Raw genomic sequence first — 57671 nt, forward strand, 5'->3', positions numbered from 1 at the left:
GCGCCCGCGCTCCCGAATCGCGTTTGGACTTCCTTCCATGAAACACAAAGGGGCCGCGCAGCTCAGCCGAAAGGCCTCCGACGATGGATTCGAAGTTTCGTTCGGTGATGAACGGCATCAACAATGCGGGCACGTCGACCCAGGGGACCCGAATGCCGTAGGGGGAATTCACAGGCGTAGTCGCCCGAGCGCGCTATCTCGCTCTGCCCGTGACCCCGGTAACTCCAGTGGACCAGGTGGGTCGTCATTGCGAGGGCGCTTACAAGGTGCTTCCAGAAGTTCTCCGTCGTGCTGAGGCCGTTCGTGAGGACGACGGGCGGTCGATCTCGCAGCTGCACCTCGTCGCCTGGGCGCTGGTGCGTGTGCCACGCGATGCGCGTCCCATCGCTTGCAACGATGTGCTGCAGGATCGAACCTTCCATGATGGGAACGGACGGTAGCATGCGCGACCTCACGACCAGCCCCAGGGGCGCCGTAACACCCAGCCAAAGAGGAGGAGGGCGCGATCGCGGACCAGGAAGGCGCGGGGCGCCTGGTTGGTGTGCCCTATGGCTCGACCCCGGCGACGTGTCCCGTGCTTGGCGCGCGTGGCGTGAGGCGAGCGGGATCACGACGGGCGCGCTGTTTCGAGGCGTCAACCGACACGGCAAGCTGACGCCGCATCGCCTCGATGGGCGGGACGTCGCGCGCATCCTGCAGCGCGCCGCCGGAGCCGCGGAGCTGCAGATCGAGGAGCTCGGCGGGCACTTCCTGAGGGCGGGGTTCATCACCGCGGCCGCGCTCGCCGGCAAATCCGAGCGCGACATCATGAACCACACTGGCCACCGCTCGCGCGTGCAGGTGCGTCGCTACATCCGGCACGGGCGGCTGTTCACAGACAACGCCGCGCAGAACATCGGGCTATAAACGCCGCAGGCGATGGCGAGAGGACCTCGAAGGCGAACTCGGGTTTCACCACGGTGGGAATCTAGGGGGCGTGGGCGAGATCGAGGCTGTCCCTCCGGGCGCGTTGCTGCGGCGCGAGGGTCGCCAGCGAACACCGGTGTTTGTTCGAGCGGTGCACCCGGTGCCCGACTCCCTGGACCACCACCCGGGTTGTGGTTCGGCGTGCATCCGGTTCGAGGCATGCGTGGATTGTGACGATCCGTCGAGGGGCTACCCGACGACGATTACATCTCCCCATCGACGACATTTACGACATGGGCTTTCTCACCGAGGTGAGCATCGCGTTGTGCTCGCCCACGGCAAGGCTCTCCACTTCGCTCCGACTCCGCAAAGCTGAGCACTTTCGTGGCTTACCGTGGCCTGCGCGCGACGCGGTCGTGGCCTCGGGCGAGGGCAGACGGGTGCTCCGCAGGGGGCTCTGGCTCCAGGTTGTAGTTGTCGCCGATGGGTACATGTAATTGTCGCCAGGCATTCTCAGGCGCAGAACAAGAGCGCCGCGGCGACGTCGGTCATCGTCTGGTGGCGTTTGCTCGCGTCGAAGTGAGTCATTTTCTTGATCAAGTCGTTGAACCGCCGCTCCTGGGTGGTGTGGCCCGAGAGGACGTCTTGCTGAATGCCGGAGAACGGCGGCGCGATCGGGCGCCGGCGACCGAGGACCATCTCGGCGAGGACGATGCCGAGCGAGTACACGTCGCCCGGGGCTTCGCACCGGCCCGTGTTCCACTGCTCCATGGAGCAGTAATAGAAGGTGCCGACCGGGCCTTTGGTCTTGAGGTCAAGGACCTTGGAATGTTGGTGGATGAACTGTCCGAGGCCCCAGTCTGCGATGACGGGGTTGTTGCTGGAGTCCATCAGGATGTTCTCGGGCTTGATGTCGCGGTGGATGAAGTTGTGCTGGTGGGCGTAGGCCAGCGCGCTGGTGACGCTCATCGCGAAGTTGACGACCCAGGAAAGGGCGATCGGGCCGTTGTGCTCGTTGAGCAACTTGCGGAGGCTACCCGGGTACTTGGGCATCGTGTAGGTGCGCTCGTAGCCGGGCAGGCTTTCGCCGACGCACTTGACAATACCGGGATGGTCCATCGTCTTGAGGAGCTCGATTTCACGCTCGAAGCGGGCTTGTGCTCCCGGGTCGTCCGCCCATTTGGGCCCGAGCTTCTTGAGCGCGAGCCGCGCGCCTCTCGGGTAAGGGCCGTTGTCGGAGATGATCTCCACCTCTTCGACGGTGCCGAGACCTCCCTCTCCGAGGGGTCCGATGGTGCGAATGTGGAAGACGATCGGTGGGTTCATGAACGGTTCGGCCTTTCGGATGCAGGGCGTGAGCGTGCGGTCCTGCTGCTGGCTTCAGAGCCACAGCGGACGCAGGGCATCGACGCGGACAGAAGGAGGTCCCGCTCCACTGGGGTTCAGCGGAGCAGCGAGCAAGATTGCCACTCTGTTGGAAGCGCGCAACCGAGGACGACGGAAATTAGCTCAAGGTGGGTACAGCGGGCTCGTTCTGCAAGGGGGAGGGGGGCATAGGCGCTTCCGGGCAACCTCGACACTTCCCCAGAAACCGCGGCCGATTCGTTCCACAATACGCGGCCGGGCGGCCGTCGTGAGGGCGCTCCGAGCTTCGGGAACCTGGAGGCTAAGCGAGCACGGCCCGCTGCGCTGGCGAGGTCATGTGCGAAGTTGAAATGCCACATGTCAGATTTGGAATTTCACCGAGGCTGCGGGCGTGGCGCCGGCGTTCGACGGGCCGGCGCAGTACCTCGAGGCGCTCGCCATCGAGCTGGAGACGGAGCCCTGGCCGCCCGAGCCGGAGCGCCTGCAGTGGCACCACATCAGCGTCGCCGGCCTTGTCGGCGCCGCGATCGCCGAGGTCTTCTACGCGCCGGCCGGTCGGGCCCGCGCCGGGACACAACGGCCCCCTCGTCGGACGCGCCCGGGGGGGGCCGCTGCTCTCGGACCTCAGCGAGCAGGGGCCATGGCCAAGACGATCTTGCCGCGCGGGCGGGGGCGAGCGCCCTCGAGCATCTCATGCGCGCGGCGGACCTCGGCGAGCGGCAGCACGGCGCCGATGTCGACCGAGAGCTCGCCTGCGTCGAGCAGGGCGGCGATGCGGTCGAGGTGGGCCGCCGTGACGTCGACGAGGAAGAAGCTTGCCCGCACGCCGCGGCGGGCGGCCTCCTCCCGATCAGGGGTCGACACCGCAGAGACCAGGGCGCCACGTGGCTTGAGCACGGCGAAGGACCGCGCCTGCGTCTCGCCACCGACGAGGTCGATGACGGCATCGACGTCCCTGGCGGCATCCTCGAAGCGCTCGCTCCGGTAATCCACGACGACGTCCGCGCCGAGGCTGCGGACAAAGTCGCGATCCTTGGCCGAGGCCGTCGCGATCACACGGGCGCGGGCCCGGCGCGCGAGCTGCACCGCGTACGCGCCGACGCTGCCCGCCGCACCGTGCACCAGCACGGTCTGTCCGGCTTCGAGCTGGGCCTGATCGAACAGCGCCTGCCACGCCGTGACCGCGATGACCGGCACGGAGGCGGCCTGCACGTCGGAGAGCCGGAGGGGCTTGCGCGTCACCATGCACGCCTGCGCCACGGCATAGTCCGCGTGTGCGCCGGTGAAGCGCCTGTTGGTGGCGCCAAAGACCGCCGCGCCCGGCGCGAGGCCAGTCACCTCGGGGCCGACCGCGGCCACGGTACCAGCGAGGTCCGAGCCGAGCGTCAGCGGCAACGGCTGGGGCAGCACGCTCCTGCCGGCACGAATCCAGGCGTCCCACGGCCCGACCCCGGCCGCCGCGACGCGGACCAGCACCTGGCCCGGGCCGGGCAGCGGGACCGGCACCTTGTCGATGGTGATGACCTCGGGGCCGCCGAACCGGTGGACTCGGGCGGCGTCGGTCGAGCTGGGAAGCATCGTCGTGAACGTGGTGCGGACCTGGTGAACGTCGAGGGAGCGCGCCGCGCGGAAGAGGTCGCGAGGTCAGCCGTGAACGGGCGTGCCCAGGACAGAGCAGGCCGGTTCATCACCACGAATTCGCTCGGATCAGCGCGCGCCGGAGAGCCTCGCGATGAACCCGCGGGACTCGCTATCGCCCTCGCTCCCGAGCGGCGCGGCGAGCCCGTCGAGGTGGAGCGCGCCCGTCACGGCGCCAGCGACGTAGACGGGCCCGCCCAGCGCCCCGTCCGCCGCGACGACGCGGAGGGCGACGGTGCCGGCTCCCTCGACCTTGGCCGCGGAGATCAGGTTGCCCTGCGCGTCGAGCCGCATCAGAAACCCAGCCCGCTTCTGGGAGGTCGTGAGGCTGCCGGCGCTCCCCAGCGGGATCGCGCCCGTGAACTCCCCCGTGACGTAGATCGCGCCGGCGCCGTCCACCGCCACGCCGGCCGCGACCTGGCTCTCCTTGTCGTCGCCGAACCCGCGGCTCCACACGACGCCCTTCCGCGAGACGCGCGCGACGAAGAAGCTCTCCGTGTCCCCCGCGTCGGGCAACGCCGGGCAGCCGCCGCCGAAGTCGACGACCCCCCGGTACGAGCCGGCGATCACGACGTCGCCGCCCGGGAGCAGCGCGGCGCCGTGCTGCGCCACCTGCTGATCTCCCTCGAGGTTCAGCGTGGTCAAGTCCACCAGAGCGCCGTCGATCGCCGTGTAGCGCGCGACGAAGACGTCGCGCTGCTCCGAGGCGAAGGGGGTCTGCCCACCGAACGTGACCGCTCCGCCGATCGACTCGTAGTCGCCCACGACGGTCACGAGGTTGCCGTTCGCCTTCGGGTTGACGGGGAGCGCCTTGACGGCCACGGCCGCCCGCGGCCCGAGGCGGTGTTGCCACTTGCACGCGCCGTCCGCCGGGTAGAGCGCGGCGAGCAGCGCCGACTCCGCCGGGACGCTCTTCAGCTCGCACGGGCCGAAGCTCCGGCCGGCGTCCGACACGTCGACGGCGAAGACGACCGCCTCGGAGCTCGCCGCCATGGCGCGCGCCGTGGTGTTGTGCTGCGCGTCGACGCTCCACGCCCACCCGCAACGGCCGCTCGCGTCGAGCGCCGCGACGAAGCTGGTCGTGTAGCTGGTGGCGACCAGCGGGGGGCCGACGCGGCACGCGTCGAGGAGCCCACCGGGGAGACTGGTGGCGCCCGCGGCCTCCCCGGCCACGTAGGTGGCGCCGCCGCCCGCACTCAGGTGCAGGCCCCAGACATCGTTCGCCGACAGCCCGTACCGGGAATCGTTTTCCCCGCCGGAGGTCCACTTCGCGACCGAGAAGCGGAACGCCCCGCTGTCGAGGACCTCCGTGATGACCGCCGTCAGCGCGCCGTCCGACGCCGCGAGGTCGCCGACGTCGAAGCCGAGCGTCTCTCCCCAGCTGGCCGACGGCTCGACGACGGTCCCGTCGGCGTCGCTGCACAGCGGACCCCCGCCGCCGCTGCCGCCGCCCCCGCCATGGCCGCCGCTGCCTCCACCGCCGCCGTCGCCGCCGCCTGCACCGCCGCTGCCTCCGCCGCCGCCTGCACCGCCGGCGCCCTCACCACCGGCGCCCGAGTCTCCGGTGCCAGGGCCTCCCGAGGAGGAGGCCGAGGCCGCGTCCGCGCCGGACTGCGACGAGTCCAGCTTGCCGACCTCCAGCCCGATGATCGCGTTGCAGCCCCCCGCCGCCGCGGCGAGCAGGCAGGCGCAGGACACGACGGATCGGATGGCACGAGGTTCGGGTCTCATCGGGGCGGCTCTTCGTTGCGTGGCACCCTCGATGGCGCCGCCGGGGCAGCGCGGGCTCAATGGCATTCCCTGACGTAATTGGGAAAGGTGATGGTCGACTTGCAGGTGAGGTTGCAGGAGCCGAACGGGCCCCGGCTTCCACACGGGACGTCGCTCAGAAACACGTTGCTCGCCGCGGCACAGACGAGCAGGCCAGTGCATTGGACGGAGGCGAACTCCGTCTCCTCCTCGCCGCTGCAGTCGTAATCGAAGCTGCGTCCCGGAGGGATCGGCGTGTTATAGAAGGTGCTGGGCTGGTTCGGGTGGACCGAGGGGTTGTCGTCGTTGCAGTCGTCGCCGCCCTCGCACGCGATCGACAGATAGCCGTCCTTGTCGGCGTCGCAGTCGACGGTGCCGCCGCCGGAGCTGGAGGTCGCCGGCCCGGCGCTCGCGCTGGAGGTCGCCGAGTCGCCGCCGGCGCCGGAGGTCGCCGGGCCGGCGCTCGCGCTGGAGGTCGTCGAGTCGCCGCCGGCGCCGGAGGTCGCCGGGCCGGCGCTCGCGCCGGAGGTCGCCGCGTCACCGCCGGAGCCCGCGGAGCCGCCGCCGGCGCCCGGTGCACCCCCGCCGGAGCCCGTCGCGCCGCCGCCGTTCCCGCCGGCGCTGGAGGCCGCCGCGCCGCCGCCCGCGCCCGCCGCGCCCGAGGACGCGGCGCCGGAGCTCGACGACTCCGTGGCGCCGCTCTCGCCGCCCGTGCCCGTACTGGAGCGCTCCGTGAAGGTGGCGTCGGGGAATCCACAGCTGAGTCCGGCAGGGAGGGCCAGGCAGAGACAGAAGAGGCGGTGAAGCGAGCGCATCCTCTCATGGAAGCTGCCAGTTCCCCCTTCGTCAACCCGGGCAGGAATTCGCGCCGCTGCGGTCCGGTAGCAGGCTCCGTGTCGTCGTGCGGAAATGTCATGGACCGCTCGCGTGGTGCGCTGGCGTCCGCGCGTGGCGCTCACGGCAACCCCTTCACCCGGGCGATGAACCCTTCGCCCGGCGTCGCGCTGGAATGGTCGCTGGGGACGAGAGAGAACGTCTCCGTCAGCTCACCGCCGATGGTGAAGGGATCGCCGATCGTCGCGCCCGGCGCGACCGCCCACACGCCCACGGTGCCTGTGCCCGCGAACGCGGTCGCCGAGAGGACGTTGCCGCTGGGATTGAGCACGATCAGAAAGCTCTGCAGTTCGTCCGTCCGAGCCGTGAGGCTCTCGCCGTTCCCCAGGGCGATCTCGCCGTCGAGCGTCCCGGCCATGTAGATCGCGCCTGCTCCGTCCACCGCCAGCGTGACGACCATCTGATCGCGCTTCTCGTCGCCGAACCCGCGGCTCCAGACCACTCCCTCCCTCGAGACGCGCGCGACGAACGAGTTCTCCGTGTCTCCTGTGGGAGGCAGGAGCGGACAGTCGTCCTCGAAGCTGAAGGACGGCCCGGTGTAGGTCCCGGAGATCACGAGATCGCCGTCCGGGAGCATCGCGGACCCGTGCCGCGCCGCAGACTGGGTCCCAGGGGCCGTGAGCGGGATGAGGGCCGTCAGGGCGCCGTCATCGAGCCGGAAGCGCGCCACGAACAGGTCGCGATCCGGCGCGCGCGGGAGCTTTCTTCCCTGGATGTCGATGGGCTCATCCGGCGCGTCGTAGTCGCCCACGACGAGCACCTCGCCGGTCTTCGGCGCGGCGATGACCTCCGCGACGTGCACGGCCGCGGAGGAGCCGAGCGCGCGGCTCCACCGGCACTTGCCGCCCGCGTTGAAGGTCACGAGGTCCGCGACCCCGCGCTGATCGACGGCCCCGAGGACGCAATCGTCGATGGTCGCGCTCGTCGCCCCGGCTCGCGAGACGGCGAAGGTGACCCGGTCGGCCGTCGCCGCGAGCCCGAGCGGGTAGGCGTTGTACTCCGCTTCCACGTTCCAGGCCCACCTGCACCTGCCCAGGTCGTCGAGCGCCAGCAGGAAGCTCGGCTTGCGGCCGGTGCCCGCGCCCGCGATGGCGGTGCACCTGCCGCCCGACGCGAGCAAGGTGAGGGGAGCTTCCGACCAGCCGGCCACATAAGCGAGGTCGGAGGCGAGGGCCAGGTGCTCGGCCGAGACGCTGCCGAGCATGTCGCCGGTCGTCATCCCGTACGCGCTCTCGCGGACCCCGGACGGGCTCCACCTCGCGACCGAGAACCCCGTCCTGATCTTGGTGGGCTCGTCGGCGAGCACCCGGCGCTCCTTGACCAGGGCCGTCACCTCGCCGTCTCGCGCCGCGAGGCCGACGATCGCGAGGCCGGACAGCGCGCCCCACTCTCCCGACGGCGTCCGGACGGCTCCCTCGCGGGCGTAGCTGCAGAGCGCCTCGTCCCCGCCGCCGGCGCCGCCCTCGCCGGCGCCGCCGCCCTCGCCGGCGCCGCCGCCCTCGCCGCCGGCGCCGCCCTCGCCGGCGCCGCCGCCCTCGCCGGCGCCGCCGCCGCCGCGACCGCCTTCGCCTCCTGCGCCGCCGGCCGACACGCTCGAAGCGGTCGCGCCCGCGCCGCCCGCCGAGGCGTCGAGCTCGCCGACCTCGAGCCCGATGATCACGTTGCAGCCCCCCGCGGCCGCGGTGATGAGCAGCCCGGCGCAGAACATGGGTCGAGTGCTCCTGAGATCGCGCTTCATCTCTCGTCTCCTGGTGGCGCGGCGCCGCCGCGGCCGCCAGCGAGAGCTCTCGCTTCGCTCGCCACCATCGACTTCATGGCCAGCGTCGCTCCAGGAGTCGAGAGGGTTCCGGCGCGTCCCCCACCGAAAGGCGCGCGCTCCCCGCCGTCAGCCATCGGCCGCGGCGGCGTCGCGCAGCTCCCGTCAAAAGACGACAGTCGCCACGGCGCCTCCCGGCACCACGCCGATGGTGGCCCGGGGCGCCGGCGACCCTTGCCCCGAGGAGGGCGCCGTGAAGACGAGCACCGCGCCCGTGCCCAGCGCCGCCGCCCCGACAAGGAACGCGACCGTCGAGATCGTCCCCGCGGTCACGCCCTGCTTCTGCAGCTTGATCCCCTGATCCAGGCAGACGTTGTCCTCGTCGCAGTACGCCTCGGCGTCGCCCTTCTTCCCGATCGCGCGCGCCCCGAACACGGCGCCGACGCCGATCCCGACCGCGCCGACGCCGGCGCTGATCCAGCCGGCCGTCCGCCGGGGCGAGCCCCCCGCCTCCTGCGGGGCGGCCTTCGGGGGGAGCGCAGGCCCCGCGCCCGCGGCGGCCGCGGCCGCCGCGGCCTCCTCCGGCGCCACGAGCAGCTCGATCTGCGCGCCCTCCGCGAGCTGCACCGTGAAGATCTTCTGCTTCCGGCCCGGCGCCGCCGCCGTCACCTGGACCTCGCCCGGGTCCACCGGCAACGGCGAGCCCAGCGAGCCCGCGCCGACCGGGACCCCCGCGCGCTGCACCGCCGTGTCCGCGGGCGCCCCCGGCGCGAGCCGGATCGTGAGCCTCGGCACGCGGGCCTCGAGCGCCGCCGCGCGCGACTGGGCGATGGGGCGGCGGTCGTCGTTCGCGGGCAGATCGCGCGCGAGCTGCCGGAAGATCGACCACGCGGTCGCGACCCTGCCGCGCTTCTCCTCGCAGTCGGCGAGGTTCAGCAGCGCCCCGGGCGCCGGATCGAGGTCGTAGCTCTCCCGGAATTTCGGGCACGCGGCGTCGTAGTCCTTCGCCTGCAGCGCCGCCCTGCCGGCGTCGAACAGCGCCTCCGCGGCCGCAGGATCGCGCCCCTGCGCGGAGGCCTCGGGGCAGGCGAGGAGCACGGCTCCTCCCACGGCGAGCACCTCCGCCGGGAATCGTCTACGCGGGCTCGATCTACGCATCCGTGCGACCTCAACGTCTCCGGTTGAACGGGTCCTCCGCCGGCGTCGGCGCGGGGGCCGGCGCCGGCGCGGCGGGCGCCTTCGTCGCGGTGGCGGGGGATCGCGCCCTGCCCCCGGCGGCGAGCCTCGGCGCGGCCGCGCTCGCGCTCGCGCTCGCCGGCGCCGCGGCCACGCTCGCGGCCGTCGCGGGCGCGGCCTCGGGCGCCGGCGTGGTCGCGGGCGCGGACGGCGCGATCGCGGGGACCGCTTCGCCGGACGGCGCCGGCTGCACGCCGGCCCCGGGCGAGCCTGCGCTGTCGGGCGGCGCTGTCGCTGCCCCGGCGACCGCGCTGGGGCGCGGCTCGGCCTCCACCGTGGAGCCGTGCGACGGCTCCTCCGCGCCCCCGGCGCCCGCGCGCTGCCACAACACGAGCGCGGCCAGGGCGCCCACGGCCAGCGCGCCGGCGAGGAGCGCGCCCGTGGCCGCCGCGCGCGGCGCGGAGCGCTCCGCGCTGGCCGAGCGCTCCACGACCGGCGAGACCGTGCCGGTGCTGACCGCGCCGCCCCCGGCCGCGACGCCGCTGGCCGTGTCCGCCGTGGCGAACTCCGTGCCGTACGGCCCGCTCCCGGGACCTCGCGCCTGCGCCGACGGGCGCCCCGGAGGATCCGAGGGCAGGAGCGCGCGCCCGGGATCCGAGTGCAGCGGCGCGCGCGGCGGCTCGGAGCGCGCGCCCGGGGCCGGATCGAGCGCCGCGCCGCCGCGCGCCTGGCGGAGCGCGCGCTGCATCGCGCGGGCGTTCGGCCAGCGGCGGTCGGGGTCGAACGCGAGCGCCACGTCCATCACGCCGGCGATCGGCGTGGGAAGCGCCGGCAGGACGCTGCCCACCGGCGGCGCCGGCTGCGTCATCGCCGCGAGGAGCAGCAGCGGGAGCGTCTCGGCCTGGTGCACGTACCGCCCCGAGAGGAGCTGGTACATCGTGCTCCCGACGGCCCACAGATCGCTGCGCGGGTCGACCCTGTCCCACTGCCCCCGCGCCTGCTCCGGCGGCATGAACTGCGGCGTCCCCATCAGGGTGCCGGCGCGCGTGGAGGCGTTCGCCGGGGAGGAGAGCTCGCGCAGCCGCGCGATGCCGAAGTCGAGCACCTTCAGCTGCCCCTGGCGCGTGAGGAACAGGTTGTCCGGCTTGAGGTCGCGGTGCACGATCCCGCGCTCGTGCGCGACGGCGAGCACGTCGAGCAGGTCGTCGGCGATGCCGAGCACCTCGCTCGCGCCGAGCACGCCGCCCGGCTCGCGCGCGCGGCGCGCCTCGACGGTCTCGCCCTCGAGCAGCTCCATCACCAGGAACACGGAGCCGTCCTCGGTGACGTCGTCGTCGAGCACCCGGACGATGCCCGGGTGCTCGACGCGGTTGGCGACGTAGCCCTCGCGCAGGAAGCGCGAGCGCGCCTCCTCGTCCTCGGACAGCTCGCGGCGGAGGATCTTCACCGCGCCGCGCATCCCGTTGCGGTGCGTGGCGGCGTAGACCATGGCCATCCCGCCGAAGCCCAGCAGGCGCTCCAGCCGCCACTTGCCGCGCAGGACCTGGCCTACGAGCGCTTCGGGCCGGAAGCCTTCAGGGTGGACGCGGGTCATCGGCGAGCATCACCCCCGGCGCGGGCCACGTGGGTCGTCGCGTCGCCGGCGAGGCCGGCGGAGCCGCCGAGGCCGGCGCGGCTTTGGCGACGGAGACGGCAGGCGGGCGCGCGAGGCATGACGGGCGCATGTTACCCCGGTCTGCCGCCGCGGTGCGTGAAACCGTGCAGGGGACGCCCGCGCGCTCGCCGGATCGCGCGGATCCCGGGCGTCGTGGGCAGCGGCGCGGGGCCCGACGCCCTGGGTGGCGCGCGCGGACGGGGACACTTCGCCGCCCTCACGGGGGATCGAGCGAGCATGCGCAACACGACGAGGGAGCGCCGGCGCGCGTCGCCAGCCCGCCGCCCGGCGCGCCGCGGTGACGCGCCTGCCCCGGGGGGGCGCGCCGCCTCCGGAATTCACCGGAACCGCAGGCGCACACGTGCTACGCCCGGCGCCGCTGAGATGATCACGCTCGAAAAGCTCACCAAGCGGTACGGTCCCAAAATTCTCTTCGAGAACGTCACGATGCGCTTCGACCCCGGCAAGCGCTACGTGCTCGTCGGCGCGAACGGAGCGGGGAAATCGACGCTCCTCAAGGTCATCTCCGGCGAGGAGGAGTCGGATCAGGGCTCGGTCGAGATCCCGAAGCAGCTGCGCGTCGGGGTGCTCAAGCAGGACCATTTCGCCTACGAGTCCTGCCGGATCCTCGACACGGTCCTGATGGGGAACCGGGCGCTCTGGGACGCGATGCAGGAGCGCGATCGGCTGTACGAGGTCGAGATGACCGATGAGGTCGGCATGCGGCTGGCCGAGCTCGAGGGCACGATCGGCGAGGAGGACGGCTACACCGCCGAGTCGCGCGCCGCCGAGATCCTCGAGGGGCTCGGGATCGCGACCGCCCGGCACACGAGCGCGGTGAGCACGCTCGCGGGCGGGTACAAGCTCCGCGTCCTCATCGCCCAGACGCTCTTCGGGGGCGCGGACGTCCTGCTCCTCGACGAGCCGACGAACCACCTCGACCTCGACTCGATCCGGTGGCTCGAGTCGTACCTGACCGACACCTTCCGCGGCACGCTCCTCGTCGTCAGCCACGACCGGCACTTCATGAACGCGATCGCGACGCACGTCGCCGACGTCGATTACCAGACGGTCACGCTCTACACGGGCGACTACGACGACTTCATCGAGCAGAAGACGACCGGCAAGCGCCAGTCGGACGCCGACGCCGCGCAGAAGAAGAAGAAGATCGCCGAGCTCAAGGACTTCGTGGCCCGCTTCGGCGCGAGCGCGAGCCGGTCGAGCCAGGCGCAGTCGCGCGTGAAGGAGATCGAGAAGCTCGAGGCGGGCATCCAGGTGCGGCGCTCGAGCGTCGTGCGCCCGTACATCAAGTTCGAGATCGAGAAGCCCTCGGGCCGCGACGTGCTGCGCGTCGAGGGCCTCTCCAAGAGCTTCGGGGATCGGCGCGTGATCCAGAAGCTCGATTTCAACCTGAACCGCGGCGACAAGCTCGCGGTCATCGGGCCGAGCGGCATCGGCAAGTCGACGCTGCTCAAGCTCCTCGTCGGCGAGTACACGCCGGACGCCGGGTCCGTCACGTGGGGCCACGACACGAACGTCGGCTACTTCGCGCAGGATCACCACGAGGCGATCGAGGCGGGGTTCACGGCCTACGACTGGCTGTACCGCTTCGACCCGACCGCCCCGAAGGAGCACGTGCGCTCGGTGCTCGGGAAGCTGCTCTTCAGCGGCGAGGCCGGGCTCAAGAAGACGGAGAACCTCTCCGGCGGCGAGGCGGCGCGCCTGTTCCTCGCGAAGCTCATCCTGGTGAAGAACAACATCGTCGTGCTCGACGAGCCGACGAACCACCTCGACGTCGAGAGCATCGACGCGCTCCTCCAGGCGCTCATCGAGTACAAGGGGACGGTCGTCGTGACGAGCCACGACCGGCACTTCGTGGGCAAGCTCGGCACCCGCGTGCTCGATCTGTCGTCGAAGGATCCGCGCGTCTTCAACGGCACGTACGACGAGTACCTCGAGGGGCCGGGGAACCCGGAAGCGCTGAAGAACGCCAAGGCCTCGTAGCGCGCCCGCCGGAGCCCTGGGGCGCGCGAGCCCCGGGGCGTGTTCGAAAGGGCGCTCCAGGGCCCGTGCGGAGCCGTTCGTCCTCTCGGAGCACGGCCAGGGCGGCCATCACCGGTCCGCGTAGGACCACGCCGACGCGAGCGAGAGGGCATACGCGATCGTCTTGGCGCAACCCGGGTTGGCTGGTGGCGGTCGCGGGCATGTAGGCCGCCTCATGGCTGCTGTCCGTCACTTGCAGGGTGAGGGATCGCCCGCTGCATCAGGATCACGTCGAGCCAGCGGTCGAACTTGTACCCCACGTCTCGGAGCACCCCGGCGTCCTCGAACCCGAGTGCGCGGTGCAGCGCGACGCTCGCCGCCTGGTCTCCGGCGATCTGCGCGATGATCGTGCGGTGGCCGAGCGAGATCGCGCGGCTCACGAGATCGGCGAGGATGCGGCGCCCGAGCCCCCGCCGGTGGAGGCCGTCGCGCACGTAGACCGAGTTCTCGACGGAGCGGGCGTAGGCCTCGCGCGGGTTCCACAGGGAGAGCGAGCCCCAGCCGACCACGGCTCCGGCCCTGTCGCCCTCGACGGCCACGGTGGCGGGGTGCAGGGGGCCGTGCGCCGCGAGCCAGGCGCGCCGCTCCGCCGGGGTCGGGACGGTGGTGGCGAAGGTGCAGGTGGAGCGCTCGACGTAGAACGCGTAGATCTCCTCGATCGCCGCGAGATCGGCCTCGGTCGCCAGGCGGATGCGCACGCCGTCGCCTGGAGCCGGGAGCGGCGCGAGGTCGGGCGCGACGAACGCGGCGCGGGCGTCGTCCGAGAGCAGCCGCGCGCGAGAGTAATGGGCGAAGAGCGCCTTGCTGCTGCGGTAGCGGTCGAGGAGGCCCTCCGCGAGGTCGTGGACGGCGGCGCCTCCGTGCTCGGCGGCGTGGCGGGCGACGAGCGTGAGCCAGGCGGCCGTGATCGTCTCGTGGTAGCCGTTGGCCGGCGGGTGCCGGGCGTTGAAGGCCTGCAGGGCGGAGCGCATGCGCGCGAGCGCCCCCTCGGGCCCGTGGGCGCGCACGTAGTGCAGGGCGAGGAGCAGGTGGCGCGCGTGCGAGAAATCGCGCTGCGCGATCGCGGCGTCCTCGATGGCGGCCGCGAGCGCCGCGAGGTCGCGCTCGTCGATCCGGCGCTCGCGGCGCTCGCCGGGATCACTTCGATCCGCGAAGGGCGGCAGTCTGTCGCCGCTCACGGCGCCTCCTTCCGGGAGGCCCCGCGGCCGGGCGCCTTGCGGGCGCGCGCTTCGCCGTTGCGCGCCTCTTCGGACGGCAGAGGCAGGGGCGGGAGCGCGGTCTCCTTGGCGGTGGACAGGACGACCGTCGTGCGCGTGCGCACCACGCCGTCGTGGGCCTTGAGCTCCTGCGTGAGCAGGCGCTCGAGCGCCTCGGTATCGCGGCAGCGCACCTTGAGCAGGTAGTCCTCGTCGCCGGCGACGTGGTGGCACTCCTGGATCTCGGGCGCGCGCTCGACGGCGCGCAGGAACTCGCCGCGACCGCGCCGGTTCGCGATCGAGACGGAGATGAACGCCGTGAGCCCGGCGCCCACGGCCTGGGCGTCCAGGCGCGCCTCCCACCCCGTGATGACGCCGCGCTCCTCGAGCCGCCGCACCCGCTCGGCGACGGCGGGCGCGGAGAGGCCGACAGCCTCGCCGAGGTCCGCCCACGACCGGCGGGCGTCGCGGGCGAGGAGGCTGATCGCTTTCAGATCGATGGCATCCATGGTTGTTGTCATTGGAAGTGAATGCAGGATCGAATGAAATCTTTCGATTTGCAAGTCAGGGGCAACGAAGCGTCGCGTCGCCGAGGAGGGGCGACGGCCCGCGTGAAGCCGCCGCCCTGGGCCGTGAGGCACGCCTCGCTGGTCTTCGCGTCTTCGGCCGGGTGGCGGAGCCGGTCTCGACGGTGGGGGACGGCGCGGCAGGTCAGCAGCGGAGCAGGGCGAGCTGCGGGGTCGCCGCGCGTGGGCTCGGCGAGCGGGTCGGCTCAGCGAGCCCTGTAGTGGGCTCGGTAGTGGGCGATGAGCTGCTGCCAGCGCGCCTCGAGGGCGGAGTCGCCGCGCATCCGGGCCTGCCACGCGGTGTCCGTGACCTGCCAGGCGGCCGCGTCGCGGAGGCCGTAGCGCGCGTAGATCGCCGCGGCGCTCCGCGGGTGCAGCGAGAGCTCCGCGCAGAGAGCGGCGTACTGCTCCAGCGAGAGGGCGGGCGCCGTGTGGGCCGCGGCGCTCGGCGGGGGCGGGGGCGCGGGGGCGCCCCGCTTTTCCGGCGCCGGGGTGAAGGGCAGGGCGGCGACGAGCGCAGCCATGTCTGGAAGCGGGGCTGTGCCGGCGGGCGCGGCCGGCGCCGCGGGTGTGGCCGGCGCCGCGGGGCGCGGCGCTGGCGCCGCGAGTGTGGCGGGCGCTGCGAGTGTGGCGGGCGCTGCGAGCGTGGCGGGCGCTGCGAGCGTGGCGGGCGCCGCGGGGCGCGGCGCTGGCGCGGCGGGCTGCGGTGCGGCCGGCGCTCGACCGGGCGGCGCGTTCGGCACGAAGGGCAGGGCGGCGATGAGCGCAGCCATGTCTGGGAGCGGGGCTGTGCCGGCGGGTGTGGCCGGCGCCGCGGGTGTGGCCGGCGCCGCGGGGCGCGGTGCTGGCGCGGCGAGCCGCGGTGCGGCCGGCGCTCGACCGGGCGGCGCGTTCGGCACGAAGGGCAGGGCGGCGACGAGCGCAGCCATGTCTGGGAGCGGGGCCGTGCCGGCGGGCGCGGCCGGCGCCGTGAGGCGCGGCGCTGGCGCGGCGAGCCGCGGTGCGGCCGGCGCTCGACCGGACGGCGCCCTCACCGGCGGCGAGGCCGCGACGGACGCCCGCAGGTGCTCGAGGAAGGCTTGTGTGTAGCGGTTGGTCAGCTCGAAGCTGCCGCGCTCGAGCTCCGCGCCCATCCGCTCGAGCCATTCGCGCTGCGCCGCCGTCCACTCGTCCGCCGTGAGCCCGGCGCGCGCGAGCACCTCGTCGCGGAGCCTCCCGGCCTCCATCTGCGCGCGCATCTCTGCGTAGCGCTCCACCGTTAGCGCCGTACCCATCGCGCGCATCCTAGCCTGAAGCATCGCTCCTGCGCTGCGCCGCATCGAGCGGCGCTCGACATCGAGCCCGCCTGCTTGCTGCGGGCCAACGTCCTGCAAGCCGCTCTGGCCTGCACACGTGAGCTGGCGCTTTCGGCGGCGCATCGACGAGCGATGATCGTCTTGGCGAGCGGGGTTGCTCCGCGTCGCGCGGAGGCGGTATCTTCGCGTCGTCCTGCGCCGCGATCACGCGGATCACGCGACCGAAGCACCCGCCTGGAGGGCACGCTGAGCCATGTCGACCGCACCGGCGCCCGATGCCGCTGCTCCCCCGGGGATGTGTCCTGGCGTCGCCGTGCTGGGGGGCGGCGGTGGCTCCGGCGGCAGCGGCGGCGGTGGAAGCGGCGGCGGCGGCAGCAACGGCGGTGGGGGGAGCGGGAGCGGAGAGGGCGGGGGCGGCGATCAGAAACACGCGCCCTCTGGGCAGGGGAGGCAGAGGTCTGAAGGCGAGCCGGTCGATGTCGTCACCGGACGCGTGTACACCGTGCCGCGGACCGATCTCTCGCTGCCCGGCCCCCTCCCGTTCTCCTTCGTTCGCCGTTACTCCTCGGCCATGGCCGAGCGCGACGTCGGGCTCGGTCTCGGCTGGACGCACAGCCTCGGCTGGCGCGTAGCCATCACCCGGCGCGCGACGCGCGTCTGGACCGACGAGGGCATCTCGGTCGACTTCCCCGTGCTGCCCGAGGGCGGCGAGGCGCTCGGGCCCTGGGGCTGGGTGCTGCGGCGCGAGGGCGGCGGCTACCGTCTCGACAGGGGCGACGGCCTCTACCACGCCTTTGCGCTGCCGATCGAGGGGGAGCGGGAGTGGCTGCTCACGGCGATCGAGGACCGCTCCGGGAACCGGATCTCGATCTCCCACGAAGGGTCGAGGATCGCCGAGGTGCTGGACAGCGCCGGCCGGCGCGTCCGCTTCGGGTCGAGCCCCGAGGGGCGGATCGTCTCCATCAGCGTCTACAACGCAACCTCCCAGGGGCGCTGGATCACCTTCGCGCGCTACGAGCACGATGACATCGGCCGCCTCGTCGCCGCGGTCGATGCCGAGGGCTTCGCCTCACGTTACGCCTACGACGAGCGCAACCTCCTGACCGAGCACACCGATCGCGCCGGGCTCGCGTTCCACTACCGCTACGACGACGAGCGGCGCTGCGTCGAGACCTGGGGCGATCGCGACGGCCGGCCTGATCCGGGCCTCGCCGACGGGCTGTCGCCGCTGCTCGCCGACGGTACGACGCGCGCCAGAGGCATCTACCATTGCCGCTTCGCGTACCTGCCGGACGGCTACCGCGAGGTCGCCAATTCCCGGCAGGTGAAGCGCTTCTTCGGCAACCGCCATGGCCTGCTCGATCTCGAGGTGGACGGCGGGCACGCTGTGTCGGCGACCTACGACGACGCCGGGCACCTGCTCTCGGAGACGGATCAGCTCCACGCCGTCACGCGTTACGAGCGTGACGCGCGAGGCCGGCTGCTGGCCCGGACCGATCCCCTCGGCCGCGTCGTGCGCTATGAGCGCGACGCGCGGGGCGACGTCGTGCGCGTGATCGATCCCGCGGGGCTCGCGACGACGATCGAGCGCGATGCCGCCGGCCTGCCGGTGCGGACGACGGATCCCACCGGCGCGGCGCGGCGCTTCGTGTACGACCGGCGGGGCCAGATGGTCGAGGCCGAGGATGCGACCGGCGGTGTCGTGCGCATCGGCCACGACGCGCACGGCAACGTGGTCTCCCTCCTCGATCGGCGCGGCGGAAGGTGGCAGTGGACCTACGATTTCTTCGGCAGGACGCTGTCGATGACCGACCCGACGGGCGCGGTGAGCCGTTTCCATTACTCGCCGCGCGGGGATCTCGTGGCGACCACGGACCCTGCGGGCGCCACGGCGCGTACCACCTACGATGGCGAGGGCAGGTTGGTCTCCGTCGCCGACCGCGCAGGGCGCGTGTCGCGCATCGCGTGGTGTGGCTATCACTGGCTTCACGAGGTCACCGACGCGACCGGCCGATCCGCGCGGATGCGTTACGGGCGCGAGGGGGAGGTGCTGGAGGCCGAGAACGCGCGCGGTGAAAAGCACGTGTTCGAGTACGACGTCGCCCTGCGTCGGGTGAAGGAGCGCTCCTTCGACGGGCGCGTGCTGCGCTACCGGTACGATCCGGCCGGGCAGCAGACGCGGGTCGAGCCAGGGATCGGCGCGCCCACCCATTTCGTCTATGACCTCGCCGGTCAGCTCGTGGCCCGCGAGGTGGAGGGCAAGCGCGAGGCGTACGCGTACGACGCGCGCGGCTTCCTGGCCTCGGTGTCGGGCCCGGACGGGACGGTCGCGTTCGAGCGCGACGCGATGGGGCGGATCGCGCGCGAGACGCAGCAGGCTTCGGGGGGCCCGGCGTTCACCGTCGAGGTGAGCCACGACGCCGAGGGGCGCCCGATCGGACGGAGGACGTCGCTCGGCCACACGCTGTCGTGGGAGCGCGCGCCGGACGGCCGGGCGGCCCGGGTGACGCTCGACGGCCGGCAGGTGGTGCGCCGGCACTTCGATCCGCTCGGCCGGGAGATCGCGCGCGTGCTGCCTGCGGGGGGTGAGGTGCACAGCGCCTTCGATGCGGTCGGGCGGCTCTCGCGCCGCGTCGTCCGCCGCGCCGCGAGGGGGCCGAGCGCCCGCGCGGGCGAGCCCGACTGGCTGGGATCGCGCCCGGCGGGGACGGTCGTGGACGCGCGCTACAGCTACGACCCCACGGGGCGCCTCGAGGCCGTAGAGGATCTCACCCGCGGTCGCACGGTCTACCATCGTGATCCGGCCGGGCGGCTGCTGGAGGTTGTTGCGGAGGCGGGCCTGTCGGAGGTCTTCGCCTTCGATCCGACGGGGAACCTGGTCGACGCGGGTCCCGGAGCGCCGGCGCGCGGGCACGGGCCCGGCGACCGACTGATCCGGCGCGGCGACGTGGCGTACCGCTACGACGAGCTGGGCCGGCTCGTGGAGAAGCGCGAGGGCGCTGCGCGGATCACGCGCTACGCGTGGGACGGGCGCGGGCTCCTGCGCCGGGTGGAGACGCCGGAGGGGCGTCGGGTGGAGTTCTCGTACGACGCCTTCGCGCGGCGGATCGAGAAGCGCGTCTCGACGCTGGACGGCGCGGGGGCGCGGCTCGTGTCGCGCACGCGCTTCTACTGGGATCGGCACGTGCCGGTGCACGAGGTGCGCACGCGCGAGGGCGATGCGGTCGTCGAGGAGCGGACCTACGTCTTCGACGGCGGGAGCGCTGTCCCGCTCGCGCATGGCGAGACGCGCCGGGTGGGCGGCGACGTGGCGTCGCGCTGGTACCACTACGTGAACGATCCCCTGGGGACGCCGGAGCGGCTCCTGGACGAGCGCGGCGACGTGGCGGGGGAGCTGCGGTTATCGGCCTGGGGCAAGAGGATCGAGGGGAGCGGGGAGGGGGGCGTAACGACGCCGATCCGCTTCCTCGGGCAATACGCGGACGAGGAGACGGGGCTCGTCTACAACCGGCACCGGTACTACGACCCGGAGGTGGGGAGGTTCATCAGCCCGGATCCGATCGGGCTGGAAGGGGGGATGAACCTCTATGCGAGAGGGGTGGACCCGACGGCGGAGGCCGATGTTTATGGCAAACGCATCATCCAGCCCGAGCCGATCAGCGACGCCGAACGGAAGGCCATGCGCGATGCGGCCCGGGCGAGGTTCGAGGCGGATCCAGTGCTCAAGGCGCGTCAGGCCGCCATCAAAACGACGAAGAACGCCATGTTGTGCGAGAAGGTGGCCACCGATGCGAAGTACCTCGGCGGAGGGTTCCCTGTGCAGGTCATCGGGCCGGAGATGGAAGACGAAACCAACCAGCATCTCGCTTCGTGGGATGACAGCACGGGCAAACCCAAGAAGTGGCTCGATCACTGGGTGAACAAGGACCCCGACGGCAGGATAGTCGACTACGATCAGGGGATGGTCTTCGACAGTTACCAGCAGCACGCGACGGCGATGTTCGAGAACCGCGATGTCAGCTATCATATCGACGTCGATTTTAGGTGAGGAACTGGTGACCTCCCACCCGCCTCACCCGCGCTTGGATGTGCTCTATTACAAGACGACGATGAGCGCCCCCGAAGCGCTTCTCCGGCGCCTCTGCGCACTGGGCGGTGATGGCGTGGTGGCCGACGAATTGGTCCCGAGCGAGGGCCGCGTCCTGTGGCCGTGCGACGACGTCGTGTACTCCCTCCACCTGTTCTTCGTCTGGCTGCGCGGCACCTGGCCAGCCCCTACCCTGGCGGACTTTGCGGCCTTGGAGGCCGCCGAGAATCGCGGCAGCTTCAGCTTCGCCGAGAGCCTCGCTGCGATGAAACGTGCCCATGTCATCGTCTTTGTAACCGACAATCAGGCATACCGGTTCAAGCGCAACCGGCAGTTCCTCCTGAGGCTCCGCGCCGACCTCATCTCCGCAGGGCGGGATCCAGACACCGTTCCGGTGGTATTTCAGATCAACTGCTATTGCCGGGAAGACGTCATAAAGACGCCAACGTCCGATATCATTCAGGTGCTCACCTGGCCACGCTGCGATCACGTGGAGGTTTTTCCGCAAGAACTGCGTGGCGCGAAGGAAGCACTCGACCGCGCCATCGCGCTGTACGAAGAGATGAGGGCCGACCATGAAGCCAGGTAACCTTCTCTGCCGCCAGCTCGCCGCCAGCGCGGCCGCCAAGGGCGGCGGCGCGCCGCTCGTCATCGCGGCCTGCGGGCCTGACGGCGCGCCCGAGCCGCTTCGCACCTGCGACGACGCCACGGGTGAGCCGGTGCTCTGGGGCGTCCATTGCGTCAACGAGGAGCCCGGCGGCCGCGTCGTGGACTATGCCCAGGGCCTCGTCTTCGACGATCGCCGGCAGCTCGTCGCAGCGCTGTTCGACAACGCGCGCGTCGTCGTCGAGCAGGAGGACCTCGACTGGTGAGCACCCCCGCCCAGCCACAGCCGCTTCACGTCGTCTACTATACGGGCCCCACCGGGAGCCCCTACCGGCTCCTCCGGCACCTGGCCGGCCTCGCCCGCTCGGCGTCGATCGAGTCCGGCCCGACGCCGGCGGGGGCCCAGCTGCTCTGGCCGCGCGGCGCCGCCACCCTCCCGCTGCGCGTCTCGCTGGTCGTGACGCGCGGGGTCGCCTGGCACGAGCCCATCGAGGGCCTCGCGGCCGAGAGCGACGAGGTGCGCGCCGAGCTCGAGGCCCTGAAGCGCGCGCACGTCATCGTGCTCCCGGTGGACGGCCGGGCGCGCTGGCTCGCCCTCGGCGGGCACCGCGCGAGGACGCTGCGCGCCGACCTGATCGCGGCGGGACGGCGGCCGGAGCAGGTGCCCGTGCTCTTTCAGGTGCACCGCCATGCCGACCCGAACGAGCCGGCGGCGGCGCTGTCGGACATCGCACGCGCGCTGGTGTGGACTCGTTGCGATCACGTGGAGGCATTCCCCCGGGAGAAGCGAGGGGCGAGGGAGGCGCTCGATCGCGCCATCGCGCTGCACGAGGCGCGCCAGGGCACCTCGGGCCGCGACTCCGCTCCTTGAGCGCCCTTGCGCCGGAATCCGTCGCTCTTCGTTCTGGAACAGCACATCCGCATCGCCTACGCTCGACCCGCTCAATCATGGTGCTCGATCTGGAGACGTACGTGACGGTCATGACTCAGCTTGCAGCATCCGGCGGCGCGCAGGCGGAGGTGCTCGCTCGACACGGGCTCGACGAGGCGCGATGGAACGCCGCCGACGCGCACTGGCAGGCGCTCCTCTCGGGCGCTCTGGCGAACGAACATGAAGGCATCCCGGCGCTGCTCGCAACGTGTACTGCGGCCTACCAGGCGGCATCACGCGCGGCGGCACCGCCGATCTCGCTGGAGCAGTTCGCTCAGGTGACATCGCTGCTGCACGAGACGGGGGACGTGCAGGCGGCGCTCGCCAGGGTGGGCGTGACCCTGGCCGACTACGTCCGCGGGAGCGAGCACTGGAGCCCGCGGATGGCCGAGGATCCCGGCGCGGAGAGGCGGTTTCACGCCGCGCTCCGCGGCGAGCGAGGAGGGAGCCCGGGCCGTCGAGGAGGGGGCTGAGCGATGTCGACAGCACCTGCGCCGGACGCAGCAGCCCCGCCGGGCATGTGCCCGGGAATCGCCGTGATGGGCGGAGGCGGGAGCGCGGGCGGAAGTGATGGCGGTGGCAGCGGCGGTGGTGACGGCGGCGGCGACGGCCGTGGCGGCGAAGGCGCGGGCGCGAGCGGCGACCAGAAGTGCGCGCCGAGCGGTACATCCGATACCGAGAGCGCCAGTGACCCGGTCGACGTCGTCACCGGGCGGGTCTTCACGCCCCCGGTCACCGATCTGCGCCTCCCCGGGCCCATCCCGCTCGAGTTCACGCGCTCTTACAGCTCGCGTGCGGCCGCGCGCGACTTCGGGCTGGGGTGGGGCTGGGGACACAGCTGGGGGTGGACGATCGAGGTGCGACGCCGCTCCATCGTGGTGTGGACCGAGGAAGGTATCTCCGTCGATTTCGAGCAGCCCCTCGCTGTTGGAGAGGAGACGATCGGGCCCTGGGGCTACCTGCTGCGTCGCACTGCCAGCGGCTTCGTGCTCGACATCGGCGACGGGCTCGATCGCGTCTTTGCGAGCGCTGGCCCCGAGGAGCGCCTGCTCCGGTTGTGCTCGATCGAGGATGGAAACGGGAACCGGATCGAGCTCACGTATCATGACGGCGCGCTCGTTCGCGTCGTCGACAGCGCGGGGAGGGTGCTGCGCGTCACGCCGGACGCCGGCGGCAGGATCGCCGCGATCGAGGTGCTGACCTCACCGACGCACGACCGTTCCTTGCGGATCGCGAGCTACACCCACGGCGATGACGGTGACCTCGTCCGCGTGACCGACGCCGAGGGACACGCGTCCCGCTACACGTACGATGGTGGTCATCTCCTCGTGTCGTCCACCGATCGCGTCGGGCTCACGTCTCACTACGCCTACGATTCGCAGCGCCGTTGCGTGGAGGTTTGGCTCGACCACGCAGGCAAGGCAGATCCCTGCCTCGCCGAGGGGTTGCCCCCGCGGCTCCGTGACGGGACCACGGTGGCCAAGGGCATCTATCATTGCAAGCTCGTGTACGGCTCCGGCGGCTACAGCGAGGTGACCGACTCCACCACCATCCGCCGGTTCTTTGGCAACCCGATGGGGACGCTCGACAGGAGCGTCGACGGGCGCGGGGTTGTCACGCGGACGTATGATGAGCACGGACATCTCCTGTCGCGGACCGACGGCCTGGGGGCGACGACCACGTTCGAGCGCGACGAGCGCGGCCGTGTCCTTGCGATCACCGACCCGCTGGGCCGCGTCACGCGCATCGAGCGGGACGCTCGTGGCAATCCGGTGCGGATCACGGACCGGCGGGGAGACACGGTCGAGCTCGATCGTGACGGGCGCGGCAACGTGGTCGTTCATCGCGACGGCGCTGGCGCGGCGACGCTCTACCGGCGCGACGGCCGAGGTCAGGTCGTGGAGGTCGCGTCCCCGGGAGGCGGTTCATGGCGCATCGAGCGGGACGTGCATGGCAATCAGGTCGGCGCTGTCGCCCCTGACGGCGCGCGCTGGACGTGGCGCTATGATGCTCTCGGGCGAATGGTTGCAAGGACCGACCCGATGGGGCGGACCGTCCGCCACGAGTACTCGCCGCTCGGGAGCTTGCTCGCGACGCAAGCTCCTGAGGGCGTCACGCGGTACGCGTACGACGCGGAGGGCTATCTCGTGCGCGTCGAGGATCCGGCCGGCAACGTGCGTGAGCTCGCGTGGGGCGGCTACAGACAGCTCTGCGCGGCGAAGGACCAGAACGGCAATATCGTGCGGCTCGCCTACGATCGGGACGGCGAGCTCGTCGAGGTGCACAACGAGGTGGGCGAGGTGCACCGGCTCGACTACGACGCGTGGCACCGCCTCGTGAAGGAGACGACGTTCGACGGGCGGACGTTCAGGTACCGCTTCGACGAGGCGGGCAGGCTCCAGTCGATCGAGAACGGGGAGCGCGGGCGAATGCAGCTCTCCTACGACGCCGCCGGCAACCTGGTCACCATCACCCGGCCTGGCAGCGGGACCGAGACGTACGAGCACGACGCGAACGGGGCGGTGATCGCGGCGTCGAGCGGCGCGGGGCGCTTCACGTTCGAGCGCGACGCGCGCGGGAGGATCACGCGCGAGGAGCAGACGGTCGGGGGCGTCTCGTACGCGATCGAGACGACGTGGGGCGCGATCGGGGGCGCGGTGGCGCGCCGGACATCGTGGGGCCACGACGAGGCCGTCGTCCGGGATGCCCGCGGCTTGCGGAGGCGTACGAGCGCGGCGGCAGGGCTCCTGATCGACCATGCGAACGATCCCTTGGGCCGCGAGGTGCGGCGCGTGTTCTCGCCCGACGGCGGCGCTGTCACGACCGCGTACACGCCTGCCGGTCAGATCGCCGCGCGGTGGCTCACGTCCCCTGCGCGTGCGCCGAGGATCGGGCGAGGAGAGCCGGACTGGGTCGGGCCGCTGCCCGACGCGGTGTGGGGCCGGGCATACCGGTACGACGCGCGGCAGGAGCTCCTCGAGGTCTGGGATCGCGATAGCGGGGTGACGCGGTACGATCACGACGCGCGCGGCCAGGTCATCGCGGCGTGGGGAGCGGTGGAGCGGGAGGAGCGTTTCCGCTACGATCCTTCCGGCAACATCGCCGAGGCGAGCGGCAGCGGCGCCTGGTCCTACGGACCGGGTGGGCGGCTGGTTCGCCGCGGAGATATCGACTACGTGTGGGACGCCCTGGGGCGCCTGAGCGAGCGGCGTGTCCGTGCGCCATCGGGCGGAGAGCTCGTGACGCGCTTCCAGTGGAGCGATCGGGATCTGCTCGAATGTGTCCTGACGCCCGAAGGCCTTCGCGTGGAGTTCACGTACGATCCGCTGGCGAGAAGGATCGGCAAGCGTGTATCGAGGAGAGGCCAGGGCGAGCGGTGGATCGAGGTAGCGACGACGCGGTACGTCTGGGATCGGCACAGGCTCGTCCACGAGGTGACGCGCGCGGGAGATTCCGAGCGAGCCCGGACCTACGTGTACGAGGATGACGAGTTCGTCCCGATGGCGCATTATCAGCATGACGGCGATGGCCGCTGGCGCTGCTACCTGACCGACCCGGCGGGCGCGCCAGACGCGCTCGTGAACCTGGACGGGACGATCGCGGGGAGCATCGAGCGGCGCGTCTGGGGTCGCGTGAGGCCGCGCGGCAGCGCGAAGGTGGAGACCCCGATCCGCTTTCAGGGGCAGTACGAAGATCCGGAGACGGGGCTCTTCTACAACCGGTTCCGGTATTACGATCCGGACACGGGGCGCTACATCAGCCCCGACCCGACGGGGCTCCTCGGCGGGCTGAACGCGTATCGGTATGCGCGCAACCCCTTCCGATGGGCGGACCCGTTCGGGCTGGTCCTCATCCTTGCTGGCGCGCGTGAATTTGATTTTCCTGATAACCCCGACGAGTTCATCCTACGAGGGCACGGAAACTCGAGCGGTATGAACCGGGCGTTCGATAACAGCGCTCGTCAGGATGCACGGTATTACATGGTCACCGACGAGAAGGAGCTCGCCGATTACATCCGGAACCACCCGGATTACAAGCCTGGAATGACGATCCGGCTTGCGAGCTGCAAGACGGCCAAGGGGGAGAACAGCATCGCCGACCGCCTCGCCAGAGAGATGGCGAAAGACGGGAGCAAGGTGTACGCTCCGACGGAAAATCTGCATGTTGGGAAGAGCCACAATACTGTATTTACTCAGAACGAGCGGAATGACTGGCGCTATGAGCCTGGTTTCTGGCGTGAGGGAGGGACGTCGAACGTGGCCCCGAGTCCGGCGGGGTACCGCCCCTCGACCCCCGAGCTGGACGATGAATTTTATGAAGCTAAGGGCATCCGCAGTAAGAAGAAGCGCAGATCGCCGAGATAGAATAGGAGTGTTGTTCCATGTCGTACTATCGTGATGGAGGGCACCGGTGGGAGAGTTATGAGCACCCCAAGCTGATCACGATCGGCTGGATGGACGCGCCCCGCCCGATTCCTCAGGGAACCGTGGATCCGGAGGATTTCGCCAGGCTGGAGCAGCTCATCGTCCACGGCTGGACGCCCGAGGAGATGGAGGGCACCCACGCGTGCACTTTCTGCTTCGGCGATCCGGATGTGGAACCTCCCGAGCGTATTGTCGCTGGGCGGTACACGCGCCTGGGTGGAGCGCAGGTAGGCGTGCCCGGTAAAACTTGCATTTACATATTCCCGGATGCGATTCTTCACTACATCGATACGCACGGCTACAAGCCGCCGAAAAATTTTCTTCGCGCCGTGCGTAAGATCGACCCCAAGGATCCGGCCTATCGTCAGAGGTGCGACGAGCTCTGGACGCTGGTCGACTGGAGGCACGCGGCTTCAAAGTAGTTGGCCGTCCCGATGCTGTTGTGCTCATCGCCCAAATAAAACAGGAGTCTTGTGTCATGTCGTACTACCGTGACGGAGGCCACTGGTGGGAGAGCTACGAGCACCCCAAACTGGTCACGATCGGCTGGATGGATAAACCTCATCCAATCCCTCAGGGGACCGTGGATCCGAAGGACGTCGCGAGGCTGGAGCAGATCATCATGAACGGCTGGACGCCTGAGGAGATCGAGGGTACGCACGCGTGCAGCTTCTGCTTCGATGATCCGGACGCTGAGCCTCCCTTGCGCATCGTTGCTGGGCAGGAAACCTATCTGGGGTGGAGAAATATCTGCGTCCCCGGAAAGTCACGCATTTACATCTTTCCGGACCTGATTCTCCATTATATCGATACACACGGTTACCAGCCACCGAAGAATTTTCTCATCGCCATGCGGAAGGTCGATCCCAAGGATCCGGCTTACGAGAAGCGGTGCGACGAGCTTTGGGCGCTGGTCGACCCTTATCACTCGCCTTCCGAGTAGCCTTACAGAACCGATGTATTCGCGTTCATCAGGACCACGGACCGGCGTTGCGAGGAGGCTCCGCTCGACTCCGGCGTCGCTCGCTGCAAGGTCGACTTGGAGGACTATCTCGCACATCGATGTCGCTGCGGTCGAACGATGTCGCCGCGTGAGGTAGAGGTATCGGAGGCATGATGGGCATTCACGACAAGGGCGCCGACACGCTCGGCAGCGCAACCATCGAGCTGGAGGACGTCGACGCCGCTCCGGCCGCAGAGGCAGGCTCGCGCCTCTCGATTGACGACCTGTTGCCGCAGGCCACCTCCCCGGAGCCGGCGGCCCGCGCCGCGCCCGCCGCCGCGCCGTCGGCCGGCACCCGCACCGCGCGCGTCCTCGACGTGGCTGGCCGCAGCGCGACGATCGTGCTCCGCGGCGCGACCGCGCCGTTCGAGGCGGAGCTCGCGCCCGAGGTGGATCCCGAGGTGATCGCCGACGCTCAGGCCAACGGCGACCTGGTGCTGGTCGAGTGCTGCGAAGGGGAAGCGCCTCTCGTCGTCGCGGCGCTCACGACGCGCAAGCCTCGCGAGATCCGGCTGCAGGCGACCACGGTGAGCATCGAGGCGGAGGAGGAAGTGCTCCTGCGCTCAGGGCACGGCGCGGTCCGCATCCGTCAGGACGGCGACATCGAGGTGATCGGCAGCCGCATCAGCGCCGCCTCTCGCGGGCTCTTCCGCCTCGTCGGGCGCATCTTGAGGCTCAATTGAGCCCGCGCCCTCGCGCCCCGCGTTCCCAGGGAGTCCAGCTGACCGCGCGCGAGGTGCGTTGCCAGGGGCGGCGAGTCAGGATACACATGAGGGTTCCGGGAGCTGGAGGGCGCGTTTGATGGAGGGGACGCTCGGCCACATCATTCTCAAGGGCGGCGGTCTGCCCAGCGACGTCCGGGTCCTCTGCTACGAAGCGCATGAGGCGATCTCGCTGCCTTACGCCGTCCGCGTCGAGATCTCGACCAGCGACCCGTCGTTTCGTGTCGATGGGTGCCTCCAGCGCAGGATGCTGCTCGAGGTCGATGATGGCCACGGGGGCGTCCGGCATTACGACGGCCTGCCGGACCGGGTCGGCTTCCTCCAGGTCCAGGCTGGCGAGTACTGCTTTCACCTCCGGCTCCGGCCGGCTCTCGCCGCGCTCGAGCACCGCGAGGGCTCGCGCATCTTCCAGGACAGGAGCCCGATCGATGTCGTCAAGACCGTCCTCGCCGACGCCGGCGTCGACAGCGGTGTCGAATGGCGACTCCGGCAGAGCTACGCGCCGCGTGAGTTCCTGTGCCAGTACCGCGAGACAGAGCTGGACTTCGTTCACAGGCTCCTCGAAGAGGAGGGGGTATTCTACTTCTTCCTCCACGGCCCGGACGGGCACAGGCTCGTCCTGGGGGACGATCCGGCGGCCTTCGCGCCGCAGGACGGGACGCCCGAGGTGCTGCTCTCCGTCCGGCAGGGCGCGCGCGCGCACGCCCGGCCGGTGCTCGATCTGCGCCGGAGAAAGTCCCTGAGGACCACGGGGCTCACGCTGCGCGACTACGATTTCGAGAAGCCTGACGTCTTCCCCGCTGCCTCGGCAGCGGCGCCCGGCAACCGCGCCATTCACCACTTCGAGTACCCCGGCGGGTTCACCACGGGCGCCGAAGGCGCACGGAAGGCGGCGCGGCGGCTGAGCTCCCTCCGGGGCGACGTGGACGTCTGCCGCGGCAAGACCCACGCGGCGGGGCTCCTGTGCGGTACGCCGATGGCGATCGACGGGGCGGCGGAGCCGTTCCTGGAGGGAGAGTTCGTCGTCACCGAGCTGCGATCGCGAGGCCGGCTGGGCAGAGAGGCGTGCGAGAACGAGTTCGCCGCCATTCCGAAGGACGCGCCGTTCGCCCCGGCTCGCCGCACGAAGAAGCCGCGAGTCGGCGGCGTCCAGACAGCGATCGTCACCGGACCGTCGAGCGAGCCCCAGGCCGTCCACGTCGACACGTACGGCCGCGTCAAGGTGCGCTTCCTGTGGGATCGTTCGGGAAAGCAGGACGATACGTCGAGCGCCTGGCTGCGCGCATCGCAGCTCGGCCTCGGCGGCTCGATGATCCTGCCCCGCGTCGGCTGGGAGGTCTCGGTCGGCTTTCTCGACGGCGACCCGGATCGCCCCCTCGTGCTCGGGCGCACGTTCAACGCGGAGGACGCGCCGCCCTACGCCCTGCCCGGCGCGGCCGCCAGGAGCGCGCTGAAGAGCATGTCCACGCCAGGCGGCGCCGGGCACAACGAGATCACGATGAGCGACACGGCCGGGAGCCAGGGGCTCTCCATCTCCGCCAAGAAGGACCTCGCCATCACCACCGGCCACGACAAGGACGAGACCGTGGGCGGCGACGAGGAGCACAGCGTCGGGAGCAACTACGCGGTCTCCATCGGCGCGAACGAGTCGACCACGGTGGGCGCGAACCAGTCGATCGACGTCGGCAACGCGCTCCAGATCAAGGTGGCCGGCGCGCAGGCGATCTCCGTGAGCGGCGACGACAAGGTCCAGGCGAGCGCTGATCTCGTCGAGAAGGTCGGCGGGGCGCGCGACTACGCTGTGGGCGGGGACCACATCACCATCTCGTGCGGCGTCCGCCAGCAGATCACCGGCGCCTTCTCGCGCGACGTCGGTTCGGTCCAGACCAGCGTTTCGCTCGCCTCGATCGATGACAACATGCTCTCGACTTACGATGAGACGGCAGGGGCGCTCATCGCGCAGCTCGTCGCTGGCACGAGCGTCGAGAGCGTCGCGACGAGCAAGGATCAGACGTCGTCCGCGGGAGAGATCCACAGCGTGGGCGCGCTCTCCACGCAGGCCGGCGCGGTGAAGCAGCTGATTGGGGGGCTCCACCTGCGCGACGCGGGCGGCGATTACGTCGTCGAGGCGCCGCAGATCGTCCTCGCGGGTGGCGTGGGGAGGTTCCACGGTGGCGGGAGCGCGATCCAGCTCGACGGGGGCCCGATGACGCTCCAGGGCGCGAAGATAGCCATCAACGCGGCGCTCATCGTCCGGCAGGCGGCGAGCCTCAAGATCGGGTGAGGGACGGACAGCGTGGCAGACTCCATCGACATCGAGCACGAGCTCACGATAGACGGCGTCCGGTTCCCCCTCCTCTGGCTCGAAGCGCACGAGGCGCTCGATGACGTTGGCTCGCTCCGGTGCGAGATCACCGACCGTGCCGGGGGGCCGGACCCGGCCACCTTGCTGGGGAAGCCGCTCCTGCTCACGCTGTCGCGCCGCGAGGGCCGGGAGGAGCGCAAGCTGGCCGGCTATGTCGTCGAGGCAGAGCGCGCCACGCCGCAGGGCACGGAGGAGACTGCGACGCGGCTCGTCGCGCGTCCCAGGCTCTTCCGGCTCACCCAGCGCGCCGACTGCCGGATCTTCCAGCACATGTCGGCTCCCGACATCGTGAAGGAGGTCCTCGCGGGCGCCGGCATCCCCGCGTCGGCGCAGCGCTGGCAGCTCACGCAGAGCTACCCGGAGCGACGGACGACGGCGCAGTACCGTGAGACGGATCTCGACTTCGTAAGGCGACTGCTCGCGGAAGACGGGATCTCCTTCCTCGTCGATTCGAGCTCCGGGGCCGACACGGTCACCTTCGTCGACACAGAATCCGAGGACATCGATGGAAGGAATCAGCTGGTGTTCCGTCCGACAGATGGGCTCGACACGACGCTCGATGCGATAACCACCATCTCCTGCGACAGGACGATCGCACCGGGGCGCGTGCACCTCCGAGACCATGATTTCGAGAGACCCAGGGTCAAGCTGGACGCCACGGCCCAGGGGGACGACGACCAGGAGAGAGCGCTGGAAGTGTACGTGCACCCTGGCCGCTTCACCGAACCGGCCGTGGGCGATCATCGCGCCAGGGTGCTCCTGGAGTCGCTCCGCGCCCGGCGCGCCCTCGCGAGCGGCACGACGAACACCCTTCGGGTGCGCCCCGGGCGCAGGTTCTCGCTGGCGGACCATCCCTACGAGCCACTCAATCAGGAGTACCTGCTCGTCGAGGTCGACATCGCCCTGGAGGCGCGCCCGAAGACCCATGCGCACGCAGACGCAGGTCGGCGCGGGGGGCGCATCGCGTTCCGCGCAATCCCCACGTCGAAGAGCACGTATCGCCCCCCGCGAGCCCCGCGGGCGGCCAGGGTTCTTGGCGCGCAGTCGGCCGTCACGACGGGACCGCCGGGCACGGAGATCCACCCCGATCGGCACGGTCGCGTGAAGGTCTTGCTGCCGTGGGATCGGCGTGGCAAGGCCGATGATTCATCGAGCGCGTGGATCCGGACGAGCCAGCTCCCGCTCGGCGGCGGCATGCTGACCCCGCGCGTGGGCTGGGAGGTGTGCCTCGATTTCATCGACGGCGACCCTGATCAGCCGCTCGTTGGAGGGCGGTTGTACAACGCCGCGTCTCCGCCACCGTATCCGCTGCCGGCGCACAAGACCCGGACGGCCCTGCAGACCGCCACCACCCCGGGCGGCGGGTCGGCGAACGAGATCCGCATGGACGACCGGGCGGGCGCCGAGGAGATGTTCATGAACGCGTCCCGGGACGGCTCTATCCGCGCGGGAAACCATGTGATGGAGAGCGTCGGGAACAGCGAGTCGCGTTCCATCGACGCCAATCATTTGCTGGCGGTGACCGACAGCATGTCCGCCGCTGTCGGAGCGAACCAGGATCTCGCGATCGGCGGTGATCAGCGGGTGCGCGCCTCGACGTTCATGGTGGACGACGTCGGCAGCCATTCGCTCACCGTCGGTGGCAGCCGCGACGTCAAGGCGGGCGGGGATCACAAGCGCACCGTCACGGGGAGCTCGACGCTGGCCATCGGCGGGGCGCAGGTCGATCTCGCGGCTGGCTCGGTCGACGAGGCGACCATGGCCACGATGGAGGACACGGTCGGCGCGGCGCTGATCGAGATGACCGCCTCGGACCGGACCGTGACGGTGAAGGGGAGCCGGACCGAGGCCGCGGGAGCGGCGAAGGTGATCCTCGCCGGCGGCGGCCGCGCCGTCGAGATCGGGACCAGCTTGAGCCAGAAGGCCGCCGGCGCGATCCTGAACGTCGTCGCCGGGGATCGTCAGGACGTGAGCGAGGCGGATTTCCTCGAAGTCGCGGGGGGCGCGCAGATCGTCAAGGCGGCGAACGTCGTGTTCGAGGCCCAGACCTCGCTCAGCGTCGTCATGGGAGCGTCCACGATCACCCTCACCCCAGCGTCGGTGTCGCTCGCCGGTGTCGCGATCACGTTCGACGGCGACTGCGACGAGCTGGGCATCATCAAGGAGAACTGAGCATGGCACCGCGGACGCTGCTCACGCTCTTCCGGGCCCAGGCGATCGAGTCGCGCGACATCATCGGATTCCGGGTCGAGCGCCGGCTCGGCCTCGTCACCACGGCGGAGGTCGAGCTTCGCTCCGCGATCTACGTCGATCCGGACGAGCTGCTCGGCAGCCCCGCGTACCTCGCCTTCGGCCGGGGAGGCCCGGAGCACGAGATGCACGGGGTAGTGACCGACGTCGAGATCGCCGCGACGCCGACGAACGACGGCGTTCGGAGCACCTCGTACCGGATCCACCTCACCTCGTGGATGGGGCTGCTCGAGCGCGAGGTGGACTGCCGCATCTATCAGGACCAGGACGTGAAGGAGATCGTCTCGGCGGTGCTGCGAGGGGCTGGTATCGACGACCAGCGCCAGTCATGGCGCCTCGTGAGCAGCTATCCGAAGCGCACGTACTGCGTGCAGTACAACGAGAGCTCGCTGGCGTTCGTCTCGCGGCTTCTCGAGGAGGAGGGCATCACCTTTCACGCCGAAGCCGGCGACGCTGGCGAGATCGTCGTCTTCGAGGACGACAGCACCGCGAGCGACCCCATCGACGGGAACAAGGAGGTCCCCTACCGCTTCGGCGCTGGGCTCGACGGCGTCGAGGACGCGATCTGCGTCCTCGTGCGGCGATGCCGCACGGCGACTGGCAAGGTGGTCCTGCGTGACTACGACTTCGAGGCGCCGGAGATCGACCAGACGGTGACCGCGGCGGCGGAGACGGACGCGGATCTCGAGGTGTACGATGTTCCGGGGCGGTACACCGAGCGACGCGAGGGAGAGCGGCTCGCCCGGGTTCGGCTGGAAGCGCTGCAGGCCGAGCGCGCGTGCCTCACGCTGGATTCCGGCTGCGCGCGGCTCAGCGCGGGCCGCTGGTTCACGCTCGTCGACGCCCCCGATGAGCTCGACGGCGACCATTTCATCACCGCTGCTGTGCACGAGCTGCACGACGGGACGTACGTCGTCCGCGCCACGACCGTTCCGAGGGCCGTCCGTTACCGTAGCCCGCAGCGGACGCCGGCGCCGATCATCGAGGGCCCGCAGACGGCGGTGGTCGTCGCGCCGAAAGGCGCGCCTGCCGAGGACATCCATACGGACGCGCACGGCCGGTGCAAGGTCAAGCTTCACTGGGATCGCCACGGCGAGAGCGATGATACGGCGTCGTGCTGGATCCGCGTGGCGCAGCCGCAGGCGAGCGGGGCGATCCTCCTGCCACGGGTGGGGTGGGAGGTCATCGTCGGGTTTCTGGAAGGAAACCCCGACAGACCCGTCGTGACGGGGCGCGTCTTCAACGGCCGATTCAGGCCCCCCTACGCGCTGCCTGATGGAAAGTCGCGCAGCGCGCTGCGGACGAGCTCGTCGCCGGGTGGCTCGGGCGCGAACGAGATCCGCCTCGAGGACAAGGCTGGACACGAGGAGATCAGCATCAGGTCCCAGCGGAACACGACGCTCGCGACGGCGAACAACAAGACGCGCTCCACCGGCGTCAACGAGTCGAAGAGCGTCAAGGTCGACGCGCAGCTCTCCGTGGGCGCGGATCAGAAGATCCAGGTGACCAACGGCTACCTGGCCACCGTCGACGGCGCGCAGACCACGAGCGTGGGCGGCAATCGATCGGTGCAAGTGAACGCCGTCTATGGGCTCACCGCCAAGGGGGAGAGCGCGACGGTGGTGGGCGGCACGCAGAAGGAGATGATCGGCAATCCGGCGAGCGCGCTCCTGTCGCTCGCCGCGAGCGCGCCGACAGAGGCCGCGACGGCGGAGGCGCGCCGCGCGCTGGAGGCGCTCGACCGGGCGGCGGTGGCGAAGGTCAACCAGATGATGGTGCCAGTCCACGCGCTGGAGACCCAGCTCGGGGAGCTGGGAGCTGCCATGGACGCCATGAACGTCGGGGACATGGGCGCCACGACGAAGGCGCTCGACGCGGTGGCCAGCCTGCCCTCGCCGGCCGCGTTCGGCGCGTCCCTCGGGGCAGCCGCCGGCGGGCCAGCGGCCTCGGGCGATGGATCCGGCTGGTTCGACGCGCTGCTCGGAGGGGCGATGAATGCCGGCCCGGCGCGCCCCGGCCATGCGTCGGGCCTTGGCGCGGACGGCGGTGCTGGCCCCTCGGGCGCCCCCGGGGCGACGAAAGAGGGCGTATCGGCGGGCAGCTCGGCGTCGGACAGCGCCACCGGACCGGGGCACTCTGTGAACGTGTGCGCCTCGACGCACGACGAGACCGTCGGGGGCATGAAGGCCACGATCGCGGCAGCCGGCATTCACACGACGGTCGGGGGAGCGCGGTCGCAGCGGATCGGCGCTGCGCGGATCGAGCTCGTCGCCGGTACGCGGGCCGAGACGTGCCTGGCCGACAAGACGGAGCAAGCGGCCGGCCTTGTCGTCGTGAGCGGCGCGCCGGAGGCCGAGACGGTCGGCGGTAGTCGCACGACGATGGTGGGCGGCGCCGTGGTCGACAAGATCGGCGGCTCGCATTCCGTGATGGCGGGCGGTAAGGGCATGTTCATCGGGGCGTTTCACAAGGTGGACGCCGCGGGCGCCATCGTGTTCAAGTGCGGATCGAGCGAGGTGGTCATCGACGGCGGAGGGGTGACGATCAAGGCCGGGCTCGTCACGATCACGGCGCCGAACGTCAGGTTGAAGCGCAACGTATCGTTGCTGTGAGGCAGCCATGGATCCGCCGCGCATGGACAACAGGACCGATTTCGTCGCCGCGCCGTTCCTGCTCGTCGGCAAGGAGGGCGAGCGCCTCGTCGTCGTGGTGAAGGCGACGTTCGTCTCGGTCGAGGGGCAGAGCGAGCTCGAGATCTCGGACAGCGCGGAGCAGCGCCGGATCCGCAGCGCCGACGTGCCGTGGGGTGATCCGGAGAAGAGCAGCATCAAGTATCCTTCGGATCTCTGCGTCGCCAAGCCGGGCACGGACGTGATCGTGGTGGCGGCGGCGCACGCGCCCGGCGGACGGGCCGTTCCCTTCTTCGACGCCGGCGTGCGGCTCGGCAGCCTGGAGAAGGTCGTCCGGATCTTCGGATTACGTGTCTGGGAGGCGAACGGCGCCGGGCTGTCGAAGCCGCGCCCTACGACCGGCATCGAGGTGCGGTACGACCACGCGTGGGGCGGGCTCGATCGGAGCGATCCGTCGCACCCTGTCGAGGAGCCCAGGAATCCGGTGGGGATGGGGATCGCGCGCGACCCGGAAGCGCTCACGCACAAGCCCGCGCCCTTCATCGAGGACCCGGCGGATCTCATCCGCTCGGTGAGCACGCGCCCGGCGCCTGCAGGGCTCGGCGCGATCGGCCGCCACTGGGAGCCACGGCGGCGTTATCTTGGGACCTATGATGTTGCCTGGCAAAGGCAGCGCGCGCCTCTCTTGCCCCTGGACCACGACGATCGCGCCAGTTCGTGTGCCTCACCGGGGCTCGTCGCGACGCCGGCGGTGCGCGGTGGAGAAGAGGTGGTCCTGCTCAACCTCACGCCGGATCAGGGAACGATGGTATTTCGACTGCCCAGGACCGCCGTGACGGTCGCCATGAGGGTCAGGGGGCGCGCGCCTGAGATCCTCTTACCTGAACTCGATACAGTTCTGATCGACGCGCTCGCTCCTCCAGGCGTGGTTGTCGAGCTCGTGTGGCGCGCGTCGTTCCAGGCGCCGCGGCGCATGAAGGACGTCGAGATCGTCGTGACCGAGACGGAGGCCGGGTGAGCGCAGTCGGGGTCGTCGAGGTCGGGGCACGCACGCCGATCGGGCTGAACGCCCGACAGACGGGGTTCTTGCTGCGCGCGGGCTTCCCGGCCGTCGCAGAGGCGCCGCTCGCGAACTCGGCCGGCGAGGCGATCACGATGGGATTCGTGCCGGCGATCGATCCGCGCATCGTGGGGCCGGAGCGGCTCGTCCTGCTCGCGGCGCCCGCGTTCGAAGAGGCCGTCTCGCGGATCGGCGACGGCAAGATCCTGGTCCAGCTCGCGCTGGACGAAGGAGTTCCGGACGCGCCTGCGGCGACGAAGCTCCTCGCGGCGGCGGTGAAGCGTTCGACGCCGGCGGCGGTGGAGATCGTCGCAGGCGGCGAGGCGGCGCTGGGGCCGCTCCTGCTCGAGGCGCTGAACGCGCTCTCGTCGATGCAGGTCGACGCGGTGATCCTGGGCGGCGTCCACAGCGATTACGACCCGCGTGCGATTGCGGCGCTCGAGGAGAGCGGGCGGCTCTTTTCTCCCGACAACCTGGACGCGCGCATTCCGGGGGAGGGGGCGGCGTTCTTCGCGCTGATGCGCGACGCGGACGCGGGGCGGCGGGGTCTCCGCACCGTCGCGCGCGTGGTCGGCGTGGGCACCGGGCACGAGCGCGCTGGGCCCCACGACGACGCGCCCGCCTACGAGGCGTTCGGACTGACCAGCGCGACGCGGCAGGCGGCCGAGCCGCTGGCGCGGGCTGGGCAGACAGCGGGGTGGATGTTGACCGATCTCACGGGCGAGATGCGGCGGCTCCGCGAGTGGCAGGCGGCGTTCGTCAGGCTGCAGGATGTGCTCGGCCGCCCGTATGTCATCGAGTCTCCAGCGCAGCGGATCGGTTATCTGGGTGCCGCGGCGATGCCGCTGTTCGTCGCGATCGCGGCGACGGCGTGGGAGCACGGGGTTGCGCCGTCGCCGGTGGCCATCGCGGCTGCCGGGAACGACGGCGGGGCGCGGGCCGCGGTGGTGCTCGCGAGCGCAGCGCGAACATCGGACGGAGAGGGGTGAGCATGAGCATCACAGCTTGCATGATGGATTGCATCACGGCCAGGTCAGGGCACCAGATGGTCCCGCTGGCGGTCAGCGTGTGCACGACGCCGGCCGCACCGAGCCCGATCCCGGTGCCCTATCCGGTGTTCGCGAGCTCGGCCGAGGGCATCAAGAACGCGCCGGTACGAACGAAGATGGGCGGCGCGAAGATCCTGACGGTGGGATCGAGCTTCAAAGCATGTCACGGCAACGAGCCAGGGACGATGAAGGAGGTGGTCAGCCTCAACACGGGCGGTCCGTCGTTCATCGTGATGGGGGCGCCGGTCGTGTTCGTGGAGCTCGGGATGGTGGGCACCACCGGCAGCCCAGGATTCTTGAACAAGGGAGGGCTTTGAACCATGTCGATCCGCGGCAGGCGCGCCGCTCCCGCAGGGAACGTGCGCAGGGAAGGGTTCAGGTAAGGCGGCGCGCATGTCCGACGACCTCGCCGCCTGCGACGCCGACGCGCCCTGGGTCATGCATTGGGAGCGCGCGCATTCGCTGATTCACGCGGTCGCGCGCTTCATCGAAGGACAGCGTGAGCCGAGCGCCCACCTTGCGCCTGCAGCGCGCAAGCTCGAGAGCGGCCTTGGCGCGCTGTACGATGCGTTCGATGGCCGTGCTGATCGTGGGACGGCCGTGGGGCGCGCGCACGGGCATGTATGGGCGGCGGCTGTTCTCCTGGCGCAGGCGGGCCTGCCTCGGATGCTCGCTTCGCTCCGGGACGCCTGCGCAGCGCTCGTCGCCGCCGAGGAGCGTCTCTCCACCGCGTCGCTCGCCGGATCGAGCGCTCCCGTGCTTCGCGCGGGCGTCGATCTCCCGCCGCTGCACGTCGTCGGGCGGGCTTCGCTCGTACCGTCGTTCCGCGCGCCGAAGGTGGCTGAGCCCGCGCCTGAAGAGCCCGAGCCCGCGTCGGCGGAGCCGAGGACCTTCGATGAGCTCGCGGCCATGGCCGAGGCGATGCGCCGCCTGGCGACGGAGCGGAGGATGGCGCTCGTTCGTCCTGCCAGGCCAGCACCGAGGCCGGTCAAGCCGGTCCCGGCTCGAGAAGCGGCTCCTCCCGGGTTCGCGTTCGCGCCGGCGGCCGCGGTCTCGGAGGAGGATTTCGTCCGTCGCTGGTCGCGGGTGTGCTTCGAGGAGATCGGGATGCTCGGAGTCCAGCGGGCGCCGCTCCCTGGAGACGACTGGCGTTCATGCCGAGCTCTGGAGCAACGCATGGTCGCTGCCATCGACGCGCTGGCCGCGCTCGGTCCGACGGCGATCGCGCACATCGAGCCGCTGGCGATGGATGCGCCGACCGCCGAGCCGATGCGCGTCTTTGCGGCCGCGATCATCGGAGGGTGCATCGAGGGGCGTGACACGCTCGCCTGTGCCGAACGGGTGCTCTTCCGGTTCGGCGCAGGTGATCCGGTCGTCGCCGAGGCGTTCGTATCCGCCATGAAGCTCGCGCGGAGCCCGTGCCTGCCCAGCAGCCTGAGGGCCTTGGCCGCGTCGTCCGAGCGCGGGTGCCGGGCGATCGCCGTGGAGCTGCTGGCATACCGCGGCTGGCTCACGCCCACGGAGCTCGAAGCGCTGAGCGATGAGGAGGACGCGCGCATCTTCGCGTACGGGTTGTCTGCGCTCGCCGCGGTGAGACATCCGCGCTTCGACCGGGCGCTGGAGCGGGCGCTCGCACACGAAAACCTCGACGTCCAGGCGACGGGGCTCGATGCCATGTTGATCGCGGCGCACGGGCGAGCGGCCGAGGCCGCGCGCAGGGCGGCCCAGGGAGCGCTCGGGGACCGGGCGCTGGTGCGGCTGGCGCTGGTCGCCGGCGAGGAGGACGCCTGGTGGCTGCTCGAGCGAATGCGGCGCTCTCCAACACCCTCGGCAGTCGAGGCGGTCGGGTGGACTGGGCTCGTGGAGGCGATCCCGAGCCTGCTGGATCTGCTGGAGTGCGCAGCGAAGGACGTCGCGCTTGCCGCCGGCGCCGCGCTCGATCGGCTGCTCGGCGCGGGCCTTGTCGAGGACATGGAGGTCGACGCGGCGGCGCTGCAGGACGTGATGGTGATCGATCCGGATCCGGAGCCGTTTCGTGGACGTCGGCCGCTCGGAGAGCTGGTGGGCGATCCGCGCGATCGCGCGCCGGTCGGGTCGAAGGAGACGCTCGGTGTGCCGTCGACGGATCCTGCGCGCTGGCGGGCGTACTGGTCGGAGCACCGGGCGAGCTTTGACCCGAAACATCGGTTGCGACGCGGGCAGAAATACGCACCATCGGTGTCGCTTCAAGAGCTGTCGATGCTTGCGCTTCCGATCGAGGATCGGAGGTGGTTGTCGAGGGAGCTGGCGGTGCAGACAGGGAGATGGTCACACTTCGATCCGCACGATTTCGTGGCGGAGCAGGAGCGGTGCTTGGGGGCGTGGCAGGCGATCCTCCAGGCTGCGAACGAAGCTCCAGGGGCCTGGGGGCAGCAGCATAGAAGATAGGTACGAGGTCAGCCCAACGCACGGCGAAGCTGCGTCTTCGCGTCCAGACGACCTCCGACGGATGCGCCGGCGCGGCGCTCCGGCGCGCGGGCCCTGCCAGCGCGGCGCCGGGCGTCGGCACGGGCCCTGCTCGTCGACATCGCCCGGCAGAAGGCCCGCGTGAACCTCGCGACCGCGGTCGGCCGCGCCGAGGACCTCTCCGCCTTCGCCTCGAAGCGCTTTGACGTCGTGTACCTGAACAGCGTCCTTCACTGGTTGAACGAAGCGCAGAAGGAGCGCGCCATCGCCGAGGCGGCGCGCGTGTTGAAGCCGGGTGGCAAGCTCGGATTCAGCATGGGATCCACGCCGCCGACGTCGACGAGATCTTGAGGCACAGCGGGTCGAGCTCGTTCGGCAACCACCTCTCGCACCTGAGCCCCGAGGAGAAGCGCGAGGTGCGAGAGCGGCTCGCGAAGGAGCTTGAGGCGTTCCGCACGCCGCAGGGGATCCGGCTCGAGCGCAACCTCATCTTCGCGATCGCCCACACGGCAGGCAACTAGCGCCGAGCGGCTTCACCCCCGTCTGGGATGGTGTTATCGTCGCGCGGCGATGCCGCAGCGCGAGGACTTCTCGGAGAGGGCTGGCGATCTGGAACGCCTGGGAGTCCCTCCGCACGTCGTCCAGTACATCCGCGATCAGATTTTCCCGAACTGGCGCGCTCGGTACGCGGGCTATGTCGTCCTGGTGGTCGTGCTGACGCTCGGCGTCACGGTCGCCGCGGCCGCGGCGGTGTCGTGGTTCATCGGACGGCTGGAGGCGCAGCGGCTCCAGCGGGCCTATTTCGTCGCCTCCAATCATGGATGGAGCGTGGCGATGCTCGGTCTCGGCGTTTTCTTGCTGGCCGGCGGCTTTCTGTCGCGGCTCCACCGTCGCTTCAGCCGACGGTTCGCGGAGTACGCGGCCATCAGGAACCTGATCAGCGCGATCGACGCCGAGGGCGCCGCCGGCGGGCTCACGCGCGCTCAGCTGCGCCGGGAAATCGAGATCGCTGGCGCGACTGATCCTCCCACGTTCCTTCATCAGCATGGCTATCTCCTGGCGCGTTACCTGGTGATCGCCGGCGCTTCTCTGCTGGCGCTCTGGGTGCCTTCCGTGCTTGCGGACGTCCAGGACTACGACCTCGGGACGGAGCGCGGCGTCGAGCGACATAGCCTGTTCGGTACGGAGCTGCTCCCGTGGACATCGCTGAAGAAGGTGGAGACGGGCTGCTCCGATCTCGAGGAATCACCCCCCAGCGGCCACTTCGAGCTCGTCTTCGACGGCAGCGCCAGGGTGGATGCCTTTCCTGAGCCGCCGGATCGAGCGTCCTTGTGGAGCTTGTGGGAGCTCAACCTGATGTTGCGAGGGCGTGCGGTGCCGGTCGAACAGGCCCGGTTCGAGAGAGGGATACATGCCGGTGAGCAAGTCTGGGCGGCCGGATGCGTCGAGGCGGTGGCAGGCCGGGCCGGCGTGGAGCCCGGGATGGTCGGCGCGCTGCTGATCACGACCGAGGACCTGGAGGCGCCGTAGCTCCGAGATCTCGTCGAGTTGACGCTCGCGTGCCCGTTGGATCCGTCGATCTGCGCGACGTCGACGTCGGGACATCGGAGCGGATCGACCCGGCTGATCCGCCCCCCCGCAGGCCATGGAGGGAAGGCATAGCCGATGCTCTCCGGCGTGTGTCCCGGCGTACTGAGCGCGCGGATGCGCAGCCCGATCAGGTCGAGCTCCTCGCCGTCCCGCATCCGGACGTCGCTCAAGCCGGAGCCGCCCTGACTCGGCGCTCACGCCGCGCGGATATCGCTCTGGAACGGGGAGATGTTCTCCCGGAACATGAGCCACACGAAGAGGCAGCGCATCTCGAAGTACTCGTCGGCCGCGATGCCCGCGAGCGAGGGGTCGAGCTCGCCGATCTCGTGCCCCTCCCAGAGGAAGCCTGGCACGCCGCGCGCCCGGCTGACGAGCCCGCCGCTCTGCAGCTGGTCGCGCGCGCGGAACCAGCGGGTGAGCGACATGTTGACCGCCGCCGTGAAGTCGGGCCGGCGCGCGATGCGCTCCGGCAACGCGACCCGGTCGAGGCCGGCCGACCAGCAAAGCCAGCAGAGGGCGGCCCACTCGGCTCGGGCCCTCCGCATCAGGAGAGAGACCGGCAGGGCTCCTGGGTCGAGCGCCTCGTCGACGGTGAGCTCGACGGTCTCGACGCCATTCTCGGTCTCCTCGGTCAAGGTCGCCGCTGTCCGCGCGAGCTCCACCGGCCCGTCCGGCAAGAGGTGTGACAGGTCGGGCGGGAGCCACGGACAGGGCTCCGTGCCCGGCAAGCCGCGCTGCACGGCCTCGCGCAGGCGAAGCAGGCGGGTGGCGTAGAGCCGGACCTTCTGCTGAACCTGCTCGAGCGGCTGATCGAGCTCGACCGTGGCCGATGCGTCGCCGGGCATCGGATCGATGGCCTGGCGCGCCGGCCAGAAGGCGAACTCCGGGTACAGCAGCCGCACGAAGGTCCTGAGGTGCTCGGCCACGGCGGGGGCCTCGGCCTCGACGCGGTCGGCGTCCTCGAGCACCCCGCGCGTGTCGCCGAGCTCGAGCCGCAGGAGCGCGCGCGTGATGCAGGTCGAGCGGCGCTCGGGCACGAGCAGCAGCGCCGCCTCGACGAGCGAGAGCGCGACGCGACGCGAGCCCCGGAAGACGGCGGCGAGCGTGCGGTACGCCGCGCTCGGCTCGGCGCCGAGCAAGAGCTCGTCCAGCACGCCGAGCGCGGTCGCGTCGGACGCGTCGAGCAGCGCTCGCCCGCGTTGCTCCACGACCTCGGGTTTCGGCTGCAGCGTCGCGCCGCGCAGGAACTCGGCGAGCCTCTCTCGCTCGCCCCCGCGGGCCGCCGCGCGGGCCGCGGCGCAGCAGGCCTCGCGCGCGCGGCCGTCCTGCAAGAGCTCTCGCGCGAGGGCCCAGACGCGCTCGGCGTCCCACGCCGCGATGTCTTCGGCGAGCGCGGGCGACGCGCCGAGGCTCGCCTCGTCGATGGCCGCGCCGAGCTCGCGTCGCACCACCGGCGCCCCGTCCGCGTCGAGCCCCGTGAACGCTCCGACCGGGTGACCGTGCGCATACTGGCCGCGCTCCTCGCGCACGCGCCGGTCGAGGTAAGGGCTCGTGTCCGGATCGGGAAACCAGCGGACGAACGGGCCGTGGAACCGTCCCTGGGGATCGAAGTGCCGCTCCTCGGAAGGGCGGCCCAGCGCGTCGTACCGGAGCTCGCGATGACGCGCGCCAGCGCGAATCTCGATCTCCTGAGAGGGCTTGCCCTCGCGGGTGAAGTAACGGTCGATGAGCGAGGCCGAGGCTCCGTCCTCCTCGCGGACCAGCCATCGTTGCGAGCCGTGGTCGTAGTCGGCCTCTCCGGCGAGGCCGGCGGGTTGGTCGGGCCAGCGGGAGCCGTCCGCGGAGATCGGGTACCCGTCGCGGTCGTGAAAGACCTGGCGCACGATGCTCCCTTGCCGATAGCGCGTTCGCAGCTCCCAGGCGCCGGGCGGCACACAGCACGGTCGTAGCCTGAGCTCCGTCGGGGCGTCGCTGCCGTACACCACCACCTCGCCGTCGAGCTCGCCGCCCCGGTAGCGCCCGCGCTGCGCGGGTTGGCCGTTCGGGTGGAACAAGGTGAACGGCCCGTCCTTCACCCCGCCCGCGTAGCAGCAGCGCGAGAGCAACGAGCCGTCGCTCGCGCGGTAGACGTGGCACTCGCCCGAGCGACGGCCGTCGGCGTCGGTCTCCACGAGCTCGAACGTGCCGTGCTCGGGGTTGTACCTGGCTGAAGGAGGAATCGACGGAGGCCGCTCCGCGCCGTGGTGTGCCGTGGAGCCCACGCATCGCAGTCTATCGGCTTTTGCGCCGAGAAGGCGGCCCTTCACGCTGATTGCAAAGATCCACGGCTACTGGTTGGCGGTGTCGCCGGAGCAGATGACGAACTGCGTCGCGCCGTCCAGGGCTGCGCCGTCGCCGGTGAACCGGACCTGGCGGCGCTCTGTGGACGGGCACTTGGCGACGACTTCGTCTCGGCCGAAGCCGAGCCGCGGGTCGACATAACACCACCCGTGCACCTTCTCGCCGCCGACCTCGACCGGCGCAGGAGGCACCGTGTTCTGGCACGCCGCGAGCTCGTCCGGCGTTCTCAGCTGCTCGACCTCGCAGACGCAGTTCCAGCCGTTCGCCGCCGCCACCGGATCCTCGAGCACCATCCGCTTTGCGGCGAGGTTCTCGTGGAGCACCTCCCGCCGCGCGGTGAGCCCGTCGCAGCCGCACTTCCCCTCGGCCGTGCTCCGCGCCTCGAGGACGAGGCAGCTGACCTGTCCGCTCTCGTTCGGCTGGAGCGCGCGGGGCAGGCACTGCCCGCCGAGCTTCGTCTTCAGGCGATCGACGATCGCGCCGATGGCCGGCCGATAGCCGAAGTCGAGCCTGTCCTCTTCCGTGAACTCGAGCTGCGCCGGGCACACGGAGCCGACGATGCCCTGCTCCCCGAGGTCCCGGATGAGCTCGAGCTGCCGCAGGCCCGGATAGGCCTTCGCGCTGACCTGGAGGTTGCTGTCGGTGCCGTCGGGGTTGTCCTTGCACAGGGGGCTGTCTCGGTCTTCAGTGCTCTTGCAGTCATCGCCCGTCACGGGCTCGCGCAACGGGAACGTGCAAGCGTACTGGAGGTCGCCGAAACCCGGGTTGGGGTTCCATTCATGGCCGTTGATGGTGTTGGCGTCGTCCGGCGAGCCCGGGCTGGCGATGCGCGTCCCGGTGATCGGGTTCTCGCCCTCGCGGGGGAGCGGCGACTCGATCATGTGGGGATCGCCGGGGCTCCGGCGCGACTTCGGATCTCCTAGGATGATGTCCCAGGTGCTCGCGAAGCCCGCGTTCGGGGCGCTCAGCTCCTTGGCGCTCTTGAAGCCGCCGACGCGGTTGCCGCCCTGGTCCCTGCCTTCCCGGAGATCGGGCTGACCCGCGTCGTCCTGGCGCGCGATGTCCTGCCACGGGACGCCCACGAGGCCCGCGAAGAACACGTACTCCGGCGGACGGACCGCGCTGTTCTCGTCGTCCGGGTCGAGATCCGAGAAGATCGGGTTGTCGACGAGATTGCCCTGGTGATCCTGGATCCGCGCCTGCGTGAGCGCGTCCGTGTAGCGGTCGATCGGGTAGAGCAGATCGATGCCGAACCGGCGCTTCTGGTCGAAGCAGCGCAGGTTGTGCGGATCCTCGTTCGGGAGGAGCGTCTTGGGCTGTCCCTCCGGGCCGCAGGTCTCCTCGTCCAGCGGGCACTCGCCCCTGGGCGATCCGCAGGACTTGCAGCACGGGTCGTCCAGGCCCTTCTCCGCGCACTCCCTGCGCGGCGCGAACATCCGAAAAACGTCGCCGTCGTCGTCCTTCTGCCTCGCGACCCAGAAGGCGTTCCCTCCCTCCTTGATGGAACAGTCGTTCTCGTCCGACAGCATGACGATCGCGAGGAGCGAGTCCGGCCGCAGGAACGCCTTGCGCTGATCCAGGAGCTTCCTGTCCACGCCGCGCCGCTCCGCCTTGCCGTTCACCACCTCCAGGGTCTCGTAGGGCGCGGGGTCCACGAGGAAGCGGTACCAGCTCTCCAGCTGCGACTCGAAGCCGCAGCCGTTGTCGGCCACCCCTCGGACCATGTTCGTCAGCGTCGGGACCAGGCCGCGCCCCGCGCCGTCGTCGAGGATCGACTCGCCCGCGGGGCTGAGCTTCTGCTCCGGATCCCAGGCGAGGAACCCCAGGTTCTGGTAGGTCGGCGGGTCGTTGTCTGCGTCGTTGCGGTCGTCCCTGTCGCTCCGGGCGATGAGGTGCCCCTTGTCGTTGTTGAAGAAGGCGAGCGTCTCCTCGGGGCACGAGTCCGCGCCATGGCTGCCGAGGCTCGTGCTGATGATCCCGATGTGGATGTCGACGACGGGCTCGAACTCGCGCTCCTTGCCGCTCGGGCAGCGGCCGTCCTCCCGCGGCGGGGACGAATCCAGGGAGTTCAGCGGATCGATGCACCGGGGGTCGACCAGGCGCCTCACGAGGTCGGGAACGGCCAGCGCGAGGATGTCCTGCTTGTCCTTCATCGACGATGAGTTGTCGATGGTCAGGAGGAGATCGATCTTGTCGACGTGCCGCGGGAGCCGCTCGACGACGGTGCCAGTCGTGCGCGTGTCCTGATGGGCTATCGGGCGGCTCAGGCACCCCGGGAGGAGGGATGTGCCGCCGACGACGAGGGAGCACAAAAGCGACGCTGCCGCGCGGGCAGCGCTGGACGGAGGACGAGCGGGCATGGATCCTTCCTTGCGCGAGAGATGGAGTGGGCCCTTCGCGCGCCATGCGCGCGGAGCCGGCGCGCCCGTCTCGCGCGGAGTGGGTGACAGGCCGCCTGGCGATCGCGTATCAGACGCCGAGAGGGGGTGGTCTCTTGGCTACGTGGCGAGAGGAGCGCGACCCCATCACGAAATCCACGAACTATGGGGAGGCCGCGGCGCGGTGGCCGCGTCGCACAGCGGCGGCACATCCGCCGTAGCGGCTCGCGGCACGGCCGGCACACCCGCCATCGCGGGTGGAGGCGCCGCCGTCACGGCACGGGCGGCACAGCGGCCATCGCGGGCGGAGGCGCCGCCGCCTCGTCGGAAGCGGAGGCGGCGTGCGCCGGCATGCAATGGTGTTGAAAAATTGCGTATGTGAAGGAATCGTGAAGGCCGGGCGCCAGGGCGTCCTCGGCCGGCGGCGGGAGCTCAGCTCTCGGCGGAGGCGGCCGTCTCGGCGCCAGCGACGAGCGGCGCGTACTGGGTGAGGAACTTGCTCCAGCGCTTGTGCTTGCGGCCGGGCTTCCGGGAGCTCTGGGTGCTCCGCTCCTGCTTCTGGGTGACCTTGAGGGTGAGGTGCTGGTGCTGGCGCGTAGGGCGATGCATGGCGGCGGATGCTGCTCGAACGCGCCCCGCTCCGCAAGCCTCAACGCGACGGAGCCCGCGCCTGCTCGCTCCGTGCGTCCCGCTCCGTCCCCAGCCGGCCGAAGCTGTGGATGCCGTAGATGAGCACCAGCAGCGCGAGCACCGTGAGCCCCATGCCCGCGTCCGACGGCCCGACGCCGACCAGCGCGAGCCCGGCGACGAGGAGCAACCCCCCGCCGCCGAGCGCGCGTCGCGCGCGCTCCTCGGCGTCTCGCTCTCTCCTGTGCCCCCGGCGGCGCGCCGGCCCGCCCTCCTCGCGCGCGCTCACTGGAACTTCTGCGTCCGCGCGTAGGTGATGAAGTCCTGCACGTCGCGCGTCAGCTCGCGCTCGGCGGTGATCGTCGTGCGCTCGTGCGACTCGCCGACGAGGTCGTCGTAGAGGTAGTTCTGCTGATAGAGGAGCACGAGGCGGATGGCCCCGTCCGGCCCGCCGCGGACGATGCGCAGCTTCTCGTCCCGGCCGTTCGGCGGCGGGATCGCGGCGCCGAGCGCCTGGGCGTCCTCCTCGGTCACGTAGACGACGCCGTACGAGCGGCTCTGCACGCCGACATCGACGCGCACCTTCTGCCCGCTGGTCAGCTCGACCTCGCGCCCGCGCGCCGGCTGCGTGCCCTCGTGCGCCATCGCCCGGCGGATCACCTCGATCGCCCTGCGCTCGTCGAGGGCGCGCATCGGGTTCGGCGCGCGCGCCTCGCCGCCGCTGCACCCCGCCAGCGCGAGCGCCGCGGCCGCGATCCCCAGCGCGGCGCGCGCGCCGCCGAGGAGACGGCGCGCGTCTCGAGCCTGCCCGGGCGCGAGCGCGCGCGCTGAAGGCCGATGCTGAAGGGGGCCGAGATGGGGAGCCCCCGAGCCTTGATGAAGCTTCCTCGACATGAGCGGCATGAGAGTAGCCAACCGCCCGGAGCTTCGCTACTTCTCCCGACATGGCGCGGCTCGCTGCGATCGACATCGGATCCAACGCCATCCGGCTGCGCATCGTCGACGTCGATCCCCCGGCGCTCGGGGCGTTCGGGGCCGGCTGGGATCCGGCGCTCGCCGGGGCCGCGACCGGCGCGCCGCGCTTCCACCCGTTCCGCGATGTCCATTCGGATCGCGCGTCGGTGCGTCTCGGGCACGACGTGTTCACGAAGGGCCGGCTCGAATCCGGGGTCATCGGCGCCGCCTGCGAGGCGCTCCGGCGCTTCCGCACGGCGATGGATGCGGCCAAGGTCGACCGCTACCGCGCCGTGGCGACGAGCGCCGCGCGCGAGGCCCAGAACGGCGACCTCTTCGTCGAGCGCGCCGCGCGCGAGGCCGGCGTCCACGTCGAGGTCATCGAGGGGGTCGAGGAGGCGCGCCTCGTCCAGCTCGCCGTCCGCGAGCGCGTGGCGCTCGGCGAGCGGACCGCGCTCCTCGTCGACATCGGCGGCGGCTCCACCGAGCTCACGCTGCTCCGCGGCCGCGAGGCCGTCTTCTCGCGCTCGCTCCCCGTGGGGACGGTGCGGATGGTCGAGGCCTTCCTCGAGGATCGCCGCCCGGTCGACGCGGGGCACCGGCGGCTCGTCGAGGAGTACGTCGATCGCGTCATGGTCGAGGCCACGCGCGAGATCGTGGAGCTGCTCGGCGAGGGGTCGGGCTCGGGGATCGATCTGCTCGTCGGCACGGGCGGCAACATCGAGACGCTCGCGGAGCTCTGCCCTGCGCCGGCCGGGTCCGCGGAGGGGCGGGCGATCGACGTGGCCGCGATGTTCCGCCTGCTCGACGAGATGGCGTCGAAGACGCCCGAGGAGCGCGCGCAGATCTACGGCCTGCGCCCGGACCGCGCCGACACCATCGTCCCAGCGGCGACGATCCTGGGCCGCGTCGCCCGCGCGTTCGCGCAGCGGGTCATCGTCGCTCCCGGGGTCGGGCTCAAGGAGGGCGTGCTCGTCGATCTCGCCCACGCCCACTTCCTCGGCCCCGACTTCCGCGGAGAGGCCGCCGCGGTCACCGACGCCTGCGTCCGGCTCGGCCGCCGCTACCACTTCGACGAGAAGCACGGCGCGCTCGTGGCCCGCTTCGCCGAGCGGCTGTTCGACGACCTCGCGCCGCGCCATCGCCTCGGCCAGCGCGACCGGATCCTCCTGCGCGCGGCGGCCCTGCTCCACGACATCGGCGACTTCGTCCGCTACGAGGGGCACCACAAGCACAGCTATTACGTGATCGCCCACAGCGATCTCATGGGCCTGACCCCGGAGGAGCGCGCGATCGTCGCGAACATCGCGCGCTACCACAGGAAGTCGCCGCCCAGCATGGACCACGACAACTTCCGCGCGCTCTCGCGCGACGCGCGCGCCAAGGTGAAGTCCATGGCGTCGATCCTCCGCATCGCCGACGCGCTCGATCGCGAGCACCGGGCCAAGGTCGCGGAGGTGAGCGGCCGCATCGAGGGCGACACGCTGGTGATCGAGGTGCAGGGCGCGGAGGACCGGGCGCTCGAGGAGTGGACGGTCGTCGCGAAGGCGGGGATGCTGCGCGACGCGCTCGGCCTGGAGGTGCGGATGGTCGACGCCACGCCGAGATCGCGCCCCCCTCCGGCCCCGAGCGCGGGCGGATGACGCGAGGCACCGCCGCGCTCGGGGCCGCTGACGCGAGGCGCCGCTGCGAGCGCGGGCGGGGTCGACGCCCGAAAAAGGCGCCGTGGCCTTTGCGTGGAGCCCTGCGGGCCACCATGAAGGTCGGCACGGGGGAGGTTCTGCCCCCGTGGAGGAGCGCGGCATTGCCGTACCGACGGGCGCGGCTGCGCCGCCGTGGAACAGGGGCGAGCGACCGTTGACGCTGAAATCTCCGAAGCTGATGGAGGCCCGCCGCGCCGCCGGCATCCTGAGGTCCGCCCTGCGCGGGCACACGGGCGATCTGACGCTCGCCGACGCGTCGGCGAAGAGCGGCCTGCCGCTGCGCGACGCGGAGAGCGGCCTGCACCTGCTGGTCAGCGAGCACCGCGGGCACCTCAAGGCGACGTCCGAAGGCGAGCTGCTCTTCCGCTTCCCGTACGGCTTCACCAAGCCGTGGGAGACCCGCACGCGCCTCACGCGCGCGCTCCAGGCCGTCCTCCGGGCCGCCGCCGGCGTGGCTCGCTTCGTCGTGCGGGCGTGGATCGCGATCGTGCTGATCGCGTACGTCGCGATCTTCGTCGGGATCCTGATCGCCCAGCTGTTCGCCCGCTCGAGCAGCGACTCGCGCAATCACGACGACGTCCCCGGATCGTTCGCCGGCTACTTCCTCTTTCGGCTGGTCCTCGACGCGATCTTCTGGACGTTCCACCCGTTCTCGCCGTTCGTGTGGACGGCCGAGCCGGCGTGGTCCTCGTCGCATGGCCGCCACCGCGGGGCGCTCGGGCAGCGACGCGACGAGACGCCCTTCTACGAGAAGGTGAACCGGTTCTTCTTCGGCCCGACGCCGGCGCCGCGCGATCCGCTCGAGGCCGAGAAGCTCATCCTGGCCGAGATCCGCGCGCAGCGGGGCCGGATCGGGCTGGCCGACGTGATGCGCGTGACGGGGCTCTCGCGCGACGAGGCGGATCCGCGGATGGCGCGGCTGATGCTCGACTACGACGGCACGGTCGATGTGTCGGAGGAGGGGGGCATCGTCTACCGGTTCGAGGCGATCCGGCGGACGGCGGCGGAGGCCCCGGCGCGGGCGCCCGCGCCGGTCTGGGCGAAGCGCGAGGAGCTGCCTCCGCTGACGGGGAACGGGCCGGGGATGAACGCGCTCATCGTGGCGCTCAACGGGTTCAACCTGCTGATGAGCCTCTACGCGCTCGGGGCCCACCTTACGCTGGACAACCTCGGGCTCCTGGCGCGGGGCGTCCCGATGGCGGAGCTGCCCGCCACGGGGACGGCGGTCGCGCTCGGGGTGGTGCCGCTCGTCTTCTCGCTGGCGCTCTTCGCGCTGCCGCTCGGCCGGGCGCTCCTGCGCCCGCTGAAGCAGCGGAGGCTCGCCCGGCAGAACGGCCGGCGGGCCGTGCTACGGGCGATCCTTGGTCGCGTCGGTGCGCGGCAGGGCCGGGAGCCGATCACGGAGGCGGTGCTCCAGCGGGCGTGGCGGGAGGCGGCGGGGGAGCCGCCCCGCTCAGAGGAGATCACCCGCGAGGTGGTCGCCCTCGGGGGCGACGTCGACCTCGAGGCCGGCGAGGGGATCCGGTACCGCTTTCCCGATCTGGAGACCGAGGCGAAGGCCCTCGAGGCCGAGCGGGAGGCCGCCTCCGAGGAAGAGGCGCGCGCCGGGAAGGTGATCTTCTCGTCCGACGCGTGAGCGCCGTCACAGACGGTTTTTTCTGTGGTGCTTGATGAGGGTGCTGACAAAAACCGTCGATGACGTGTGCGCGCGCACGGCGCCGCTCCGCAGGAAACCGCCGTTCATTGACGTGCTCTGGTCTGGACGTCTACGGTAGGGTGAATTCCCCTCATGTACTCCGTTGACAACAGGGCCGGTCGTCTCATCGAGGTGAGGCTCGCATCACCGCTCCCGACTGGCGAGGTCGACGCGTGCATCGCCCGGATCCAGGGCGTCGTGACCCAGAACCGGCACGGCGCTGTCGTCTGCATCGAGCTGCTCCAGGTCGACGTGCTCGCGCCCGAGAGCGCGGAGAAGTTCCTGGAGATGATGCGGGTCCAGAACGCCACGGTGCACCGGACGGCCTACCTGCTGCCGGTGTCGAACGCGATCCTGGGGCTCCAGGTCGAGCGCCTCATCCGGGACGCGCACAACTCGAGCCGAAAGGCGTTTCGCGACACCACCTCGCTCGAGGCCTGGCTCGTCCCGGTGATGACGATGGTGGAGGCGCAGCAGCTCCGGAAGTTCCTGTCCCAGCTCGGCTGAGGTGGGGCGCGGCGCGCGCCGCGGGCGCCCCACCGCGCCGGGCGCTAGCCGCGGACGAACGGCAGGTACTTCGGCTGCCAGAACCGCGCCTTCACATAGGCCTCGACATTCCCGGGGTCGACCTTCTTGCTCCTCGCCACGCCGTCCTCGAACGCCGCCCGGATGACCGCGACGGCGACGCGCGTGGAGACCTCCTGGAGCTCCTCCACGGGCGGGTAGATGAGCCCCTTGTCGAGGTGCTTCTCCGCCGTGTAGTCGACGAGCGCATACGCCGCCGCGAGCACCATGCCGTCCGTGATCTCGCGCGCGTCGGACAGGATGGAGCCGAACCCGAGCCCCGGGAAGATGAAGGCGTTGTTGCCCTGGCCGATGGGGATGGCCTTGCCGTCGACCTCCACGGGCGGGAACGGGCTGCCGGTCGCGACGAGCGCGCGGCCCTCGGTCAGGGCGAGGATCTCCTCGGGGAGCGCCTCGCAGGCGCTCGTCGGGTTGGAGAGGGCGAAGATGACCGGCCGCGGGGTGCTGGCGGCCATCGCCTTGATCACGGGCTCGCTGAACGAGCGCGGCTGCCCGGACAGCCCGAGGAGCACGGTCGCGCGCGTGTTCTCGAGGGTCTCGAGCAGCGTCGGCACGGCCCCGGCCTTCTTCCATGCGGCGATCTTCCCCGGATCCTGCGCGAACTTGCGCTTGTACTCCTCCATCGGGCGGTCCTTCGCGAGGAGGCCCTTCGAGTCGAGGACGAAGATGCGGGCGAGCGCCTCGTCCTCGGTGAGCCCCTCGCGGAGCATCCCCTGGCAGACGGCCCAGGCGACGCCGACGCCGCCCGCGCCCGCGCCGTGGATGACCACCGATTGGTCCCTGAGCCGCTCGCCGCGCAGCCTGCACGCGGCGACCACGCCCGCGAGGGTGACTGCCCCTGTCCCCTGGATGTCGTCGTTGAAGGAGGGGAGCACCTTCCGGTACCGATCCAGCACGGAGAAGGCGGCCTCCTTGGAGAGGTCCTCCCACTGGATGACGGCGCGGGGGCAGCTGCTCTTCACGGCGTCGACGAACCTGTCGAAGAAGTCGAAGTAGGCGTCGCCGCGCAGGCGGCGCTGGCGAACGCCGAGGTAGAACGGGTCCTCGATGAGATCGGCGCGGTCGGTCCCCACGTCGAGGACCACGGGCATCGTGTGGAACGGGCTCACGCCGCCGCCCGCGGTGTAGAGCGCGAGCTTGCCGATCGGGATGGCGAGCCCGCCGTAACCCTGGTCGCCGATGCCGAGGATCGCGGAGGAGTCGGTCGCCACGATCATGCGCACGTCCTCCCACGGGAAGCTCGCGAGCACGCGCTGGGCGCGATCGATGTTCGCGGGAGAGAACGAGACGCCGCGCGCGCTCTGATAGAGGAAGTTGAACTGCTGCACGGCCTCGCCCACGGTCGGTGTGTAGACGATGGGCAGCATCTCGCCGAGGTGGCGATTGAGCAGCGCATAGTAGAGGATCTCGTTGCGCTCCTGGAGCGCCCGCAGATACTGATACTTGGCGATCGGCGTCGGCTCGCGGCGAAACCCGCCATAGACGCGGGCGAGCTGCTGTTCCATGGTGTTGACCTGCGGCGGGAGCAGCCCGTCGAGCCCGAGGTTCACGCGCTCTTCCGGCGTGAAGGCCGTCCCCTTGTTGGTCATGACGAGCCTGAGGAGGGCGATTCCGTCGAAGTACACCTCCATGTACTCGCGGCCAGAGGCGTCTCTCTTGACGTCGAAATACTTTGAGATCCTCACCATCGAGGCATTCTAGACCGATGCGCGCGCGCCGGCGAGGGTTCCTTGAGCGCTCGAGCGCTCGAGCGGGCGAACTCGGGTGGCTCCCGGTCGGTGACTCGGGTGGTTCCCGCTCGGTGAACGGAGTGCTTCTCATCGTGTTATCGCCGGCGGGCGAACCCGGGCGGATCCTGCTCGCCGGACGCGGTGCTTCTCACATTGTTATCGCCTCGTGGTATAGAGGCGCGATGCGACGCATTGCCGTCATTGGAGGCGGTCTGGCCGGGTGCATCGTTGCGTTCCGGCGAGCGATGGCGGGCGACCAGGTGACGCTCGTCGAGGCGGCTCCGCGGGTCGGCGGGCAGCTCTGGACGGAGCGGGTCTCCGGCTTCGTCGTCGAGCTCGGCGCCGAGGGGTTCATCGCGCGGAGCGAGGCCGTCCCTGGGCTGGCGAGCGCGCTCGGCATCGCCGGCGATCTTGTCGGTCAGGAGACGCACCGGTCGTTCGGCTTCGACGGCGTCGCGCTGCGGGAGCTCGCGCCGGGCGAGGCGGCGGAGTTCCTCGGCTTCCAGGTGCCGCGCGACGAGCTCGGCAAGGGGATCCGGACCTTCCGCCTCGGGATGGCGCAGCTGACCGAGACGCTCGCGCTCGCGATCGCCGGGCGCGTCGACGTGCGCACCTCCGCGGCGGTCGCCTCGCTCGCGCCGGTGGCCGGCGGCTTCCGCCTCGCGCTCGCCGGAGGGGCCGAGATCGACGCCGGCGCGGTCGTCCTCGCCACCCACGCCGCCGGCGCGGCCGCGCTGCTCGGCGAGGCGGGGCGGGCGCTCCGCGACGCCGAGACGCTCTCCAGCGTGACCGTCTCGCTGGCGTACCCGCGCGCCGCGATCGAGCACCCGCTCGACGGCACCGGCTTCGTCCTCGCCGCGGGGCACCAGGCGCACGGCTTCCGCGCGTGCACGTTCACGACCTCGAAGTTCGCCGGGCGCGCCCCCGCCGGCCACGTCACGCTTCGCCTCTTCTTCCGCCCCGATCCGGCGGACCTCGAGCGGATGGGCGACGACGCCTGGACGGCGCGCGCCGAGGCCTCGCTCGCGCGCGTGCTGCGCGTGCACGGGCCCTCCGAGCGCGCGTGGGTCTCGCGCTGGTCGAGCGCGCTCCCGGTCTCCACCCCCGCGCACGCGGCGCGGGTCAGAGAGGTCGAGCTGGCGCTCGCCGGCAGCGGCGTGCTCCTTGCCGGATCGGCGTTCCACGGCTCCGGGATCGACGCCGCCGTGCGCTCCGCCGAGGCGGCCGCGGAGCGCGTCGGGGCCCTGTAGAGCGCTGTCGCGCTCCGGCGCTGCGGGCCGCGCGGCCTGCCGGCATCGATCTGCGATGACAGGCTCGACCCGGACGGGCGAGGATGCGCACCATGACCACGGAGTTCACCGGCCGTCGCTGCGCGCGCGACGTCGAGGGGCGCCTCGCGCTCGGCTTCATCGCGGCGTGCGTGGCCGCGGGCTGCCGTGACCAGCCGCCGCGGCCGACCGCCGAGAGCGCGCCGCCCGTCGCGGCGAGCTCACCTGCCGCCGTCGCGTCGGCGAGCAGCGCCGCGCCGCCGGCGCCGTCGGCGTTGCCCGCGTCGCCGGCCCTGCCCGCGCCGAGCGCGCGCCCGCTGACCGAGAAGGAGAAGCAGGCCCTCGCCACGTACAAGGCCGCGCTGGCGAGAGGCCGGCTCGCGACCAAGAAGCAGGACTTCAATGCGGCCATCCAGGCGTTCACCGAGGCGATCGCCGCGGACCCGAGCGACGCGCGGGCGCTCGCCGAGCGAGGCTTCGCGCACCTGACCGCGGGGGACAGCGCCGCGGCGGACGGCGATTTCAACGCGGCGCTCGCGGGGGCGGGCGATCCCGAGCTGCGCTCCCAGATCTGGTTCAACCTCGGGCTCCTGCGCGAGAGGGCGGGTGACGCCGAGGCGGCCCGGGTCGCTTACGCCAATGCGCACCTGCTCAGGCCTTCGGCGGCGACGCGCGGCAAGCTCGCCGGCAGATCGACGTGCACCGTGGAGGTCCGCAAGGCCGACCTCGAGGGCGCCGAGCTCGTGGAGGGGTGGACCGAGCTCCTCGCGCGCATCGGCACAGCCGAGGAGGCGCCCGGCGAGGCGACGAGCGAGGCCGCGGCGCGAGAGCGCCTGTGCAGGCCCGGCTCGACGTGGGCGGCCAACAGCCCGTGCGCCGGCGATCCGCCGTGGATCTTCTCTCGCGACTACATGATGTTCGTGCACCACAGCAACCATGTGGTCTTCCCCCGCAAGCCGGACGGGCTCCTGGTCGTGAAAGGCGGTCATTCGGGGGGCTGGCCCGCGCACTGCCATGGAATACGCAGCGTGAGCGGCTCGGTCGAGGGGGGGCTGCTCGTGGTCGAGAGCACCTTCGACGGCGCGGGCGCGGTCTACGACGGAGAGGTTAACGGCGAGATGCGCTGCCGGGACGGCGCGAGCTACCGCGAGCGGACGTTCTATGACGCGAGCACCGGCCGGGCGATCGTGGCGCTGCGCTGGCCGGCTGGGGGCGAGGCCGACGTGAAGGTGCAGGGCGGTCAGCTGGTCGTCTCCGGCGGCGGCTGTGACGAGCGAGTTCGGCTCGGCGCCAGCGTCGACGTCAGCACGAAATAAGCCACGAGGTGCGCTGCGCGCGGTCGCCTGCTGCCGTCGCTCCTGGCTCAGGGGGCCAGAGCGCCGTCGCAGGTCGCGCGTGACGCCCTCGGCATATGCAGGTCGAGGGCGGGCGCCGGCAAAAGGAAGACGGCGTGATTCCTCGATTGCGCCGACGATTGCACCGGCTGCGCCCGGACCGGGGAGCGCCAATGTCGAAGGCGCCGGAGGCACCGAAAAAAGAATCGACTCGAGGAACTTTTCTGTTGCGTAGCCCGTCTAAGAGCGGTACTTAGTCGGAACACGAGGATTCGCCATGTTCAGCCGTCGCGACCACCTGCAGCTCGTTACCATCCTGTCCAAGTCGGGAACGCCCGACGCGACCATGGCATGGGATCGCCTGCTGGGCGGTGAACATTGGGCGCATAATCCAGGCTACCCTTGCGGCCTCCGTCCGTCGCGGAAGCTCGGTAACCCGGAGAATAGCGCCTAGAGGCAGCTAAGCACGCGTCGAACGACGACGTTCGCGAAGGCCGCCTCGGGAAACCCAGGCGGCCTTCGGCGTTCTGGGGGCTTGTGGGCTGTCGGCTCGTTGCGGCTATCGGCCCGCTCGTGGGCTGGAGATCTGCTGTGGGCTGTCGGCCTGCCGGTGGGCTGGAGATCTGCTGTGGGCTGTCGGCCTGCTGTGGATCGCCGGCTGCCTGCGCGTCGAGGAGATGAGTTGTCTTGCGCGCAGCGCGCGACGTCGTCGCGCGTTGCGGTGGGGGAGTTGCGCCCGGAGAAAGGAGGCGCGGCAGAGAATGCGCCGGGAGCATTCGATTCGAGAATGAGCGCCGCGGCGCGCGTTCGCGGCGCCGGGTGACGCTTTCGCGGAATGGTCGACGTGCACTGGCTTGCTGACACGGCAGGCCATGCGGAGGTGTGCCCTCCGCGCGGACCCGTAGCTCAAATGGATAGAGCAGCCGCCTCTTAAGCGGACGGTCGGAGGTTCGATTCCTCTCGGGTCCACCTGTCCTCGTCCTCGCCGGCGCAGCCGCGCCGGCGGTGGGGGACACCTGATCTGTGACAATCCAGGATGACGTAGATGGAGGCGCGCTGCGCCTCCATGTTCCGGTGTAGCTCAATGGTAGAGCGCCCGCCTGTTAAGCGGGTGGTTGGAGGTTCGATTCCTCCCGCCGGAGCCGCGCCCCCATCGCGGGAGGCAGGCCCGCTTCGCTCGCGCGAGGCGCCGGCTCGCCGCCGGCCGGGGGCGCGTCGGCGCCTCGCTCGAGCGGGCGCTGCGGGATGTAGCCCAGTGGAAGGGCGCCTCATCTGGGGTGAGGAGAACCGCCGGTTCGATTCCGGCCATCCCGACGATGGTTTGCGTGGGTGTTTCTCTTCTGGTGAAGAGGGCAGGTTGTGACCCTGCGGAGGCGGGTTCGATCCCCGTACGCCCACCCAGGACGGGTCGAACGCGCTCGGTTATCTTTGGTAGATCAACCCGAGCGCGCTCTTTTATCCGTCCTCTTTTGCCCGGGGGCCCGGGCCGGAGGTGGTGTGATGGCCGATTATCTGAAGCACTTCGCCGCGCTGGTCACCCCGCAGCGGCAGAAGGCGCGCGCCGATCAGGTGAAGAACAGCGCCGGCGGCTTCGCCTTCGCCCTCGACGAATGGGCGAGGCTCGACCGCTGGCTGATCCTCGGCGCCGAGGGGGCA

43 protein-coding genes and 4 tRNA genes (1 of these 47 only partly in view) are annotated in these 57671 nt (G+C 71.1%); 31 read left to right on the top strand and 16 right to left on the bottom strand.

Features of this window, described 5'->3' with window-relative positions:
* The first annotated feature begins 567 nt into the window (after positions 1-567).
* Positions 568-906, top strand: a complete 339-nt coding sequence (locus ACSRUE_RS20050) for a hypothetical protein (protein WP_441292375.1) — start codon at positions 568-570, stop codon at positions 904-906.
* A 513-nt stretch (positions 907-1419) separates the two neighbouring features.
* On the opposite strand, the gene ACSRUE_RS20055 is transcribed toward ACSRUE_RS20050, so the two are convergent.
* The 7 genes from ACSRUE_RS20055 to ACSRUE_RS20085 all read right to left on the bottom strand — a co-directional run bounded on the left by ACSRUE_RS20055 (position 1420) and on the right by ACSRUE_RS20085 (position 11078).
* The gene (locus ACSRUE_RS20055) at positions 1420-2232 is read right to left on the bottom strand and encodes a serine/threonine protein kinase (RefSeq protein WP_441292376.1); all 813 of its coding nucleotides are present in this window, start codon (positions 2230-2232) and stop codon (positions 1420-1422) included.
* 663 nt (positions 2233-2895) lie between these two features.
* Complete coding sequence (locus tag ACSRUE_RS20060; RefSeq protein WP_441292377.1) at positions 2896-3849, bottom strand: NADP-dependent oxidoreductase; 954 nt, start codon at positions 3847-3849, stop codon at positions 2896-2898.
* Positions 3850-3978: 129 nt separating this feature from the next.
* The gene (locus tag ACSRUE_RS20065) at positions 3979-5640 is read right to left on the bottom strand and encodes a hypothetical protein (protein ID WP_441292378.1); all 1662 of its coding nucleotides are present in this window, start codon (positions 5638-5640) and stop codon (positions 3979-3981) included.
* A gap of 56 nt (positions 5641-5696) precedes the next feature.
* Entirely contained in the window at positions 5697-6473 is a 777-nt protein-coding gene (locus ACSRUE_RS20070; protein ID WP_441292379.1) for a hypothetical protein, read from the bottom strand.
* 140 nt (positions 6474-6613) lie between these two features.
* On the bottom strand, positions 6614-8290 hold the full coding sequence (locus ACSRUE_RS20075; protein ID WP_441292380.1) for a hypothetical protein: 1677 nt from the start codon (positions 8288-8290) through the stop codon (positions 6614-6616).
* A 183-nt stretch (positions 8291-8473) separates the two neighbouring features.
* Positions 8474-9418, bottom strand: a complete 945-nt coding sequence (locus ACSRUE_RS20080) for a tetratricopeptide repeat protein (RefSeq protein WP_441292381.1) — start codon at positions 9416-9418, stop codon at positions 8474-8476.
* 58 nt (positions 9419-9476) lie between these two features.
* On the bottom strand, positions 9477-11078 hold the full coding sequence (locus ACSRUE_RS20085; protein WP_441292382.1) for a protein kinase domain-containing protein: 1602 nt from the start codon (positions 11076-11078) through the stop codon (positions 9477-9479).
* Positions 11079-11522: 444 nt separating this feature from the next.
* On the opposite strand from ACSRUE_RS20085, the gene ACSRUE_RS20090 reads away from it, so the two are divergent.
* Complete coding sequence (locus tag ACSRUE_RS20090; RefSeq protein WP_441292383.1) at positions 11523-13142, top strand: ABC-F family ATP-binding cassette domain-containing protein; 1620 nt, start codon at positions 11523-11525, stop codon at positions 13140-13142.
* A 212-nt stretch (positions 13143-13354) separates the two neighbouring features.
* On the opposite strand, the gene ACSRUE_RS20095 is transcribed toward ACSRUE_RS20090, so the two are convergent.
* From ACSRUE_RS20095 to ACSRUE_RS20105, 3 genes are all read right to left on the bottom strand, one after another.
* Entirely contained in the window at positions 13355-14359 is a 1005-nt protein-coding gene (locus tag ACSRUE_RS20095; protein ID WP_441292384.1) for an N-acetyltransferase family protein, read from the bottom strand.
* Complete coding sequence (locus ACSRUE_RS20100; protein ID WP_441292385.1) at positions 14356-14886, bottom strand: Lrp/AsnC family transcriptional regulator; 531 nt, start codon at positions 14884-14886, stop codon at positions 14356-14358. The genes ACSRUE_RS20095 and ACSRUE_RS20100 overlap by 4 nt, the downstream gene beginning before the upstream one ends.
* A 263-nt stretch (positions 14887-15149) precedes the next feature.
* Entirely contained in the window at positions 15150-16217 is a 1068-nt protein-coding gene (locus ACSRUE_RS20105) for a hypothetical protein (protein WP_441292386.1), read from the bottom strand.
* Positions 16218-16491: 274 nt separating this feature from the next.
* On the opposite strand from ACSRUE_RS20105, the gene ACSRUE_RS20110 reads away from it, so the two are divergent.
* The 19 genes from ACSRUE_RS20110 (at position 16492) to ACSRUE_RS20200 (ending at position 41340) form a co-directional block, all read left to right on the top strand.
* Entirely contained in the window at positions 16492-20286 is a 3795-nt protein-coding gene (locus ACSRUE_RS20110) for an RHS repeat-associated core domain-containing protein (RefSeq protein WP_441292387.1), read from the top strand.
* Between the two features lie 61 nt (positions 20287-20347).
* The gene (locus ACSRUE_RS20115; RefSeq protein WP_441292388.1) at positions 20348-20914 is read left to right on the top strand and encodes a hypothetical protein; all 567 of its coding nucleotides are present in this window, start codon (positions 20348-20350) and stop codon (positions 20912-20914) included.
* The gene (locus tag ACSRUE_RS20120) at positions 20901-21197 is read left to right on the top strand and encodes a hypothetical protein (RefSeq protein WP_441292389.1); all 297 of its coding nucleotides are present in this window, start codon (positions 20901-20903) and stop codon (positions 21195-21197) included. The genes ACSRUE_RS20115 and ACSRUE_RS20120 overlap by 14 nt, the downstream gene beginning before the upstream one ends.
* Complete coding sequence (locus tag ACSRUE_RS20125) at positions 21194-21802, top strand: hypothetical protein (RefSeq protein WP_441292390.1); 609 nt, start codon at positions 21194-21196, stop codon at positions 21800-21802. Before ACSRUE_RS20120 ends, ACSRUE_RS20125 begins: the two co-directional genes overlap by 4 nt.
* A 77-nt stretch (positions 21803-21879) precedes the next feature.
* Positions 21880-22335: a hypothetical protein gene (locus ACSRUE_RS20130; protein WP_441292391.1), complete on the top strand. Its 456-nt coding sequence runs from the start codon at positions 21880-21882 to the stop codon at positions 22333-22335.
* A 3-nt stretch (positions 22336-22338) separates the two neighbouring features.
* On the top strand, positions 22339-26226 hold the full coding sequence (locus tag ACSRUE_RS20135; protein WP_441292392.1) for an RHS repeat-associated core domain-containing protein: 3888 nt from the start codon (positions 22339-22341) through the stop codon (positions 26224-26226).
* Between the two features lie 17 nt (positions 26227-26243).
* A complete protein-coding gene (locus tag ACSRUE_RS20140; RefSeq protein ID WP_441292393.1) occupies positions 26244-26708 on the top strand; it encodes a hypothetical protein in 465 nt (154 codons plus the stop codon).
* 56 nt (positions 26709-26764) lie between these two features.
* Positions 26765-27229: a hypothetical protein gene (locus tag ACSRUE_RS20145; protein ID WP_441292394.1), complete on the top strand. Its 465-nt coding sequence runs from the start codon at positions 26765-26767 to the stop codon at positions 27227-27229.
* A gap of 170 nt (positions 27230-27399) precedes the next feature.
* Complete coding sequence (locus ACSRUE_RS20150; RefSeq protein ID WP_441292395.1) at positions 27400-27972, top strand: hypothetical protein; 573 nt, start codon at positions 27400-27402, stop codon at positions 27970-27972.
* 118 nt (positions 27973-28090) lie between these two features.
* Positions 28091-30295: a type VI secretion system Vgr family protein gene (locus ACSRUE_RS20155; RefSeq protein WP_441292396.1), complete on the top strand. Its 2205-nt coding sequence runs from the start codon at positions 28091-28093 to the stop codon at positions 30293-30295.
* 12 nt (positions 30296-30307) lie between these two features.
* A complete protein-coding gene (locus ACSRUE_RS20160) occupies positions 30308-32548 on the top strand; it encodes a type VI secretion system Vgr family protein (RefSeq protein ID WP_441292397.1) in 2241 nt (746 codons plus the stop codon).
* A gap of 2 nt (positions 32549-32550) precedes the next feature.
* Positions 32551-35238: a type VI secretion system Vgr family protein gene (locus ACSRUE_RS20165; protein ID WP_441292398.1), complete on the top strand. Its 2688-nt coding sequence runs from the start codon at positions 32551-32553 to the stop codon at positions 35236-35238.
* A gap of 22 nt (positions 35239-35260) precedes the next feature.
* Positions 35261-36274: a DUF2169 family type VI secretion system accessory protein gene (locus ACSRUE_RS20170; RefSeq protein WP_441292399.1), complete on the top strand. Its 1014-nt coding sequence runs from the start codon at positions 35261-35263 to the stop codon at positions 36272-36274.
* Positions 36271-37305 carry a beta-ketoacyl synthase N-terminal-like domain-containing protein gene (locus ACSRUE_RS20175; protein ID WP_441292400.1) on the top strand — a complete coding sequence of 345 codons (1035 nt, stop codon included), beginning with the start codon at positions 36271-36273 and terminating at the stop codon, positions 37303-37305. The genes ACSRUE_RS20170 and ACSRUE_RS20175 overlap by 4 nt, the downstream gene beginning before the upstream one ends.
* A 2-nt stretch (positions 37306-37307) precedes the next feature.
* A complete protein-coding gene (locus ACSRUE_RS20180; RefSeq protein WP_437765826.1) occupies positions 37308-37682 on the top strand; it encodes a PAAR-like domain-containing protein in 375 nt (124 codons plus the stop codon).
* Positions 37683-37758: 76 nt separating this feature from the next.
* Positions 37759-39792, top strand: a complete 2034-nt coding sequence (locus tag ACSRUE_RS20185; protein WP_441292401.1) for a hypothetical protein — start codon at positions 37759-37761, stop codon at positions 39790-39792.
* Between the two features lie 159 nt (positions 39793-39951).
* Positions 39952-40161, top strand: a complete 210-nt coding sequence (locus tag ACSRUE_RS20190) for a class I SAM-dependent methyltransferase (RefSeq protein WP_441292402.1) — start codon at positions 39952-39954, stop codon at positions 40159-40161.
* Complete coding sequence (locus ACSRUE_RS20195) at positions 40158-40331, top strand: hypothetical protein (protein WP_441292403.1); 174 nt, start codon at positions 40158-40160, stop codon at positions 40329-40331. Before ACSRUE_RS20190 ends, ACSRUE_RS20195 begins: the two co-directional genes overlap by 4 nt.
* Positions 40332-40380: 49 nt before the next feature.
* Entirely contained in the window at positions 40381-41340 is a 960-nt protein-coding gene (locus ACSRUE_RS20200) for a hypothetical protein (RefSeq protein ID WP_441292404.1), read from the top strand.
* Positions 41341-41594: 254 nt separating this feature from the next.
* Here the strand turns inward: ACSRUE_RS20200 and ACSRUE_RS20205 are convergent, their stop codons facing one another.
* The 5 genes from ACSRUE_RS20205 to ACSRUE_RS20225 form a co-directional block, all read right to left on the bottom strand.
* Positions 41595-43661, bottom strand: a complete 2067-nt coding sequence (locus ACSRUE_RS20205) for a toxin-antitoxin system YwqK family antitoxin (protein WP_441292405.1) — start codon at positions 43659-43661, stop codon at positions 41595-41597.
* Between the two features lie 66 nt (positions 43662-43727).
* Entirely contained in the window at positions 43728-46100 is a 2373-nt protein-coding gene (locus ACSRUE_RS20210) for a hypothetical protein (protein ID WP_441292406.1), read from the bottom strand.
* A gap of 450 nt (positions 46101-46550) precedes the next feature.
* Positions 46551-46727: a hypothetical protein gene (locus ACSRUE_RS20215; protein WP_441292407.1), complete on the bottom strand. Its 177-nt coding sequence runs from the start codon at positions 46725-46727 to the stop codon at positions 46551-46553.
* Positions 46728-46767: 40 nt separating this feature from the next.
* On the bottom strand, positions 46768-47034 hold the full coding sequence (locus ACSRUE_RS20220) for a hypothetical protein (RefSeq protein ID WP_441292408.1): 267 nt from the start codon (positions 47032-47034) through the stop codon (positions 46768-46770).
* Entirely contained in the window at positions 47031-47639 is a 609-nt protein-coding gene (locus ACSRUE_RS20225) for a hypothetical protein (RefSeq protein WP_441292409.1), read from the bottom strand. The genes ACSRUE_RS20220 and ACSRUE_RS20225 overlap by 4 nt, the downstream gene beginning before the upstream one ends.
* Before the next feature lie 50 nt (positions 47640-47689).
* On the opposite strand from ACSRUE_RS20225, the gene ACSRUE_RS20230 reads away from it, so the two are divergent.
* The 3 genes from ACSRUE_RS20230 to ACSRUE_RS20240 all read left to right on the top strand — a co-directional run bounded on the left by ACSRUE_RS20230 (position 47690) and on the right by ACSRUE_RS20240 (position 51605).
* Positions 47690-49342, top strand: a complete 1653-nt coding sequence (locus ACSRUE_RS20230) for a Ppx/GppA phosphatase family protein (RefSeq protein WP_441292410.1) — start codon at positions 47690-47692, stop codon at positions 49340-49342.
* 214 nt (positions 49343-49556) lie between these two features.
* Positions 49557-51038 (top strand): hypothetical protein, encoded by a 1482-nt coding sequence (locus ACSRUE_RS20235; protein WP_441292411.1) that lies wholly within the window; start codon positions 49557-49559, stop codon positions 51036-51038.
* A gap of 153 nt (positions 51039-51191) precedes the next feature.
* Positions 51192-51605, top strand: a complete 414-nt coding sequence (locus tag ACSRUE_RS20240; protein WP_437293542.1) for a hypothetical protein — start codon at positions 51192-51194, stop codon at positions 51603-51605.
* Between the two features lie 44 nt (positions 51606-51649).
* Here the strand turns inward: ACSRUE_RS20240 and ACSRUE_RS20245 are convergent, their stop codons facing one another.
* Positions 51650-53368, bottom strand: coding sequence for an NAD-dependent malic enzyme (locus ACSRUE_RS20245; protein WP_441293108.1), 1719 nt, complete (start codon positions 53366-53368; stop codon positions 51650-51652).
* Between the two features lie 227 nt (positions 53369-53595).
* Between ACSRUE_RS20245 and ACSRUE_RS20250 the strand changes: the two genes are divergently transcribed.
* From ACSRUE_RS20250 to ACSRUE_RS20280, 7 genes are all read left to right on the top strand, one after another.
* Positions 53596-54663, top strand: coding sequence for a protoporphyrinogen/coproporphyrinogen oxidase (locus tag ACSRUE_RS20250; RefSeq protein ID WP_441292412.1), 1068 nt, complete (start codon positions 53596-53598; stop codon positions 54661-54663).
* A 92-nt stretch (positions 54664-54755) separates the two neighbouring features.
* Complete coding sequence (locus ACSRUE_RS20255; RefSeq protein ID WP_441292413.1) at positions 54756-55997, top strand: tetratricopeptide repeat protein; 1242 nt, start codon at positions 54756-54758, stop codon at positions 55995-55997.
* Between the two features lie 913 nt (positions 55998-56910).
* Positions 56911-56984: transfer RNA gene (locus tag ACSRUE_RS20260), tRNA-Lys, on the top strand.
* A 101-nt stretch (positions 56985-57085) separates the two neighbouring features.
* Positions 57086-57157: transfer RNA gene (locus tag ACSRUE_RS20265), tRNA-Asn, on the top strand.
* 99 nt (positions 57158-57256) lie between these two features.
* Positions 57257-57329 (top strand) — tRNA-Pro (locus ACSRUE_RS20270).
* Between the two features lie 12 nt (positions 57330-57341).
* Positions 57342-57416, top strand: a tRNA-His gene (locus ACSRUE_RS20275).
* A gap of 99 nt (positions 57417-57515) precedes the next feature.
* Positions 57516-57671, top strand: the start of a protein-coding gene (locus tag ACSRUE_RS20280; RefSeq protein ID WP_441292414.1) for a TROVE domain-containing protein. The gene runs 1524 nt beyond the window's last position; the window shows 156 of its 1680 coding nt (coding positions 1-156); its start codon is at positions 57516-57518; the stop codon falls past the right edge of the window.

This window comes from Sorangium sp. KYC3313 (genome assembly GCF_052075895.1).
Classification (GTDB): domain Bacteria; phylum Myxococcota_A; class Polyangia; order Polyangiales; family Polyangiaceae; genus Sorangium; species Sorangium cellulosum_B.

What these genes read in the sequence shown, in the direction of transcription:
- ACSRUE_RS20060 (WP_441292377.1), bottom strand. Translation starts at nt 3,849, where the DNA reads ATGCTTCCCAGCTCGACCGACGCCGCCCGAGTCCACCGGTTCGGCGGC.
- ACSRUE_RS20055 (WP_441292376.1), bottom strand. Translation starts at nt 2,232, where the DNA reads ATGAACCCACCGATCGTCTTCCACATTCGCACCATCGGACCCCTCGGA.
- ACSRUE_RS20215 (WP_441292407.1), bottom strand. Translation starts at nt 46,727, where the DNA reads ATGCATCGCCCTACGCGCCAGCACCAGCACCTCACCCTCAAGGTCACC.
- ACSRUE_RS20090 (WP_441292383.1), top strand. Translation starts at nt 11,523, where the DNA reads ATGATCACGCTCGAAAAGCTCACCAAGCGGTACGGTCCCAAAATTCTC.
- ACSRUE_RS20165 (WP_441292398.1), top strand. Translation starts at nt 32,551, where the DNA reads ATGGCACCGCGGACGCTGCTCACGCTCTTCCGGGCCCAGGCGATCGAG.
- ACSRUE_RS20250 (WP_441292412.1), top strand. Translation starts at nt 53,596, where the DNA reads ATGCGACGCATTGCCGTCATTGGAGGCGGTCTGGCCGGGTGCATCGTT.
- ACSRUE_RS20210 (WP_441292406.1), bottom strand. Translation starts at nt 46,100, where the DNA reads ATGCCCGCTCGTCCTCCGTCCAGCGCTGCCCGCGCGGCAGCGTCGCTT.
- ACSRUE_RS20240 (WP_437293542.1), top strand. Translation starts at nt 51,192, where the DNA reads ATGTACTCCGTTGACAACAGGGCCGGTCGTCTCATCGAGGTGAGGCTC.
- ACSRUE_RS20085 (WP_441292382.1), bottom strand. Translation starts at nt 11,078, where the DNA reads ATGACCCGCGTCCACCCTGAAGGCTTCCGGCCCGAAGCGCTCGTAGGC.
- ACSRUE_RS20075 (WP_441292380.1), bottom strand. Translation starts at nt 8,290, where the DNA reads ATGAAGCGCGATCTCAGGAGCACTCGACCCATGTTCTGCGCCGGGCTG.
- ACSRUE_RS20130 (WP_441292391.1), top strand. Translation starts at nt 21,880, where the DNA reads ATGGTGCTCGATCTGGAGACGTACGTGACGGTCATGACTCAGCTTGCA.
- ACSRUE_RS20070 (WP_441292379.1), bottom strand. Translation starts at nt 6,473, where the DNA reads ATGCGCTCGCTTCACCGCCTCTTCTGTCTCTGCCTGGCCCTCCCTGCC.
- ACSRUE_RS20180 (WP_437765826.1), top strand. Translation starts at nt 37,308, where the DNA reads ATGAGCATCACAGCTTGCATGATGGATTGCATCACGGCCAGGTCAGGG.
- ACSRUE_RS20200 (WP_441292404.1), top strand. Translation starts at nt 40,381, where the DNA reads ATGCCGCAGCGCGAGGACTTCTCGGAGAGGGCTGGCGATCTGGAACGC.
- ACSRUE_RS20135 (WP_441292392.1), top strand. Translation starts at nt 22,339, where the DNA reads ATGTCGACAGCACCTGCGCCGGACGCAGCAGCCCCGCCGGGCATGTGC.
- ACSRUE_RS20140 (WP_441292393.1), top strand. Translation starts at nt 26,244, where the DNA reads ATGTCGTACTATCGTGATGGAGGGCACCGGTGGGAGAGTTATGAGCAC.
- ACSRUE_RS20145 (WP_441292394.1), top strand. Translation starts at nt 26,765, where the DNA reads ATGTCGTACTACCGTGACGGAGGCCACTGGTGGGAGAGCTACGAGCAC.
- ACSRUE_RS20155 (WP_441292396.1), top strand. Translation starts at nt 28,091, where the DNA reads ATGGAGGGGACGCTCGGCCACATCATTCTCAAGGGCGGCGGTCTGCCC.
- ACSRUE_RS20115 (WP_441292388.1), top strand. Translation starts at nt 20,348, where the DNA reads ATGAGCGCCCCCGAAGCGCTTCTCCGGCGCCTCTGCGCACTGGGCGGT.
- ACSRUE_RS20170 (WP_441292399.1), top strand. Translation starts at nt 35,261, where the DNA reads ATGGACAACAGGACCGATTTCGTCGCCGCGCCGTTCCTGCTCGTCGGC.
- ACSRUE_RS20110 (WP_441292387.1), top strand. Translation starts at nt 16,492, where the DNA reads ATGTCGACCGCACCGGCGCCCGATGCCGCTGCTCCCCCGGGGATGTGT.
- ACSRUE_RS20230 (WP_441292410.1), top strand. Translation starts at nt 47,690, where the DNA reads ATGGCGCGGCTCGCTGCGATCGACATCGGATCCAACGCCATCCGGCTG.
- ACSRUE_RS20105 (WP_441292386.1), bottom strand. Translation starts at nt 16,217, where the DNA reads ATGGGTACGGCGCTAACGGTGGAGCGCTACGCAGAGATGCGCGCGCAG.
- ACSRUE_RS20185 (WP_441292401.1), top strand. Translation starts at nt 37,759, where the DNA reads ATGTCCGACGACCTCGCCGCCTGCGACGCCGACGCGCCCTGGGTCATG.
- ACSRUE_RS20100 (WP_441292385.1), bottom strand. Translation starts at nt 14,886, where the DNA reads ATGGATGCCATCGATCTGAAAGCGATCAGCCTCCTCGCCCGCGACGCC.
- ACSRUE_RS20225 (WP_441292409.1), bottom strand. Translation starts at nt 47,639, where the DNA reads ATGTCGAGGAAGCTTCATCAAGGCTCGGGGGCTCCCCATCTCGGCCCC.
- ACSRUE_RS20255 (WP_441292413.1), top strand. Translation starts at nt 54,756, where the DNA reads ATGACCACGGAGTTCACCGGCCGTCGCTGCGCGCGCGACGTCGAGGGG.
- ACSRUE_RS20065 (WP_441292378.1), bottom strand. Translation starts at nt 5,640, where the DNA reads ATGAGACCCGAACCTCGTGCCATCCGATCCGTCGTGTCCTGCGCCTGC.
- ACSRUE_RS20150 (WP_441292395.1), top strand. Translation starts at nt 27,400, where the DNA reads ATGATGGGCATTCACGACAAGGGCGCCGACACGCTCGGCAGCGCAACC.
- ACSRUE_RS20120 (WP_441292389.1), top strand. Translation starts at nt 20,901, where the DNA reads ATGAAGCCAGGTAACCTTCTCTGCCGCCAGCTCGCCGCCAGCGCGGCC.